A 57,671-nucleotide genomic window follows, 5' to 3' on the forward strand; every position below is an offset into this window, starting at 1 on the left:
GAGCAGGCTGCTGACAAAGGGCATGCGCTCGCGCCGCGCCTGTTGCACGTCGCGCTGTTTTACCGAGATACGCTGCTCGTGCCACCAGCACAGCATGCCGGCAGGCACCCCCAGGCTGGCCTGGATCGATTCGTGACGTTGTTCATGCACGACATTATCGATGAACGCCGGATTGGGCAGCCCGATGATCCGGCCTACCTCCAGCAAACCATCGAGCGCCGCATCCAGAGAGCGATGGTTCTGCACGTGACCGAACACCTCGATGACCCGTTTGATCATCGGTGCCTGGTTGCTTTGAACCGTGTCAATCGATGACATGAGTCGTACCTTGCCGTCTCCCGCTACCAGGGGCCTTTGCGGCAGGTGCGGCAAAGGCCATGTCGATCAGGCACAGCAGTTGCTCCTGGATCGCGCCAAGGGCGGCTTCGTCGGGTTTGAGCAAATGCTGCAACATGACGCCACGCATCACCCCCAGGATCAGTGCCGCAGCGGCCGGCGCAGTGATGTCCGAACGCATGTCCCCGCTGGCCATTCCTGTTTCGATGAGTCGGGTCAGATACTCGATATTGCCATGGGTGTGTTGGACCAGTATTTCCCGGCATTCGCCCTCTTGCGTCACGGCCTCGGACAACAGCGCGAGCAATGCGCGGTTATTGGTCCAGCTGTCGGCCGACCCGGAAAAATATGCCTGGATAATGCCCTTCAGCGTGACCTCGCCTTCTCGTCGCCGCGACATCGCCTTCAGATCAGCAGCGAAACAGGTATTGACGTAAGCCGCCAAGGCGCGCAACAAACCGGCCTTGTTGCCAAAGTGATGCGCCGCCAGCCCCCGGCTGTAACCCGCCGCTTCGCCGACTTCGGCCAGTGTCATGCCCGTCCAGCCCTTTTCGGCGACGATGGCCCGGGCCGCGTGCAGCAAACGTGATTCGGCATCGGCACGGCGTTCCAGCTGGGTACGGCGTGTATGGGTTTGGGCTTTACCTTCTTGCATCTGATGTGCCTTCACTGATTGCATCGTCCATGGACATGTCGCGAATGCCTGAAGCGTCATCGCGGCGCAGCACTGTGCTTGATTGAGTGGGTACTGGATGCTAGGTTATTTACTTGCTGACCGACAAGCAAGTTTGATTAGCCTTGAACCGTCACTTTCAGCCCCCTAATTCCGCTCGTACTGGATGTCACATGAACCGCGATCGCGGGCACCACCCTTCAGGTGCCGACGCCACAATCAGGATTCTCAGGACAAAACTGCAACCGCCCGTCGCCAGTGCCAATCATCTTCAGCGCACGGACTTGCTGGACACCATCGACCATGCCGATGCGCCGCGCCTGGTGCTGATCCGGGCTCCGGGCGGTTTTGGCAAGACGACCTTGATGCAGCAGTACCGCACCCTGTGCACGTCCCGGCAACGCCGAGTGATCTGGCTCAGTCTGGATGTGACCGACAACGATCTGGAACGCTTCGTCGGTCATCTCTGGGCCGGTTTCGGTGGCGAGGAAGCCGCCGTCGATGGCCTCGCCCGCAACAGTACCGAGCGGGCCCTGAACCTGCTGGATTTTGTGGCCGATCTGGATCGGCCTTTCTCGATCCTGCTGGATGAGTTCGAGGCCATTCACAGCCCGCCGGTGCTCGACTTTGTCCAGCAACTGCTCGATGCCCTGCCGGCGCAGGGTTTGCTGATGATGGCGTCGCGGACCACGCCGGATATCGGTCTGGGGCGCATCAGGGCGCGTGGACAATTGCTGGAAATCAAACCCGGCTCCCTGCGGTTTTCCCTTGAAGAAGCCACCGCCTTCATCCGCGACAAGCACCAGCTGCCCCTTCGCGACAACGAAATCGCGACCCTGTACCGCTGCACCGAGGGTTGGGCTGCCGCGATCTTCCTGGCCACCCTGTCGTTACACAGCCGAACCGATCATGCGTCGTTCGTTGCCACGTTTTCAGGCTCCAACCTGGAACTGGCCGAATACCTGACCGAAGACATCCTCGTTCACCAGAGTGAGTCTTGCCGGCAGTTCCTGCTGCAAACCAGCGTATTGCCACAGCTTTCGGCCCCCCTGTGCGATGCCGTCACCGGTCGCCAGGACAGCCAGCAGATGATCGATTTCCTGGAAAAAGCCAACCTTTTCCTCTTTCCCCTCGATGGCGAACGTCACTGGTATCGCTATCACAGCCTGTTTGCCAGTTTTCTGCGCGATGCCCTGGAGCGGCAGCAACCGGGACAGGCCCGGGTGCTGCAACGCAAGGCTGCCGACTGGTACCTGACGCAAGGTCGGCCGGTTCCAGCCATTGAACTGTTACTCGGCGCCGGTGCCGAGCCCGAGGCCGTTGCCCACATTGCCGCCAACGCCAACGATCTGATGGAAGCGGGCCGCGCCCGTCTGATGTTGCGCTGGCTGGAATGCATCTCTCCCAAGGCCCTCGATGACCATCCACACCTGACCTTGACCTATGCCTGGGCCCTGGCGCTGTGCCGGCGCTTCAACGAAGCCATCGACGTCATCGACCTGTTCCTTGGGAGCGAGTCCAGGGACAATCAGCAGCAACAATGCGCCCTGGAGGCGGAAACCATTCGCTGCATGCTGCTGGCGATGACCGGTCGGGTCGAAGAGTGTTGCAGTGCCGGCCTGGTCCAGATCGATCGGTTATCGGCCGAGCAATCGTTCCAGTACGGCGTCATTACCAACTCGCTGGCTTACAGTCTGATTTGCACCGACCGCTACGACGAGGCCAGGCGTATTCTGTCCCGGGCGATTCGGCTGACGTCCAGCGAGCCGTCGAATTTCATGCGCTGCATTGCCGACTGCATCGAAAGCATCATCGATCTGGTACAGGGCCGTCTGGGCAATGCACTGGCCCGGCTGCAGGATTCCCGTGAACGGCATTGGGATGGTTCCACAGGCGAAATCGTGGCCGGCAAGCCTTCGATCAACAGCACCCTGGCCCAGGCCCTGTATGAGATCGATGCGACGGATGAGGCTGAACGTACCCTGCTCGAGGCGTTGCCCTACAGTCGCAACAATGGCGCACCCGATGCCCTGATCGCCAACCACGTACTGATTTCGCGCCTGGCCTATGAACATGGCGACAAGGAAGGGTGGCAACGCTATCTGGCGGAACTGGAGCACAGCGGGCGGCAAATCGCTGCATCCCGGGCCATTTGCTGCGCCTGGCTGGAGCGTGCCCGTGTCGCGACCCTGGAAGGTCGCCTGGAGAACGCCGAGCAGGACCTGCGAAACGCCGAGCTGCAGGGTGACTGGGAGCGTCCGGGCATTTCCATGCACACCACCGACGTCGACACACCCTCCATAGCTCGCCTGCGCTTGCAGATTGCCCAAGGCAACCACGCTGATGCCGCCCCGGCGTTGGCGCAGGCCATCGACACGGCCCAGGCGCAACAGCGCTATCGACGGGTGCTCAAGCTCAGGTTATTGCATGCCATGGCGTTGGACGGCCAGGGCGAGGAAAAAGCCGCGTTCGAGGAACTGACCCAAGCATTGCGCTTCGCCAGTCACGAGGGCTTCCTGCGCACCTTCATCGATGAAGGCCCCAGACTTGCCGATCTGCTGCATCGCTGGCATGCCGCGCTGCACAACCGCGTGGCTGCGAACGGCATAAACATGGGCTTTCTGACCACGTTGCTCGAACGATGTAAGCGACCGCAGGTTGAACACCCGTTGGCGCATGCTGCGGGCAATGACATCGAGATTCTCACGAGCCGTGAGATCCAGGTGCTCCAGTTGCTGGCCGCCGGGCTTCGTAATCGCGTGATCGCCGAAAGAATGTTCCTGTCCGAATTCACGATCAAATCGCACTTGCGCAACATCAACGCCAAGCTGGGCGCCCAGGGACGTACCGAGGCGGTGGCGATTGCGCGGCAAAAGGGATTGCTCGATTAGAACCTACGGCGCCCGGACGAACTGGCGCCGCCAAACAGCCGTCCCGGTCGACGGCTGTTTGATCGTGCAAGTCAGGCGATGGCGCCACTGGCCTTCAGCTGGGCAATCTCCCCCTCCCCCAAACCAAGATCGCGCAACACACTGAGCGTATGTTCACCGGGTTGGGGAACGGCACCGGCACGGGCCGGCGTTCGGCTGAAGCGTGGCGCGGGCGCCGGGCATGGCGCGCCGTTGACGTCAATGAAGTTCTTGCGTGCCACATGATGCGGGTGACGGACCACTTCGTCGAAGTCCAGAACCGGTGCGACACAGGCATCCGTACCTTCGAGCAACGCTGCCCATTCATCACGGGTGCGTGTGAGAAACAGCGCCTCCAGCTGACTGCGCATGACTGGCCACGCCTCCCTGTTCCATTGCTCGGAAAATTCCGCGACGGGGAGCTCGCACAATTCCAGCAACAGTTTGTAGAACTGGGGCTCCATGGGACCTACAGAGAGGTATTTGCCATCGGCGCAGGTGTAGCAGCCATAGAAATGGGCACCACCGTCAAGCATGTTGGCCTGGCGTTCGTGTCGCCATTTTCCGCTGGCGAGCAAGGAATGGTACAGGGTGGTGAGCAACGACGTTCCGTCACAGATGGCCGCGTCGATGACCTGCCCCTTGCCTGACTGGCGGGTTTCATGCAAAGCACTGACGATGCCGAGTGCCAGCATCATCGCCCCGCCCCCCATGTCGCCCGCCAGATGTAACGGTGGTGTCGGTGCCCGGTCGGCATGCCCCATCGAATGCAGGGCGCCGGTCAGGGCGATGTAGTTGATGTCGTGGCCCGCCGCCAGCGCCAAGGGTCCATCCTGGCCCCACCCGGTCATGCGGCCATAAATCAGTCGCGGATTGGTCCTCAGACAAACATCAGGACCCAGCCCGAGACGTTCCATGACCCCTGGACGAAAGCCCTCGATCAGAACATCCACCTGTTCGACCAGCTTGAGCAGCACTTCATTGGCGCCTGTTCGCTTGGGATCGAGGGCAATGCTCTTGCGCCCCCGGTCGACCATCGACCCACCGCCGCCCATTGCACCCGGCACCAGTCGATCAACCCGAATCACCTCGGCGCCCATATCGGCCAACAGCATGGCGCAAAAAGGTGCCGGGCCGATGCCGGCCATTTCCAGTACTTTGAGTCCTTGTAACGGTCCTGCCATTTTGTTGTTTCCCATGTTGTTCAAGGGTTATTGATGGCTGTCCAGCAACCGGCGAGCACGGCTCAGCACCGGCGCATCGACCATTTGCCCATCGACCTGAAAGGCCGCCAACCCCGAGCCTGCGGCAGCCAGAACCTTGCGCGCCCACTCGAGTTCGGCATCGCTGGGCGCCAATGCCCCATGGATGACGGCGACCTGTTTCGGGTGGATGCACAGGGCACCGCCAAAGCCCATGTCGCGTGCCCGATTCATGGCCAGGCGCAGCCCCTCGATGTCCTCAAAAGCAGGAAAAACGCTGTCCAGCGGTGCGACCAGATGATTGGCCCGCGAGTGCAGCAAAACCGCGATCCGTGCCTGATCAAGCACGGTTTCGGCTGCCTGGCTGCCGCTGTTCAGGCCCAGGTCGAGCCCCAGATCCAGAGCGCCGAACGTCAGGCGCTCGACGCCGGGCGAGGCGGCAATTTCAGCCAGGGCGAGCAAGCCCCGGGCACTTTCAATGATCGGCCAGACCAATTTGCCGGTGGCAGCGGACCGGGCCAGTTGTGCGGCGCTTTCGGCCTTGGGCAACAGGATGCCGGCGACTGCCGGTTGATCCCGGCAGAAGTCCAGGTCGGCGGCGTGTTCGGCATGATCGGCGGCATTGATGCGCACCAGGACCTGTACGTCGTGCTCGGCCAGGAACTGACCAAGTAACTGTCGTGCGTGCCGTTTGAGAGACGCTTCGACGGCATCCTCGAAATCGACGATGACCACATCGGCGCCACTGGCCAAGGCCTTGGAAAAACGTTCGGGGCGACTTCCGGGTACGAACAGCGCCGAACGGGCGTTTGCAAAAGCCATGCTGGCTCCTCGATGGAAAAGTTTAAACGGCACCGACTTCGTGCAGGCGCTTGATATCGCTCACGGCATAGCCCAGTTCGGTCAGGAGCGCCGTGGTGTGTTGCCCCAGCGCGGGGACGCCATCCATGCGTGGCTCGAAGGCGTTGTTGCGTCCCGGAGGCAGCAGGGCCGGCAACTTGCCCACCGGGCTGTCGATCTCACGCCAACGGTCGCGGGCCCTGAGCTGGGGATGGGCCCAGACACCCGCCATGTCGTTGACCTGGGCGTTGGCGATGTGTGCCGCATCCAGACGGGCGATCACTTGCCCGGCCTCGAGGTCCGCAAAGGCTTCGATGATGGTTGCGCGCAATGCATCCCGATGGCTGACACGCTGGCTGGTACTGCCGAAACGTGCATCGTCCAGCAGTTCGGGGCGTTGCAGCACCTGCTTGCAGAACAGCGTCCATTCACGGTCGTTCTGCACCCCGAGCATTACCGTGCCGCCATCCCCGGTGGGAAACGGGCCGTAGGGGTAAATGGTCGCGTGAGAGGCTCCGGCGCGCGCCGGTGGCGTGGCCCCGTCAAAGGCGTAGTACATCGGGAAGTTCATCCACTCGACCATGCTTTCGAGCATCGAAACGTCGATACGACTGCCCTGCCCGGTCTTGTTGCGCAACAGCAGGCCCGAAAGGATGCCGGTGTAGGCATACATCCCCGCCGAGATGTCGGCGATGGAACAACCGGCCTTGGCCATCTGGTCCTCACCGGCTCCACCGGTCACCGACAGAAAGCCGCTTTCACTCTGGATCAGCAGGTCGTAGGCCTTCTTGTCCTGGTAGGGTCCGCCTTCGCCGTAGCCGGAAATATCACAGACGATCAAACGCGGAAAACGCTCGTGCAATGCATCGAACCCCAACCCCATGCGTGCGGCGGCGCCCGGCGCGAGGTTTTGCACCAGCACGTCGGCCTGGCCGAGCAATTGTTCGAGCACTGCCCGTGCCTCGTTCTGCTTGAGGTCCAGCGTCAGGCTTTCCTTGGAGCGGTTGGTCCAGACGAAGTGTGAGGCCAGGCCACGGGTGCGTTCATCGTAGCCGCGCGCGAAATCCCCCGAGCCCGGGCGTTCGACCTTGATCACCCGGGCCCCCATGTCCGCCAATTGACGGGTACAGAATGGTGCGGCAATCGCATGCTCCAGGCTGATCACGGTAATGCCGTCCAGCGGCCGTGGTGTATGAGCCATGTCATTCATGGGCTTACTCCGTCAAACCACTGAGGTCGGCCGTACCGCGCAATTTCCACACCCGATCGATCAACAGGCTGGCACGGCGGGTGTCGCTATCGCCGGCAAATGCCAGCAAACGCTGAAACTTGTCCTCCAGCTCCGCACGGGACAAGGTATTGCCCGGATCGCCCTTGGGTTCGTCGATGGCCGCGCTCAGCCCCCGGCCATCGGTGGTCTGTACATCGACCCGGCCCAGCCAGCGCCGGGGATAGGCATCGTCGACTTCGCCATCGAGTTGCATGCGGGTCTTTTCACGCACCGCGGCGACATCGGCGTCGGTCAAGGCCAGTTCATGAAACTCGGGCAACCCGGCCTTGCCGTGCACGGCGATCAGGCCCAGCACGGCGCCCATGGAGAACTTGGCCTGATGCACGGTTTGCGGCACATCGACCCGGCCAAGTACATCGATGGCGGCCTGATGCACGCGGGTGGTGATCGCGCTGATCTGTTGATGCTCAAGCCCCTCGCGTTGCATCAACGCCAACAACGCGTCGGCGGCCGGGTGGGTATGCCGGCACGAAGCGTGGAACTTGAACGAGGTCTCAAGCAATGCCCAACGACTGCCCAGACGATCGGACAGGCAGGCCGGCCGGGCATCGCTGGACATGCCGGCGGCCATGCCCTGCTCACCTTCGAGGATGTTGCGCGCCCCGGTCAGGCCGTCGGCAGTCAAATAGGCCGCCAGCAAGCCATCGGCGGCAGCCTTGGCCGTATGCAATTGCTTGGAATCCGCGGCATCGCGCAAAAACTCCCACAGGCCGGAGGCCTGGGTGCCGGCACTGCCGAGCAGGTTGATGAACTGTTCCTGGTCGAAATCCATCAGTTTGCCGACCGCGACGGCTGCCGCCAGGGTGCCGACGGTGGCCGTGGTATGGAAAATGCGGTAGTGCGACCGGCCCAGGAACTCACCGATACGAATGCCTGCCTCGTAGCCGGCCACCGAGGCCAGCAACAGCTGTTGACCGCTCTTGCCAAGGTCCTGTGCGGCGGCCAGCACCGCCGGGAACACCACCGTGGCAGGATGCAGCACGGAGCTGTTGTGCAAGTCGTCCTGCTCCACCAGGTGCGAGGCCGCGGCGTTGACCAATGCGGCGAAATACGCCGACGTCCGCCGGCCACTCAGCACAATGCTGGCACGACCCTCCTGCGGCCCCATTAACTGGGCGTAACGTTCGAACAACGGAATCGGATGGGCGCCACGGCTGGCCAGGGCCGAGCCCAGCCAGTCCAGGAACAGGTCCTCAGTGCGCGCCAACACTGCTTCAGGCAGGTCGTCGTAGCGCAATTGCGCCAGGAATGTCGCCAATGCATGGGTATGGTTCATTCGGGCGTCCTCAGAAGCTGCGCGGCAATTCGAGCAGGTGCTCGGCCACGTAGGAAAGAATCAGGTTGGTGGAGATCGGCGCCACCTGGTACAGGCGGGTCTCGCGGAACTTGCGCTCCACGTCGTATTCGCAGGCAAAACCAAAGCCGCCATGGGTTTGCAGGCACGCGTTGGCCGCTTCCCAGGACGCCTTGGCCGCCAGGTACTTGGCCATGTTGGCGCTCGCACCGGCATTGCGGCCGGTGTCGTACTCCTCGCAGGCGCGCCAGCGCATCAGGTCCGCCGCCTCGATCTCGATATGGCCTTCGGCTATCGGGAACTGCACGCCTTGGTTCTGCCCGATCGGTCGACCGAACACCACGCGGTCACGGGCATAGGCAGCGGCCTTCTCAATAAACCAGCGACCGTCACCGATGCACTCGGCTGCGATCAGGGTGCGTTCGGCATTCAGGCCATCGAGGATGTACCGGAAGCCTTTGCCCTCCTCGCCAATCAGGCTCGACGCGGGAATCTGCAGGTTGTCGAAGAACAGTTCGTTGGTCTCGTGGTTGACCATGTTGGCGATCGGCTGCACGGTCAGGCCGTTGCCGATGGCCTCGCGCAAATCCACCAGAAAGATCGACATGCCCTCGGTCTTTTTCTTCACCTCGGCAAGGGGAGTCGTGCGGGCCAACAGAATCATCAGGTCCGAATGCTGGATGCGCGAAATCCAGACTTTTTGCCCGTTGATGACGTACTTGTCGCCCACGCGCACCGCCGTGGTCTTGATCTTCGTGGTGTCGGTTCCCGTGCTCGGCTCGGTCACGCCCATCGATTGCAGGCGCAGTTCACCGCTGGCCAGCCTCGGCAGGTAAAGGCGCTTCTGTTCTTCGCTGCCATGACGCAGCAGCGTGAACATGTTGTACATCTGCCCGTGCACGGTGCCGGAGTTGCCGCCGCAGCGGTTCACTTCCTCGAGGATCACCGAGGCTTCGGTCAGCCCCAGGCCCGAGCCTCCGTATTCGAGCGGAATCATTGCCGACAGCCATCCGGCCTGGGTCATCGCCTCGACGAACGCCTCGGGAAAGCCCTTCTCTTCGTCGATTTTGCGCCAGTAGGCGGCGTCGAAGTTGGCGCACAGGGCGCGAACGCCCTCGCGGATGGCCATGATTTCTTGTTCTTGTGCAGAAGACAGCATGTTTACAACTCCCAACGGCGGCCCATTGGCCGGGTGTGTTCGAAAACTCAGTCGAAATGGATTTCACTGCTTTGCGCCAGACCGCTCTCGTCGCCGGCCCAGGTTTGCGCGACACCGGGTTCGCTGATGCGACCACCGACCTCAAAGCAATGGGGCGCAATCAGCGGACGCATGCCGCGAAAGGCGAAATGGCGAAGATGTGCCGTGGGGTTGGCACGGCAAAAGGCACCCACGGTCAGGGTCGCAATCAACGGCCCCTGCACGACCAATCCCGGATAGCCCTCCACTTGCGTGGCATAAGGCAGGTCGTAGTGGATGCGATGTGCGTTGCAGGTCACCGCCGAGTAGCGGAACAGCAACACCGCCGTAGGCTCGACCGCCGCGCGCCAGTGGCCGCTGGTCAAAGGCTGCGCACTGGTCAACTTCGCTGGCGAGGGTTCACGGTAGACAATGTCCTGCTCTTCCCGGATCGCCACGCGCCCTTGCTGGCGGTACTCGTGCCGGACGGTCACGAACAGCAATGAGCCAGATGTTCCGGTCTTTTCTTCGACCTTGAGGACGCTCGAAGCACGAGTGGCTTCGATGCCAATGCGCAACGGTTCGAGGAAGGTCACCCGGCCGCCCGCCCACATACGGCTGCGGCCGGCCGGAGGCGCAAGGAATGCACCGACCACCGGATGTCCGTCCGGTCCCAGGCACCACTCCTCAGTCGCGCTCTGGAAAAACGCCCAATGCCAGAGTGCCGGCAAGGCTGCGCCCTGTTCGGGTGCCGGTGTGCCCAGGGTCGCAGCCACCCGTGACACATGGCTCTGGTCCAGCAGGTCGTAGACCTCTTCGGTTCGCCCTAACCAGGCAGCACGGGTGAAGTCATCCATAAAACGGCTCTCTTGTTGTGGGGTTCGTAAGGGCAAGCCACTCATTGCAACAGCCCCATGGATTGGGCGCGCATCACCGCGCGGGTGCGCCCGCTGACGCCCAACTTGTCGTTGATGGCTCGGGCGTGGCTCTTGACGGTGTTGAGGGAAATGAACAGCCGGCTGGCAATCTCTTTGTTGGACAGGCCTTCAGCCAGTAACGCGAGCACGGCCCTTTCCCGCAGCGTCAGTTCGTACTCCAGACTTTCGAGCACCGGCGCTCGAGGCTTGATACAACCGGCCTGTCGTTGCGCAGTGTCCGAATGCACGCCAACGGACACGCCCTGTTCGACAGCGTGCATCTCCCCGGCAAACAGCTCTCGCCGCTGTGCCTGGGCGTGATCCGTGCCACGCCTCCAGGCCAGCAACGCGGTCAGGTTGCGTACATCGATCAGCGCTTGCAGACCGAGCTCTTCCAGGTAAGTAGCCGCGATATCAGGTCGGTCCGCCGCCATTGCCAGTTCGATTGCCGCACTGGTCTGTCCCAGGTCACGGTAGAGGCGACAGGCACGAAGCCGCAGCAGCTTCAAGGCGCTGCTGCCGAGCTTGTCCGACAAGGCCCGTGCTACGGCAGGCAGCAGCGTGAACCATCCCGGCTCGCCGTCGATTTCGAGGAAAAAGGAATGGTTTGCCTGCAAACGCTTGAACAAGCGACCGCCCTGCTGCCCCTCCCACAGCTGTTCGCAGAACTGCATCGAGCATTTGGGCAGTTGGGCCAGCTCGACAAGCGTCATGCGCTCATGCAAGTCCAACCGGCACAGCCACTCCCGAGTCAGATAATCACTGATCCAGAAATCCGCGCAGTCCGGGTCATCCGGGGTTTGGCCGGCAGCCTCAAGCATCAGCCGCGCACCCGCACACCAGCCGCGGGTGTGTTGCCAGAATGTCTGCATAGGCGTCGTCGATGCCTGAGGCTGCAGGCGCGATTGCAGTACGCCCTGCTCCTGTTCGGAAAACGCCAGGCAAGTGGCGTCCATCTCAAGCAAATCGTCGCTGAGCAGCAGACGCGGCAGATTCCAGTCGGGCCGTTGCCTGCAGGTGACATAGAGCTGCAACTGCCCTCGCGGGTGATCCAGTAAACGGTCGATCAGCCCGTCCAATTCACTGCAGTGTCCCGGCGCGAAATCGTCCAGCACCAGATGCAGTGTTGTGCTGCGCTGACACAACAGTCGCCGCAACGACTCCTCGCTTTGCAGCGCATTCGGCGCCAGATCCATGGCCGATGCGAGCCGGGCCAGAAACTGATGGACTGTCAACGGCAGGCCCTCCAGCTCCAGCCAGACCATTTGAAGGTCCGACGAGTGGGCGAAGTACTCCGCCAGCAATGCGCTCTTGCCATACCCCGCCGGCGCCCGAAGCAGGACGAGGCGTTTGGCCTGGGCGCCGAGGCGCTCGATCAGCCGTGGGCGTGGTACATGCACACCGGTCAATTCGGGTGGGGTGAAAGGTGCTTCCAGGGTGAAGGCCCTGTCGACATGGATCGATAACATGGCGCAGATCTCTGACGGTTGCTCGACGGCATTGGCTGCACGTGTGCGAGTCGGTAGTAGAGATATACGCAAGGGGAAATCGCTTCGTAGAGCCTGATCGGACACTTACTGATCATCCCCGGCGACAGGGGCCGGGGATGATCGGCAAGACTCAGCGTACGCCCGCGTTGCGCAGGGCCGCCGGGGTGAAGTCGGACATTTTCGGGGTGGTGTTATAGGCCACCGCATTCTTCGATTCGTTGCTCAGGCCCTGGACGATGTAGCGCCCGGCAATCAGGTCGTACAGGGAGAAACCGGCGTAGTTGGCGATGCCTTCCTTGTAGTCGTTGATGGCGAAACCTTCACCGACACGCCACAGTTGCCCGCGCCCGTCATAGTGATCGATCTCCACGGCAGTCCAGGTGTCTTCATCGAAGTACATCGTGCGCTTGGCGTAGACATGCCGCTCGCCCGGCTTGAGCGTCGCCTCGACCACCCACACACGGTGCAGTTCATAGCGCACCAGATCCTGATTGATGTGCCCCGGTTTGATGATGTCGGCGTACTTGAGCGACGGCGAGTACAGCTTGTAGTTGTTGTACGGGATGTAGACTTCCTTCTTGCCGACCAATTTCCACTGGTAGCGGTCCGGAGAGCCGTTGTACATGTCGGCATTGTCGGAGGTGCGCATGCCGTCGGCGGCGGTACCCGGCCCGTCATACGCCACCTGCGGGGCACGCCGCACGCGGCGCTGCCCTGCGTTGTACTGCCAGGCCATGCGCGGTTCCTTGACCTGGTCGATGGTTTCATGAACCAGCAGAACGTTGCCGGCCAGGCGCGACGGTGCCGTCACTTCCTGCTTGTAGTAAAAGAGCACGTTGGAGGTTTTATCCGCCTCTGCGTCCTTCATGTACTGGGGGAACGCCACGTCGTCCACGACTTCGACGATGTTGTAGTCGCCATTGGTCTGGGGCACGGCCTGCGCCAGGTCACGGTGCAGGTTCTTGCCGCGGTAGCGCGTCATGTGGTTCCACACCACTTCCACGCCCGACTTGGGAATCGGGAAGGCATAGAAGCGCGACTCGAAATTGCTCAGGTCGTTACCGTCGTTTTCAGGCTTGGTATTGAGTGCACTCTTTTTCGCCAGGTCGTAGATTTCCTGGGGGCTGGAGGCGGTGCGGTGGGTCTGATACACCGGGATCCTGTAGCTGTCGGGATAACGCTTGAACATTGCCAACTGACCTTCGGTCAGCTTGTCCTTGTACTGCCCGGCAGTCGCGGCAGTGATGGTGAACAGGGGCTTTTCGGCGGCAAACGGGTTGCCCAGGAAACCGGCACTGTCGATCGGTGCGGCATTGGCCTTCAACCCGCCGGTCCAGGCCGGTATGGAGCCATCGGCATTACCGGCCTTTTCCCCGCCCAACGGGGTCAGGGTGTTGCCCAGTTTGTCCGCTTCCTGGGGGGATACGGCGGCCATGACACCGGTGGCCAGCAGTGAAAGTGCTAATGCACCGGTACGCATCATTGTTGTTATTTTCATGTTGTTGTCCTCTTCAAAATCAGAAGTTCACGCCGAAACTCAACGCGACATAGTCACGGTCAACGTTGGTGTTGAAATCGCCACCGAAGAAGTCCGTGTAACTGAGGCTCGCGGTGTAGGTGTTCTGATAATCGGCGTCGACACCGACGCTGACAGCCTTGGTGCCTTCCTCGAAGTTCGGGCCAAAACCTTGCACGTCGTGGGACCAGGCCAGGTTCGGCGACAGGTTGATGCCGGCGAAGACGTTCGGATAGTCGAGCTTGGCGCGGGCACGGTAGCCCCAGCTATTGCTGGTGTAGAAGCCATCGTCGTTGCATTCCTGGGCCGGGTTGCTGGCCGCCGCCGTACCCACGCCAGTGCCTCGACAAGCGGCCGCGCCGGCGGCGCCCGGCAACTCGCCGGAGCCGTAGACAGGGCTGCGTCCAAACCGCAAGTCGGTGCCATCGGCCTTGCCCAGACCATTGATGTGGTTGTAGCCGACCTCACCCACCAGGGTCAGGCGGCTGGCGCCCCAGACCTGGTCGAAAAACCGCGTAGCGGTGACTTGAGCCTGGGTCACCGGCATACGTTTGTAGCCATTGACCACGGCACCCAGGTTGCGCCCGGCAAAACCGGTGGTCATCAAGGGCGACGTGGCGGTGAAGGTCGCCGCCGACAGCAGATCCGTGCTGTTGATCTGCAGCGGCATGTTGGGCCGGTAGCTGACTTCACCGCCCAACGAAGTACTTCCCGCGGTGGTCTGGAAACTCAGGCCGTAAAGACGAATGTCCTCGGGGTAGTCGATGAAGTAATTCGAGCTGCGCAGCCCGGCGAAGGGATTGGCGGCCGTGGCCGGGGTCGTGTTCTGCGTCAGACTCAGGAACGGTGCACGACTGTGGTAGTTCATGGCATACGCACCGAACTCGGTGTCGTTGAGCTCGGGCACGAACCAACGCAGCGCCAGCCCGTACTGACCGCCGTCACGGGCGTCGTTATCCTTGGCCCGGGGGAAATACCCGTCATCGAGTCCGGCGGCAACGGCAGCCGCGCCACCGGTATTTTTCGCCACCCCCGGGGCAAGGTCCCGGCCCGCCGCCACCAGGCGGTCATTACAGCCTTGGGCAACCACATCATTGCCGAAGAATGTGCCGCAGTTATCGACGACCGATTTTTCCCACTCAAGCTGATAGAAACCTTCGACGGTGACGTTTTCGCTCAACCCCTGGGACAGGTAGAACATGTTGACCGGGATCAGCCCCTCCTTCACTTCGGCGCCGGGGCGACGCAAGGCCGCGACGTCGATGGGGTTGATGGAGTTGATCGAGTTGCCGATGAAGGTGCTTTCGCCCCAGCTCACCACCTGCTTGCCCAGACGCACATTGCCCGGACGCTCGCCGAGGTTGTAGTTGTGGTAGACGAACGAGTCGAGAAACATCGCGCCCTTGGAGCGAGCGGCCTCGTCGCGCCCCTTGTCGGAGATGTCATAGAAATGCTGATGGCCATCTTCCTGTTCAAAGTCGTACCAGTACTTGCCCCGCACAAAGGCGCCGCTGTCGCCGTACTTCAGCTCCAGGTCGTGGGTGCCCTTGAAGATGGTCGAGAAGTTCTCCCCGGCCTTGAAGTTCAGGCGGTTGTCATCGGCGGTGCGGGTGGAGGAACTCGCGCCCTGGACACCCTGGCTGTTGAAGTTGGAAATGAATTTCTTGTCCGGCCCGGTGGTCGACCAACTGCCCCCGATGGACAACGACGAGTCGAACTGCCCCTCCAGCTCCCCGATATTGAAACCCACGGCCTGAGCCTGGCCGACAATGCCCAATGCAATGCCAACGGCCAGGGCATGGGGCAGGAAAGGTCCGATTTTTGTTGTTGTTATTGGTGTCATGGAGCGCTCCAGCAAAACTGAACTTGAGTGGAGTCGCAATCCTATTGAGTGGCAGGAGGGTTCATAACTGCCCGAATGGGCGATTTTTCCTCACCCCTTTGGAGGGCATGAAGTAACGGGATGGGTTGGTCATCCGACGCCTCGTTCTGACAAACTCTCTCACCCGGATGGGCCAAGCCGATGGTGATCGCGCGCAATCGGAGCAGGATCTGTAAAAGCGGCAGTCACGCGGAATAATTGAACGAGCAGGACACACGAGAAAGACACACGATGAATTTGACCATTCGCAGCGAACGAGCCGAAGACACCCGCCGCATTGCCACGCTGACTGGCGCAGCATTCGAACAGGCAGAACACTCCAGCCATACCGAACACTTCATCGTCGATGCCCTTCGCCGCGCCGGGCAGTTAACTATCTCGCTGGTTGCCGTGGAGAATGACGAAATAGTCGGACACGTCGCGATCTCTCCCGTCACAGTGTCCTCAGGGGCAACGCGATGGTACGGACTCGGGCCGATATCCGTGTTGCCGGACCGGCAAGGCCAGGGAATTGGCTCAGCCTTGATGAAAGCCGCTCTGGCTGACTTGCAGGGCAAGGGGGCGGCGGGTTGCGTGGTGCTGGGCGATCCGGGCTATTACGGTCGCTTTGGCTTCAACAGCCAAGCCGGATTGGAGCTGCCCGGCGTTCCTGGGGAATACTTCCAGGCGCTGTCGTTCTGGGGTGATTTTCCGGTAGGCACAGTGCACTATCACGCGTCTTTCGATGCAGTGGAATAGGCCCGCTGGCACCTGATTCAGTCCGGCCACGCGCCGATATCAGCGCGCAGCCGGTACATTCGTCCGGGTCCTGGGACCGGCGCAATCAGGTGTCGAAAACGATCACCGAACGCGCCAGTTCGCCACGGCGAAGATCGTCAAAACCTTCGTTGATCCGCTCCAGGCTGATGCGTTGGGAAATCAGCTCGTCCAGCTTGAGTCGGTCCTGCAGGTAGAAGTCAACCAGGCGCGGAATGTCTACCGGGAAACGGTTGGAACCGAGCATCGAGCCCTGGATTTTCTTTTCGCCCAACAAGTCCAGGCCCGGCAATTCGAGTTTGACCCCGGGCTTGATCATGCCCAGCACCGTTGCCGTTCCGCCCCGGCGAAGCATGCCAAACGCCTGCTCGGCCGTTTGCTTCAGGCCAATGCATTCGAAACTGTGGTGCACACCGCCACGGGTCAGTTCCTGTACCTGTTGCACGACATCGCCGTTGTTGGCGTTGATCACGTCGGTCGCGCCGAATTTGCGCGCCAGTTGCAGCTTGCTGTCGAGCATGTCGATGGCGATGATGCGACCTGCCCCGGCCAGCGCCGCGCCGTTGATGGTCGACAGGCCGATGCCACCGCAGCCGATCACCGCAACGGTTTCGCCCGGACAGACGTTGGCGCTGTTGAACACGGCCCCGGTGCCGCTGATGACGGCGCAACCGAGCAACGCGGCGCGGTCCAGTGGCATATCGCGATTGATCGCCACCAGCGCATGTTCGTGCACCAGCATCTGCTCGGCGAAGGCGGACAGGTTGTAGAACTGCGGCAGCGGCTTCTTCACGTAGGTCAGGCGGGGTTCTTCCTCTGTACCGCGCTTGGTGTCCGGTGACTGGCACAGCGACAGATGGCCCGTGACGCAATGATCACAATGACCGCAATAGGCGGTCAGGCAAGTCACCACGTGGTCCCCGGGCTTGACCGTGCGAACGTCCGAACCCACCTGTTCGACGATGCCGGCAGCCTCGTGTCCGAGAACTACGGGGGCCGGAAACGGGTACATGCCTTCGATGAAGTGCAGGTCGGAGTGGCAAAGGCCGACGGCGACGGTTCGCACCAGTACTTCACGCGGGCCGGGTTTGCTGATGCCGACCTCTTCGATGGTCAGAGGGGCGCCTGGGGTATGGAAAACGGCAGCTTTCATGGTTCACCTTGGATATGAGTACGCAGCGGGCACGCCCGTCTTGCGGCGATGGACGGGATTAACGGGTGATCAGCGAGCCGATGAACTGGCGTACTTGTTCGCTGTAAGGCGGGCGAGTCGGGTCCAGGCCATCGACGGCCCGAAGTACCGCTTTGCCGTGGCTCAAGGTCTTGAAGCCATCACGACCACGGTAGGCGCCCATGCCGCTGTGGCCTACACCACCGAACGGCAGGTTCTCGACGCCGCCATGGCGCACCACGTCGTTGATGGTCACCCCGCCCGAGCAGGTGCGATCGAGCACAAAGGCTTCTTCGGCCGGATCGCTGCCGAACCAGTACAACCCCAGCGGCCGCGGGTGTGCATTGATGTAGGCAACCACCTCGGTGATGTCCTTGTAGGGTTTGATCGGCAGCAGCGGGCCGAAGATTTCGTCCTGCATCACCTTGAGCCCGTCATCGGGATTGTTCAGCAGGGTCGGCGCGATCTTGTGGTGCTGCTGATCGCTCAAGTCTTCGCCTGCCGGGTTCAACTCGATCACCTCGACACCCGCCTCGCGCGCTTCATCCAGATAACCCTGCAAGCGCTGAAAATGGCGGGCATTGATCACCGAGGTGTAGTCGGGGTTGTCGCGCAGCGTTGGCAACATGCCCGCCACCACCGTCCTGGCGAGGGCAATGAAGTCCTCGACCTGCTCCTCGGGGACAAACACGTAGTCCGGGGCCAGGCAGACTTGACCTGCGTTCATCAGCTTGCCGCCGATGACTTTGCTGACCGCCATGTGCAAATCAGCCGAGCGCGAAAGAATGGTCGGCGACTTGCCTCCCAGCTCCAGGGTAACGGGCACCAGGTTTTCCGCGGCTGCACGCATCACCTGCCTGCCGACGCTGCCGGCGCCGGTGAACATCAGATGATCGAACGGCTGGCTGCAGAAAATCCGCCCCACGTCGGCGTCGCCGGTCACCACGGCCACTTCATTTTCGGCGTACACGGAGCGGATCATCCGGGCCATCAGCTCAGACGTTTTCGGGGTGAATTCCGAGGGTTTGATCATCACCCGATTGCCCGCTGCCAGCGCGCCGGCAAGGCAGGCGAAGCCCACGGCAAAGGGGCCGTTCCAGGGAATGACGATGCCTACCACGCCCAGGGGCTGGTAATGCACCGAAGCCTCGCCGCGATCGGTTTGGCGAATTTCCGGCTGCATCCAGTCGGTGACTGCGGCCTTGGTCTGCTTGAGTGTCATCAGCGGTGACAACACATCGACGACCCGGGAGAAATCGGCACTGCGATGACCGAAGTCTGCCGACAGTGCTTCAATAATTTCCTTTTCATGGTCAACCAACAAACCGATGGCGCGATCCATCAATTCGATTCGCTGCTGCGCACTGGATGACCCGGACGCCAGAAAAGCCTGGCGTTGCCGGTCCAGGATCGCACGGATCCCGGCCTGGTTTTCATGCTCAAGGGTACTCATCACAACAGCTCCTCGTGTTGGCGGTGGGCGATGGGGCATCGAAACGTTCGCGCCTCCTCTGTCCTGCAATCGGGTGCAGGGGCGCCCTTCATGATTCAACCATCACGAATGCCTGGCTCCCCTCGCAGCAGGTGGTGGAGCGTTTTTCGAATGGTGCAATGAGCGTTAAAGGATGCCCACGGCCTTTGCAAAGAGGATGGCCTGGGTCCGCCTGCTGGTCCCGAGCTTGGTGTTGATGTTCTTGGCGTGGTACTTCACGGTGTTCACCGACATGAACAGCTTGTCGCTGACTTCCTGATTGGACAAACCCTTGGCCAGCAGCTCCAGTACCGCCACCTCGCGAGGGGTGAGTTCCTCCAGGTAGCATCCGGCCAGGGCGCTGCTCGAGTCTCCCAGGACTTCGGCCATTTTTGCGGGTTCAGCGCTACAGGCAACCGGGTTCGTCGACACTTCACGGTCCGATGACTCGCTGCTCAATTCGCCGAGTTTGGCCAGCGTCTGCCGGGCCTGGGCTTTCAACAGGTTGAATTGCCGCTGGGCGCATTCAGTGGCCAGGACACGCAAGCTCGAAACGGCCAACCCGCTATGACCCGCCATGACTTGGGCCTGAGCCACCAGTAATCGGGTTTCCTGCACCAGAGCAGGCTGTAGCAGTGGCGGCAGTGGCATCGCCGGTGCCTGCAAGCGCCCGAGCAGCGGCACCGATTGCGCCAGCAGGATGTCCCATTGCCCCTGATGCGCCAGTATGCGCAGCCTCTGCAAAGACACCCCATTCTGATACAGGTGACTGTCGACCCTGGCGCAATGCATGCGCCGCTCTGCCTCGAGGACATGCAGCTGCGACTGTTCGAAACTGCCGCGTCGTGCGGCGATTTCGGCCAGCAACAAGTAGCCCTGCAAGGTGAAGGGTGCCGAACAATCACGGGCATGGCGAAGACCGGCCAACAATGTCGCTTCGCCCTCCCCCCATTGACCACGCAGCACATGCAGCTCGCCTTGCAAAAGTAGTAGGCGCGCCCGCAGGGGATCGATCTGCATAGGCGCCGGCGCACGCAACTGCAAGCTTTCCTGCAGCAATGCATCGGCAAGATTGAGTTCACCTTGCAGCAGCATCAGCCGCACGCGGTCAGTGTTGACCAACACTTCGCTGTCCAGGCAGCCCTCTCGTCGTGCCAGTTCAAGGGCCTGGAGCAGAATCTCCTGTGCCCTGTTCAATTCGCCACTGGCCATGGCGACACGCGCCAACGTGCAGTAGCACAGCAGCTGCGACAGGCCATCGGCCCGGTCCAGGTACAACAGGGCTTCCCGGCAAGCCGGGCCGGCGCTTGTGCCATCGCCCTGGGCGGCACGCAAGGTGCCGTGCAGGGCTTGCCAGTTGGCCACGAGACGTTGCCCCTCCAGGGGATCGGGATGAGGTAAAAAACGATTCAACTGATTGAGACAGGTCTGCGATTCATTCAGGCGCCCGCTGAACAACAGTGCCAGCACGCTGAGGTAGATCAGCCGTGGCGTGCTGGCCAACAATGCCTCGGGCAGTTGCTGACGCCACTCCAGCAAACGGTGCAGGTTGCCGTCGGCCAGTTGCAGGTCGGGCTTCAACCGCTCCATATAGTTGGCTGCCACCTCCGGCTGTTGAGCATGCAGCGCCTGCTCGATCGCCTCGGTCAAATGACCGGCGATGCTCAGCAAGCGGCAAGAGTGCAGGCGCAGGCGCCCCAGCTCGGCGGTGCCCAGTCGCCCCTGCAGGGCCTGCCCGACTAACGGCAACAGGCTGTACCAGCCCTCCTCGCCTTTCGACGGGCCCTTGAGCGGGAAACAAAACGCGGCGCCACGCAGCAGGCGCTTGAACAGTCGGGCGCCATCCTGTTCCTCCCACAGTTGCGCGCAGAGTTCCGCGCAGAAGCGTGGCAGATAAGCCAGGCCAAACAGCATCTGGCGTTCCTCTTCGCCAATGCGTGTGAGTACTTCATGCTCCAGGTATTCCCGCAGCAACACCCGGCTGCCCTCCCCCGACGACAATGACAGGCGCACGCCAGCGCACCAGCCGCCGCTGCGTTGCCATAGCGATTCCCGATCATCGACGGACATCGACGCTGCATTGGCATCGACCAAGGCATTGAACTCCGGGCGGGAAAAGGCCAGTTGCCTGACATCCAGCTCCTGCAATTGGCCCGTCAGGGCAAGGCGCGGCAGGTTCCAGCCCGGTCGTTGCCGAGCGCTGACCAGTAGCTGGAAATGACTGGACGGCAGTGCCAACAACTGATCGAACCAGTCGTCAAGCTCGACGGACCTCTGCGCCGGCAGATCATCGAGGATCAACCGCAGCGGCTGTCGGTTATCAACAATATGGCGCAATAGCGCAGGCGCGGCGCCGCCATGCAGCGGCAAGCCCAGTTCAGTGGCGATGAGGCCGCTGAGCTGTTCCAGTGAAAGAGGCTTGCCTGCCAGGCTCACCCAGACAACCCGGCTACCTTCTTCCAGGCACTGCATGGCCTGGCGCAGGAGCACCGTTTTGCCGTAGCCGGCGGGTGCGCACAGCAGGCAGAGTCGGTGTTGCCCGAGCAAGGGCGTGATCAGTCGGTGCCGAAAATCCGGTGCGTCCGCCTGGCCCGCCGAAACCACGGCGCGACCGGATTGCACGGAAAGATTGGCATGATGAGCTTGCATGACAGACCTCGACCACGATGAATACGAAGCGATCTCTTCGGCGGCGGACGGCACAGGTTCGGGCCTGTAGCGGTGCTCTCGCCGAGGTTGTCTTGATGATGCGGGGACATGCCGTGCAAGGCTCCCCTCTCACAGGGTGGCGGCCGACGGCGAGGCAGGAATCGAATGTGGGAGGCGCCCCGACAGGAGCGCCTGAATGCTGATGCCGGATGCAACGCTCGCCTGGCGGTCGTTGCACCGGTGGGGTTCAGCGAATGCCTGCGTTGCGCAGGGCCGCCGGGGTGAAGTCGCTCATGTTCTGATTGGCGCTGTAGTCCACGCCCTGCCGGGATTCGTTCAGCAGCCCGGTGACCAGGTAACGACCGGCGATCAGGTCATACAGGCCGATGGCCGCCGAGGACGCGAGCCCTTCCTTGTAGTCGTTGAGCGCGAAGTTCTCGGCAACCCGCCACAGCTGGCCGCGCCCGTCGTAGTGATCGGCCTCCGCCGCCTGCCAGGTGTCCTCGTCGAAATACATGTCGCGCTTGGCATAGATGTGGCGCTGGTTGGGCTTGAGCGTACCGACCACGTGCCAGACACGATGCAGTTCGTAGCGAGTCAGGTCCTGGTTGATATGCCCGGGCTTGATGATGTCGCTGTACTTCACCGTCGGTGACTGCAGGCGGTAGTTGTTGTACGGAATGTACATCTCCTGCTTGCCGACCAGCTTCCAGTCATACCGGTCCGGCGCGCCATTGAACATGTCGGCGTTATCGGTGGTACGCAGGCCGTCGGCAGCGGTGCCCGGACCATCATAGGAGACCTGGGGAGCACGGCGCACGCGGCGCTGGCCGGCATTGTAGACCCAGGCCATGCGTGGTTCGTTGACCTGATCGAGGGTTTCGTGGAGCAAGGTCACGTTGCCGGCCAGGCGTGCAGGCGCCACCACACTCTGTTTGTAATAGAACAGCACGTTCGTGGTGTTGGACTTGTCGCCCTTGATGTACCGCGGGAAGGTGCCCTCGTCCTCAAAGGTGATCATGGTGTAGTCGCCGTTGACCTGCGGTGCAGCTTGCGCCGACTCACGCTTGTAACCCTGGCCGCGATAACGGGTCAGGTGGTTCCACACCACTTCTACCCCGCTCTTGGGGATCGGAAACGGGTAGTAGTGAGCATCGGAGAAGGCGTTCAAGCCGTTGCCTTCGTTGATCAGCTCGGCTTTTGTCGCGGTCTGCCTCACTTCGTCATAGATCGCCTGGGGCAGCGCTGCGGTGCGCTGAGTCTTGTACACCGGCATCCTGTAGGTGTCGGGGTAGCGCTTGAACATGGCGAGCTGGCCGGGGGTCAGTTTGTCCTTGTACTGATCGACATTGGCCGCGGTGATCACAAACAGTGGTTTGTCACCTTCGAAGGGGTTACCCAGAAACAGGTTCTGCACGGGCGCTGCGTTAGGCTTCAGGCCGCCGGTCCAGGCCGGGATGCTGCCGTCCGCAGTACCGGCTTTTTGCGCGCCCAGCGGGGTGAGCGTGGAACCGAGCTGCTGCGCTTCCTGCTCGGTAATCGCCGCCATGACGTGAGTGGCCAGCAGGGACAGTGCCAGGGCACCGGTTTTAAGCAAAGTCGTGGTCTTCATGTACGGGTTCTCCGTCGATCGTTGATCAAAAATTCACGCCGAAGCTGAGCGCGACATAGTCACGGTCGACGTTGGTATTGAAGTCGCCACCGAAAAAGTCCGTGTAACTGAGGCTGGCGGTGTAGGTGTTCTGGTAATCGGCATCCAGGCCCACGCTGACGGCCTTGCTGCCCTCCTCGAAGTTCGGGCCGAATCCATGGACGTCGTGGGACCAGGCCAGGTTCGGCGACAGGTTGATGCCGGCGAACACGTTCGGGTAATCCAGCTTGGCGCGGGCGCGGTAGCCCCAACTGTTACTGGTGTAGAACCCATCGTCGTTGCACTCCTGCGCCGGGTTGCTGGCAGTCGCGGTGCCAGGGGCAGTACCCCGGCAGGCAGCCGCCCCCGCCACGCCAGGCAGTTCACCCGAGCCGAATGCCGGGCTGCGACCGAAGCGCAGGTCGGTGCCGTCGGCCTTGCCGAGCCCACCGATGTGGTTGTAACCCACCTCACCGATCAGGGTCAGGCGGCTGGCCCCCATGACCTGATCGAAGAACTGGGTGGCGGTCACCTGGGCCTGGGTGACGGGCATGCGTTTGTAGCCGCTGACCTCTGCACCCAGGTTGCGACCGGCGTAACCGCTGGTCATCAGTGGCGATGTCGGGGTGAAGATCGCGGCGCCCAACAGGTCGGCGGTGTTGATTTGCAGTGGCATGTTCGGCCGGTAGCTGACTTCACCACCCAGCGAGGTGCCGTCCAAGTTTGTCTGGAAGCTCAGACCGTAGAGGCGGATGTCTTCAGGGTAATCAATGAAGTATTGCGCGCTGCGAATACCGCCAAAGGGATTGGCAGCCGTTGCGGTCGCGGTGTTCTGGTTGATACTCAGGAACGGCGAGCGGCTGTGGTAGTTCATCGCATAGGCGCCGAACTCGGTGTCATTGAATTCCGGCACGAACCAGCGCAATGCCACACCGTATTGCCCGCCGTCACGGGCGTCATGGTCATTGCCGCGTGGAATGAACGCGTCATCCCTGCCGGCAGCCACGGCTGCTGCGTTACCGGTGTTGCGCGCCACGCCCGGCGCCAGGTCCAGGCCGGCCGCGACCAGGCGGTCGTTACAGCCCTGGGCAACGCCGTCGCTACCAAAGAAAGTACCGCAGTTGTCCACCACCGACTTGTCCCACTCCAGTTGGTAGAAACCTTCGGCGGTGATGTTCTCGGTCAGGCCCTGGGACATATAGAACATGTTGACCGGTATCAGGCCTTCCTTCACTTCCGCACCTGGACGACGCAAGGCCGCCACGTCGATCGGGTTGATGGAGTTGATCGAGTTACCGATGAAGGTACTTTCACCCCAGCTCACCACCTGTTTGCCCAGGCGCACGTTGCCGGGCCGTTCGCCCAGGTTGTAGTTGTGGTAGACAAACGAGTCGAGAAACATCGCGCCCTTGGAGCGGGCGGCCTCGTCGCGCCCCTTGTCGGAGATGTCATAGAAGTGCTGGTGACCATCCTCCTGTTCGAAGTCGTACCAATACTTGCCGCGCACGAACGCGCCGCTGTCGCCGTACTTCAACTCCAGGTCATGTACGCCTTTGAAGATGGTCGAGAAATTTTCGCCGGCCTTGAAGTTCAGGCGGTTGTCATCGACCGTACGCGACGAAGCACCGCCGCCCTGTACGCCCTGGCTGTTGAAGTTCGAAATGAAATGCTTGTCGGGCCCGGTGGTCGACCAACTGCCACCCAGGGACAACGACGAATCGAATTGCCCTTTGATTTCCCCGATATTGAAAGCACCGGCATGAGCAGGTGTGCTCATTGCCAATGCGACAGCGGTAACCAGAAGATGTGGACGAAATGTTCCGCGCTCTGTTGTTGTTATCATGCGGCGCTCCAGTGGCAGGTGAATGGAGTCGCCATGCTAGACAGACACAGGAGCGGCAGTACCACCCGATCGGGTAAATCGCGTTGCGCTTTTTCAGTGCAATCAGGTGTCTTGGGTTACCCGTCCGGCAAGTGTGTTACGGCAGGTGACACCTTGCGTCAAACGGCCCTCCACCACCCCTCGGGCAAATGCAAACGTGCCCGCGAATCACCCTTCGACAGGGTGCCTCGCGGGCACGTTTTGTTGTCGCAGCTTTAGTGAATTCAGAGGGAACGTTTGCGGATCTGCTGCTCCTGCAATTCGCGCCAGGCGATCTTTCCGGTGGCCCCTTTGGGAAGGCTCTCGACCAACTCCAGCAAGCGTGGTGACTTGTACGCCGCCATGTGTTCACGGCACCAGGCCAACAGGGTTTCGACCGTTTCGTTCGTGCCTTTTTTCAATGCCAGGATGGCCATGACCGTTTCGCCGCGCTGGCTGTCCGGCACGCCGATCACGCAGGCTTCAAGCACTGCCGGATGGCTGTTGAGTGTCGCCTCTACTTCCGCCGGCCAGACCTTGTAACCCGAAGCGTTGATCATGCGTTTGAGGCGATCGCGCATGAACAGGTAGCCCTCTTCATCGACGCTGGCCAGGTCTCCTGTACGCAAGAAACGCTTGCCGTCGATGACGATGAAACTCTCGGCATTGGCCTGGGGATTGTTCCAGTAGCCGAGCATCACCTGGGCACCGTGCACGACGATTTCGCCGACTTCACCCTGAGCCACCGGTTGCAGCGTTTGCGGGTCGACGACCCGCGCATCGACACCGAATGTCGGGATGCCCAGGCAAGTACGCTTTGGCTTGTGCGGCGGGTTGCTGCACAGAAAACAGGCCGTCTCGGTCAGGCCATAGCCTTCCAGATAATCCAGCCCGTAGCGCTCCTTGAGTATCTGGTTGATGTGCGCGGGTGTCGCTGCGCCACCGCCGCCGACTGTGCGCAGGCTGCTGAAATCTCGCGCCTCGATACCGGGCTGGGCGAAAAAATCCACCAGCATCGCCGGCAATGCCGCCCAGAACGTCACACGATGACGCTCGATCATCACCGCCGCGACCTCGCGATCCCAGCGCGGCATCACCACCACGGTGCCGCCGGCAAATACGGGCGCGTTGACGTTGGTCTGCAAGCCCAGCAGGTGGAACAACGGCGCCACGGACAGACAGGTACTTTGCGCATTCAGGTTGCGCCAGAACGACGAGCCCACGGCGGCAGTCATGATGGTTCGATGGGTATGCACACAGGCCTTCGGCTTGCCGGTGGTGCCCGAGGTATACGGCAACATGCACAGATCATCCGGGCCGCTCTGGTGCGCATCGGCGCGATGCCCCGCAGCCAACGCCGCATCCCAGCGCTGCGCGCCGTTGCTCAACGGAGTGTCCGCCAGTGGTGTGCGTACCCAGTCAGGAATGTTCAGATCCTGGTCGTCTCCCCCCAGAGCATCGCCATAGGCATGGACGATCAGGTGCTTCAGGGAGGTTGTGCCAGCCAGTGGCGCAATTTGCTCGACCAGCTCCCGGGCAACGAATGCGGCCACCGCACCGCTATCGGCAACGATGTGCTCCAGTTCGTCCTGCAACAGCATGGCGTTGACCGGCACGAACACGGCATCGGCCCGCAGGATGGCGAAGTAAGCCACGATGAACTGCGGGCAGTTCTGGCTCAACACCATCACGCGGTCGCCGCGCTTGACGCCGCATTGGCGTTGCAGGTAGCCCGCCAGAAGCTCTACCTGTTCCAGCAACTGCGCGTAGGTCGTGGCCGCGCCGTAGAACTGGATGGCGGTTTTGCCGGGATAGCGCTGGGCCGAAATTTCCAGGTTTCTGAACACACTGGTCTCGGGAATATAGACTTCCCGAGCCAGGCCACCCTGTGCGTGTGCCGGGTTCAGTCGCAAGGCACCGGCCGGCCGCTCGACCACCGTGTCACTGGCGGGATGGGGATGCATGAAAGTCATGGCTCGTTCTCCTCAAAACAGGGTATCGCCGTCGAGTAAACGACGGGCAATGGTGCGTCGCTGGATCTCGGAAGTGCCGTCCGGAATACGCAGGGTACGCGCATAGCGGAAGCCCGCTTCAAGGCGCAATTCATTGGTCAGGCCCATGCCGCCATGCACCTGTACACAACGGTCCATGACCCGGCAGAGCATCTCGGTGGCCGAGGCCTTGATGATAGAGACTTCCTTGGTGGCCGGCATGCCCTGGTCGATCATCCAGGCGCAATGCGCAATCATGGTCTTGGAGGCATAGATGTCCATGGCGCATTCAGCCAGCATGTTCTGCACCGACTGGTGTTCGGCGATCGGCTTGCCGAAGGTCTTGCGCACCTTGGCGTACTCGATGGCCTGGTCCAGCGCCCAACGCGCCAGGCCCACACAGGAGGCCGCCATGCTGACCCGGCCAGCGTTGACGCCATCGAGCGCCACCGACAGACCCCGGTCGACCGGCCCCAGGCGATGGCTGTCCGGCACGCGCACGTTGTCCAGGGTGATGATGCCGATCTCGGCGCCCAGGTGCCCCATGGTCGGGATTACACTCGGCACCGCGAAGCCCGGGGTATCGGTGGGCAGGAAGAAACCGGTGATGCCGCCGCGGCCGGCGCGGGCCTTTTCTTCGTCGGTGACGGCAAAGATCATCGCGTAATCGGCATACGGCGCATTGGTGATCCACTGCTTTGTACCCGTGATCAGCCAGTCATTACCGTCGCGCACCGCGCGGGTACGCATGGCGAACACGTCGGAACCGGCATCCGGTTCACTGAGGCCGAAACACATTGTTTTCTCGCCGCTGGCGATGTCTTCGCGGTACAGGTCGAGCACGGCCGGGTCCATGTGCTTGAACACCGGCGTCAGGCCATTGGTGAACGGCGACGGCAGGATCACGGTGTGGATCAGGTGACGCGACGGCCCGACATAGGCGTTCAGGCGCTCCTGAATATAAACCGCTGCCTGGGCGCCAAGGCCGCCGCCGCCCAGCGACTCGTCGCCCAGGGCCGTGTAAAAGCCGGCCTCGGCCGAGAGCTTGCGCACGCGCTTGCGTAACTCGCTGATGACGGGGACGTAGCAGCCATCTTCGGTGTAGAGGTGCCGTTCATTGTGCAACAACGCGGCGTGCTCTTTTTCCAGAGGCTCGACCTCGCGCTCGATGAAACGGATAAGGGCGTCACCAAAGGCAACCCATTCGTCGGGCGATGTGAAATCCATGATCAACCCCTCAGACCGGATCCCAGCCGAACACGTCGGCTGAAACTTCAAGTGGCAGGAAGGACGGTTTGAACGCCGGCAGCATATGCGAAGCGAGTGTCTGCGCCGTCCAGCCTTCGGCACGGTGCAGCGAGCGCACGGGCCGCGGCTGGCTCATCAGGAACACTTCGTTGCGGCGCATGGTGAAAATCTGCCCGCTGACACTGGCCGCGGCATCGCTGGCAAGAAACACCGCCAGCGCGGCGATGGTATCGGGCGTCATGCTTTTCACCCGAGCCAGGCGCTCGGCCTGGGAAGGGTCGTCCGAAGGGATCGAGCCGACCATGCGGGTCCAGGCGAACGGCGAGATGCAGTTGGAGCGGATGCCGTAGCGGGCCATGTCCAGGGCGATGGATTTGGACAGGCCGGCGATACCCAGCTTGGCCGCCGAGTAGTTGGCCTGGCCGACGTTGCCAATCAGGCCCGACGTCGAGGTCATGTGCACGAACGAACCGCTCTGCTGCGCACGGAAATGACTCGCGGCGGCGCGGCTGACGTTGAAACTGCCGAACAGGTGCACGCGGATCACCGCTTCGAATTCTTCAGGGGTCATCTGATGGAAAATGCGATCACGCAGGATCCCGGCATTGTTGACCACGCTGTCGATACGGCCAAAGGTGTCGATGGCCGCCTCGACGATGCGGTTGGCGCTGGCCCACTCCGACACGCTGTCGCGGTTGACGATGGCTTCGCCGCCTTGTTCACGGATCAGGTCGACCACCTCTTGCGCCGGGTCCTCACCCTCTGCCCCGCCGTTGACCGACACACCGACATCATTGACCACCACGCGGGCGCCATGACGGGCCATCTGCAACGCCATCTCCCGGCCGATGCCACGGCCGGAGCCGGTGACGATGACAACCTTGCCTTCCATCATTGGGTCACTCATTGGGTATTCCTGTTTTTGTTATTCGGTTTTTTGATTTTTGTTGTTGAGCCAAGCGTGTCGCTACTCAACGAAAGGCACTGATACCGGTCAGTTCACGGCCCTGGATCAGGGCCAGGATGCCGTTCATGCCATCGGGGACCTGGAACATGCGCGCATCGCGCCACAGGCGCTCGATGCCCAGTTCTTCGGTGATGCCCATGGCGCCATGCACCTGCATGGCCAGGTGAATCGCGCGCTCGCAGGCCTGGGTCGCATAACGCTTGGCCATGGCCGAGCTGCCGTTGGCGCGCAACCCACGGTCCATGGCATCGAGGGCCTGGTAGCACAGCAGGCGAGCGGTCACGATCATCGTTTCGATGTCGCTGAGGTCCTGCTGGACCAGTTGCTGGGCCGCCAACGGCTTGCCGAACTGCTCGCGGACTTTGGCGTACTCCAGCGCCATCTCGAAGGCCTTTTGCGCCAGATGAACACACATCAGGCCGATCAGCGGGCGGTTGCCATTCCAGCCCACGGTCAGGGTCTTGGCCGCATCGCCGGCTTCGCCGATCAGATGAGTGGCCGGAATGCGCGTCTGCTCGAACACCACTTCGCTCAAGTGGCCCTGTTGCAGGCCGGTCACACCGATCTCGCGGATGTCGACCCGGGACTGGCTCAGGTCCACCAGCGCACGCTGGGCAATCGGGCGACCGCGCTCGTCGACACCCAGGGTGCAGGACACGTTGAGCACGTCGCACACCGAAGCGTTGGTGATCCACATCTTGCGACCGGTGATCCAGGCGCTGTCACCTTCCACGTGAATGCGGGTCTTGACCGCATTGGAATCGGAGCCGGCATTGGCTTCCGAGTTGGCGGTGCAGGCGATCTTGCGCCCGGCGATCAGGTCCGGCAGGTAGCGCTGACTGATTTCCGGTGGGCAGCCGCTGTAGATACGCGCCACGGTGCCTTCGTGGGAGGTCAGGGACAGCGAGACAATGGCCGGCAACTGCTCAAGGATCAGCCCGTAGTCGAGCATGGCCAGGCCGCCACCGCCGACTTCCACCGGCAAGCGCGGGGCGGTGATCCCCAGGTCAGCCAGCGCTGCGTAGATCTCCAGCATCGCAGCCTTGGGCAACGGCTTGTCCAGCGGATGGCGTGCCAGCACCGGGTCGATGCGGTCGCGCACCATGCGTTTGGCCGCATCGACCATCATTTCCTGGGATTCAGTCAGGGCAAAGTTCATGAAGGTTTTCTCCTGGACAAGGGCAATCAGGCGCCGCTGTATTGCGGGGTGCGTTTCTCGGCAAAGGCCTTGCGTCCCTCAATGCGGTCCTTGCTGTCGCGCAACAGTCCCCAGTGCAGGTTGGCCTGGGCAACGAAGTCACGAGGGGCCAGGTGCAGGGTCTGTACCGCCAGTTTCTTGATGGTTTGCACGGCCAGCGGACCATTGGCGGCGATGCGCTCGGCCAGCTCCAGGGCCAGCGGGAGCAATTGCTCGCGGGCCACCAGGTCGCTGATCAGGCCGATGCTCAAGGCTTTCTCCGCGTCGATGCGCTCGCCGGTCAGGGCCATCTTCATCGCATGAGCCGCCGGGATCGCGCGCAACAGGTACTGCGCGCCGCCTACGGCCGGAATGCTCGCTACCCTGGCTTCGGGCAGAGCAAAGGACGCCCCGCTGCAGGCGATGCGCAGATCGCACTGCATCGCCAACTCCAGGCCGCCGCCCAGGCAGTAGCCATTGATGGCCGCGATCATGGGTTTCCAGATTTCCAGGTCGCCCAGGTCCACCAGACGGGTATAACCGCCCTCCTCGGCCTCAGCCGCGAGCCCCTTGAGCGCACCGGCGATGAAGCCGTTGGCCGGTGGCAGGGTGGCCTTGAGGTTGGCGCCGGAGCAGAAGGCTTTTTCCCCGGCACCGGTCAGGACGATGACACGAATCTGCTCGTCGTCCTGGCAGGTGCGCAGCACGTTGCGCAACTGCATCAGGTCGCCAATGGTCAGGGCGTTGTGCGACTCGGGGGCATCCAGGGTAATGAGCGCCACGTAGCCGTTGATCTGAAATTGAATTGCCATTTGGAGATTCCTTGGCGTCAGACGCTGGGGCTGGACAGCGAACGGCCGCCACAGACGTAGAGGGTTTGGCCGGTGATGTACGAAGCTTTCCGGTTGGCAAACATCAGCACGGCCTGGGCGATGTCGTCAGGCTGGCCGATGCGCCCGACCGGCACGCTGGCCTTGAGGCGATCACGCTGTTCGTCGGTGTAGCTGGCCATCAACGGCGTCTCGACAATGCCCGGCGCAACGGCGTTGACGGTGATGCCCTGTTTGGCCAACTCGATCGCCAGGGAGCGGGTGAAACTGACCACCCCGCCCTTGGCTGCCGAATAGTTGGCCTGGCCGAAGCCACCGAGCCAGGCACGCGAAGAAATGTTGACGATGCGCCCGTAGCCCTGCTCGACCATCCCGGGAACGACTTCCTTGGTGCAGAGAAATTGCGACTTCAGGTTCACCGCGACGACAAAGTCCCAGTCTTCCTCAGTCATCTTGACGATGCGCTTGTCACGGGTGACGCCCGCATTGTTGACCAGCAGGTCCGGCGTCTTCCAACGCGCGGTGACAGCGGCCACCGCCGCCTTGACCTGGGTACTGGAGGTCACATCGACGGCCACGCCCATCAGGTCTTCGTGCTCTGCGACCAGCGCGTCGATGGCCGCCTGGTTGAGGTCAAAAATGGCCACGGCATAACCTTCGCGCAACAACGCTTGAGTCAGCCCCAGGCCTATGCCCTGGGCCCCACCGGTGACGATTGCGACTTGCTTGTTCATGCTGTTGTTCCTTACACGCCCAGGATGTGTACGGCGGATGCCGCGTGATCGACGCCGGCAATGCCGCCGCCAGTGCATTGAGTGAGCGCCAGTTGCGCGCCGTGGACCTGACGATCGCCGGCCCGGCCTTCGAGCTGCCAAACGGCCTCGACCATTTGCGCAACACCGGTTGCGCCCAGCGGGTGCCCCTTGGCAAGCAACCCGCCACTGGGATTGACGACCACCCGACCACCGAATGTGGTCGCACCGTTCTTGAGCAGTTCATGGGCTTCACCCCGCTTGCACAGGCCCAGCGCGTCGTAATAAATCAGCTCGGCGATGCTGAAGGCGTCGTGAAGCTCCACCACATTCAGGTCTTCTGGCGTGACGCCAGCCTGCCGGTAAGCCAGGTTCGCTGCGCGGCTGGTGATTTCCGCCGCGAGGATGTCGTCGTCCGCCGTTTCGCTGCGCCCTGACTGCACTACCGAAGCCAGTACCCGAACCGGCTTGGCCCGTCGCTCCGGCGCCTTGGTGGTCAGCACCAGCGCCGCGGCGCCGTCGACCGCCGACGGGCAGCACTGCATCAGGGTCAGCGGATCGAAGACCATGCGCGAATTCATCACCTGGTCGATGTCGACCACCGTGCGGCTCTGTGCATAGGGGTTTAGCGCACCGTGGCCACGGTTCTTCACCGCCACCGCGCCCAGCGTCCCGGCATCCACGCCGAACTCGTGCAGATAGCGCGTGGCACGCATGGCGTACACCGCCGGCAACGCCATGCCGGCGCGCACGTACAACCGAGTCATGTAGTCATTGAGCTGCAATGGCAGGGTCCCGCCGCCCATGGCCGTGAGTTTTTCCACCCCTAGCACCACGACTGTGTCGTAAATGCCCGCCTGCAGGGCATGGCATGCCAGGTGCACACCGGTGGCACCACTGGCGCAGGCGTTTTGCACGTTGTAGATCGGCAGGCCCGACAGCCCCAGGTCGCGCAGCAACACCTGGCCCAGGACCATGCCGCCGAACACGTTGGCAGAGTAAAAGGCCTGCACCGAACCGAGCTCGACGCCGGCATCGGCAACCGCACCAAGGACGGCGCTCTGGGTCAGGTCCTGCATGGAAGCGGCGTGACGGCCGAACGGGGTCATGTCGACACCCGAGATGTAGATAGGCTTGTTCATGCCCTTACTCCAGATTAAGCGGTTGAAAGGCGTAGATCGGGCCGGTTTCGGACTGGACGATGCACAGCTCAAGCGGCTCGCCCATCCGGGGGCGCCGATCCAGCGGGTAGTCCAGACGCGCGAACACGCGCAGGCCTTCCGGGAAATCCGCCAGGCCGAGCGGTTGTGGCGCCTTGTCGAGCTTCGGGCTGGAGTGGACGATGGTGTAGCTGTACAGCACCGGTGTACTGCGGATCTCGACCTCGACGCAGTCCTTGAACAGCGGCGATGTCGCTGGCAACGGCGGAAAGTGCAAGCCTTCGTGGCCGCTGCGACGGCAGGCCAGCAAAACCACCTTGCCATCATCTTCACGCCAGGGTTGCTCGGTCGCCGATGGCGTCGTTTCGTTGAATGCGGTGTTCATGAAGGTTTCCTTTGAATGCAGTTCAGGTCAGATGCGTTCGAACACCGCAGCCAGGCCCTGGCCACCGCCGATGCACATGGTTTCCAGGCCGTAGCGAACCCCGCGACGTTCCATTTCGTGCAGCATCGAGGTGAGGATGCGCACGCCGGTTGCGCCAATCGGGTGCCCAAGGGACACCCCCGAGCCGTTGACGTTGATGCGCGAATCTTCTTCCAGCCCCCACTGGCGCAAGACGCACAGCACCTGGCCGGCGAACGCTTCGTTGACCTCGATCAGGTCCATGTCGGCCAGCGACAGGCCAAGGCGGGGCAGCAATTTGGCAACGGCGTCCACCGGGCTGGTGCCGAACTGCAATGGATGACATCCGGCCGAAGCCCAGCCGGCCAGGCGAGCCATGGGTTGCAGGCGGTGTTGTGTCAGGAAGCGCTCCGACACCACCAGGCAACCGGCGGCCGCGTCGCTCTGCTGGCTGGCGTTGCCGGCGGTCACGGTGCCCTCGGGCAACAGTGGCGACAGTCGGGCCATGGCCTGGAGATCGGCGTCTTCGCGAATACCCTCGTCCCGGCTGACCAGCCGTGGCTCGCCCTTGCGCTGCGGCACCTGGATCGGCAGCACTTCCCTGTCGAAGTAGCCTTCGCGCCAGGCCGCAGCGGCCAGTTGATGACTGCGCACGGCCCAACGGTCCGACGCTTGGCGGGTAATGCCGTATTGGCGCACGATGTTTTCCGTCGACTCGGCGGCACCGGAGCTTTCGCCATAGCGGCTGACCGGTTGCGAGTTGGCGCGGCCACGGTCCAGGCGGTCATGCAGGGACACATCGCCCAGGCGCGACCCCCAGCGCATCGTCGTGCTGTAGTACTCGATATTGCTCATGCTCTCGACGCCGGCCACCAGAATGGCGTCCGCCACGCCGGTCTGGATCTGCATCGAAGCGTCGATCACTGCCTGCAAGCCGGAGCCGCAGCGGCGGTCAACGGTATAGCCCGCCACCTGGTCCGGCAGGCCGGCCAATGAAGCGGCATAGCGACCGATGCAGGGGGCTTCGCTGGACTGATACGACTGCGCGACGATCACCTCGTCGATCAGGCGATCTTCCACTTGCGAGCGCGCAAGCACCGCACGCATGACCTGGGCGGCGAGATCGGCGGCGGACAGCGACGACAGTGCACCGCCAAATTTGCCGATGGGCGTACGCAGGGGAGAAACAATATAGGCGTGGGACATGATTGCCTCGAAGGTTCGGGTGACTCGGTTAACGGGCAGGTGAGCATCAGGCTTCAGGCATGAAGCCCAGACCCTGCGCTTGCAAACGTTGGATAGCCGTCGAATCGAAGCCCCAATCACGCAGTGCCGCGGCGCCGTGCTCACCGCGCCGGGGAGCCGGGCGCGGCTGAGTCGAAGGCGTACCGAGAAAGCGCGGTGCGGGCCCGGGTTGAACCACACCACCGACCTCGATGAAGCTGCCGCGGGCCCGGTGATGGGCGTGGGCAGGCGCTTCCGAAAAGCCCAGAACCGGCGCGACACAGGCGTCGCTGCCGTCAAACACGGCACACCATTGTTCCCGCGTGCGGCTCAGAAACGCCTGGATGAAAGCTTCGCGCAGGCGTGGCCAGCCCTTGCGATCGTGCTGGCCCGGCAGGTCGGCGTCGGCCAGCCCCAACTTTTCCAGCAACTGTGCGTAGAAGCGCGACTCTACGGGACCGATTGCCATGTACTGGCCGTCGAGGGTTCGATAGGTGTCGTACCAGGGCGCACCGCCGTCGAGCAGATTGCTGCCGCGTTGCTCCTTCCAGTTGCCGTTGGCCAGCAGGCCCCAGAACACCGCACCCAGTTGCGCCGCCCCTTCGGTCATGGCCGCATCGACCACCTGCCCTGCTCCACCGCGCTGAACGTTCAACAAGGCGGCCAGCACACCCATGGCCAACAGCATGCCGCCACCGCCGTAGTCACCCACCAGATTCAGCGGTGCCAACGGACGGCCGCCTTCAGGCCCGATGGCTGACAGCACACCGGACAATGCGATGTAGTTCAGGTCATGACCGGCGGCCTGTGCCAGGGGACCGGTCTGCCCCCAACCGGTCATGCGGGCATACACCAGCTTCGGGTTGCGCGCCAGGGCGACGTCGGGACCAAGGCCCAGGCGTTCCATGACACCGGGGCGAAAACCTTCGATCACGATATCGCTGCGTTCGATCAGTTCCAGGGCTGCCGCCACGCCTTCGGGCCGCTTGAGGTCCAGAGTCAGCGAACGTCGATTGCGCCCGGTGATATCGACACGCTCGCCTTCAAGGCGGGGGCCCAGGTCGGCCTCGGCGACCGGTCGATCGATGCGCACGACATCGGCCCCCATGTCAGCCAGCAGCATGGCGCCGAATGGAGCCGGTCCGATGGACTCGATCTCCAGTACGCGAATTCCACTCAATACGCCCATCTCTTACGCCTCCCTACAGGGCAGCTATCAACTACCCTTGAGCATTGAATTCATCCGCGACGGCACGGTCCGGCCCGGCGGATGCCCAGTGGCGCCAGTAGAGCAATTTGGCGGTGACGCACCTCCCCTCTCAGCGGGTGGCGGCTTCTGTCCTGGCGGGGCGGGCGCAGGCCTTCGGCAAATTCGCGCTGGTCGCGACAACGGCAATTGCTGCATGCTGATTGGTAACTCGTCCTTGCGACCGGAACGACTTCCATGGAAAAACGCAGCACAACAACTACAAAAACAACGCCGCCGGCTCCCCAGGAGCGACCGGACGCGCTGCAAACGCTGGGCAGCCCCGACCCCACCCGGCTCTCGCCGCCGCGCAGCAGTGGCAAGATCCTGGCCCGCGAGCGGCTGCAGTCGCAGTTGATAGACGCCCGCCGTCGCCGCTGCATCGTGCTCAAGGGTCCGGCCGGTTGTGGCAAGACCACCGTCGTCAATGCCTGGCGCCAGGCATTGCTGCCGCTGGGCTTCGAGATTGCCTGGTTGAGCCTGATCAGCGAAGACAACCGCTTGCCGCGTTTTCTCGATTACCTGCTGGCAAGCCTTGGGCAAGTGGATCCGGCGCTCGTGAGCAGTGCCCTGCAATTGCATGTCGATAGCGGCGACAACGAGGCGGCCGAACGCATCCTCATCGCGCTGGTGCGCGATATCGCCCAATACCCTCACCAACTGGTGTTGGTGCTCGACGATCTGCATGCCCTGTCTGACGCGAGCATCCACCAGTCACTGCAATGGTTGCTCGACCATGCTCCGGCCAACCTGCATCTGGTGCTGGTGACCCGTAGCGGCGTGCCCTTGTCGCTTGCGCGGCTGCGCAGCCAGCAACTGACCCTGGAACTGGAATGGAGCGATTTGCGCTTCACGCAAGACGAAGCCTCGCGGTTTCTGGAGGGCCAACTGGGTGAAATCAGCCTGGCGGATGCCCAGTTGATTCACGACATGACCGATGGCTGGATTACCGGTCTGCAGCTGGTTGCGGTCACCCGCAGGAAAGGTCGCCAACGGCAGGCCGAACAAGAGCCGGTATCGCTCGCGTCAATGGCCAAGGCCAGGCTGCGTGACAATCAGGCCTTCACGCGCTTTTTCGAGGCCGAGGTGCTGGCACTGCTGCCACCGCAAGACCTCGAGTTGCTCCAGCATCTGTCCGTCTGCAACCGATTCTGTGCATCGCTCTGTGCAGCGCTGCTGGGCCGGCCCGATGCAGCCGTCCAGGCCACCGCGCTGTTCAGGCATCTGGAAGACGAAAACCTGTTCCTGGTCGCCGTCGAGGGCGGCGAAGGCGAAGCCTGGTTCCGCTTCCACCCGCTGCTGCGCGAAACGCTGCTCAGGTTGTTCGCCACGCGCAGCATCGATGAGCAACGTGCGGTTCATGAACGGGCGTGGCACTGGTACCGCGACCGAGGACAGCTTGGCGAGGCGGTACGCCACGCGATTCAGGCCGACCAGGCCGTCGCGGCCGCCACCCTGGTGGAGCAAAGCATCGAGGTGCTGTATGCCCACGGCAACTTGCGCCAGCTGATTGAACTGATTCAACTGCTGCCTCTGGAGCAACTGCGAAGCAGTATCGCGTTGCGTCAGCAATTGGTGCGGATGCAGCTCAGCACCGGTGACCTTGCCGCCTGCGAGCAGAACCTTGAGCAACTTGAACGCGATGTCCCCCCGGACGATGAAGAGTCGCGTTTTCGCCTGAGCCTGTTGCGCGTCGTCCTGGCGGTCCAGCGTGACGACATCGAAAGCGCCATGGCGTTGTTGCCACAACTGCTGACCCTGCCCGGCAATGCCGATGCGGTGATGACGGGGGCGCGCGCCAACCTGCTTTCCTGGCTCTACATGCACCGTGGCGAATACGAGTTGGCCAGACGCATCCAGCTCGACCGTCCGACCATTCTGCTGGCCAACGGCACGCCCCTGCTCGGCACTACGGCGGGCATCCTCCAGGGCCGTTGCCTGATCGGCTTAAGCCTGGCGATGGAAGGTCAGATGAACCAGGCAGAGCGGATCTATCGCGAAGTGCTTTATGAAGCACAGCAAGTGGGCAGGAGCTGTTCCGAAGCCCGCTACCTGGCCACCGCCCTGCTGGGCGAGGTGCTCTACCAGACCAACGAAGTGGAGGCGGCCTTCGAACTGCTGAAGGACAAAGTCGAGCTGTTCGAGCGTTCGTCGATTCCCGATTCGGTCATGCGCGCGTTAGTGGTGCTGGGTAAATGCCAATGGCGCATGGGCAACCATCGCGAGGCCTTCGCGTATCTGGAGTGGCTTGACGGCTACGCGAAGAAATACGCTCTGGATCGCGTGCACGCCTGTAGCCTGGGCTGGCAGGTGCACTGGCACTTGCACATGGGCGAGCTGGTGGCGGCCGAAGCCAATCTGGCCCAAGTGGAAGCCATCGCCGCCCGCCTGGAGCATTCCGGTCGCAGCGGCCAAGGGGAAATTCAGATTTTCAGCCAGGGCGCTCGTGTCCGTTGGCTGGTGAACCAGGGTGACCGGCAACTCGCATCGCAGCAGTTGGATAAGGTCATCGCCTTGTGCGAGACCCACAACCGGCAATTGGGCGTGGTCTATCTGACAATGCTCAGTGCCGTACTGGACGAGCAGCGCAACTTGACCGAATCCGCTCAGGAAAAAGTGATTTTTGCGTTGCGCAGCGGCCATCGTTTTGGCTTGGTGCGCAGCTTGCTGGATGCCCATGTCGAGGCACTGGATCTGATTACGCGCGTCGCTCAACGCGGCGTTCTCGACCCGGTGCTGGCGTTCTATGTGGAACGCTTGCAGGCGGCTGGTCGAGTAACATGGGTCACTGAGCCGCAAAGCACCAAGGCCGACGAAAGTGGCTGGCAGTTGGCGCCTGGCATGCAACCCTTGAACGAGCGCGAACTGGAGATTCTCAAACTGCTCGCGCAAGCCCTGACCAACAAGAAAATCGGCCGCGCCCTCGGCCTGTCCCACGAAACCGTCAAGTGGTACCTGCGCCACATCTACAGCAAGCTTGGCGTGGGCAGTCGCGACGAAGCGGTGGCACGACTTCTGGATTTCGAAGCGGGCAAAAAATAGCGTTGCGCAAACCGGCTTGTTCTCCACCCGCTGAGAGGGGTGGCCGGGTCGGGTGAAAGTCCGAGCATGGCGTCATTGCATTCACCCTGTTCCTGGTGGGCGATGCAGCTTCCCATGACTTGAGGGCTTTCCATGACGACGCAGCTTTTCCAGTTTCGCGAGTCGAAGCTTTGCATCAACGACGGTATCGCAGAGTTCTCCCATCAGGTACCGGCCTCGCGTAATGCCCTTTCGCTGGACCTGCGCCAGGAATACGTGCAGATGCTCGATCGGGTGCAGGCTGATCGCAGCATCCGCGTATTGATCATTACCGGTTCCGGCGGCAGCTTCTGCGCCGGGGGCGATCTGAAATCCATGAACCAACGCCGCCACAGCCCGGACCCTCAGGTCCGCTCTTGCGATGCTGTGCGCCGACGCCTGCAAGCCGTGCACGTGTGGATGGAGCGCCTGCGCAACCTGGAGATCCCGGTGATCGCAGCGGTCGACGGACCGGCTTATGGCGCAGGGTTTGCCATCGCCCTGGCAGCCGACTTCGTGTTGGCTTCGACCCGCGCCACGTTCTGCATGTCCTTCGCCAAGGTCGGCCTGATCCCCGACGCCGGCTCGCTGTACAGCCTGCCCCGGGCGGTAGGCCTGTCGATGGCCAAGGAACTGATGTACACCGCGCGCCGGGTTGGCGTCGAAGAAGCCCGCCGGCTGGGCATTGTCCACGCCGTTCACGCACCCGAGGAGCTGGCAAGCCAGGCCCATCGATTTGCCCGCCGTTTTCTGCAGGCTCCGCGAGAAGCCCTTGGCATGGCCAAGGGACTGCTCAACAAATCCTACGAGACACCTTACGCCACCCTCGCGGAGCTTGAGTGCTACGCCCAGGGCACCGCCACAACCCTGCCCTATCACGATGAGGCGGTCGACGCGTTTCTACGCGCCGAACCTTCCTTGTACGACTGGGATCGCCCGGCGAGCGCTTGAGCGCAGGCTTTCACTGTAACGCCCATCCAAACGCGCCCATCGCGCTCAACCACAAAACCCGGAGGCTGGCGGCTCACCGCCAGTGCTGCCCGGCACAGGAGTCTTGCGTGCATATCCAACGAACCGTGTTCCGTGAGGACCATGAAATATTTCGCGCCACCGCGCGCCGATTCTTCGAGCGTGAGTGCGTGCCGCACCAACTGGAGTGGGACAAGGCCGGCCAGGTCACCCGGGACATCTGGTTGAAGGCCGGCCAGGAAGGCTTGCTGGGTATCACCATTTCCGATGAATACGGTGGCGGTGGCGGCGACTTCGGCCACAGCACGGTGTTCACCGAAGAGTACGCCCGTGCCGGTATCGCCGGCCCCGCCTTCGGCATGCATTCGGACATCATTGCCCCGTACATCGCCCGCTGCGGCAACGAGGAACAAAAACGCAAATGGTTGCCAGGCGCCTGCTCCGGCGAACTCATTCTGGCCATTGCCATGACCGAGCCCAATACCGGCAGCGATCTCAAGGCCGTGCGCACCACTGCCGTTCGCGATGGCGACGAGTACGTGATCAACGGCAGCAAGACCTTCATCAGCAACGGCCTGCTGGCCGATCTGGTAATTGTGGTGTGCAAGACCGATCCGGCGGCCGGCGCCCGGGGCATCAGCCTGATTGCCGTCGAGGCCGACCGCGCGGGCTTCCAGCGTGGACGCAAACTGGACAAGGTCGGCCAGCATGCCCAGGACACCTCGGAGCTGTTCTTCGACAACGTCCGTGTCCCGGTCGGCAACCTTCTGGGTGAAGAAGGCAAAGGCTTTGCCTACCTGATGGCTGAGTTGCCTCAAGAGCGCTTCGCCATCGCCGTGACGGCTGCCGCGCGCCTGGAAACCGCCCTGGAACACACCCTGGCCTACGTCAAGGAACGCAAGGTTTTCGACCAGTCCGTGTGGGATTTCCAGAACACCAAATTCAAGCTGGCCGACATCAAGGCCCAGGCCATCGCCGTGCGCCTGATGGTCGATCACTACCTGGCCGAGCACATGCGCCGCCGCCTGACCCTGGAAGAGTCCGCCACGGCCAAGCTGTTTGCCACTGAAACCCTGGGCAAGGCGCTGGACGACATGGTCCAGCTGCATGGCGGTTACGGCTACATGCTCGAGTACCCCGTGGCCCGCGCCTTCGTCGATGCCCGGGTGACGCGCATCTACGGCGGCACCAGCGAAGTCATGCGTGAACTGATCGCGCGCAAGCTCTGAACCATTGGCTTTCCAACTCAAGGAGATCGTTTGATGAGTAACAAAGTATTCGTCGCCGGTGTCGGCATGATCCAGTTCGCCAAGCCCGGCGCCAGCGAAAGCTATGACCTGATGGGCGAAAAAGCGGTGCGTAATGCGCTGGCCGACGCGGGCCTGAGTTACAGCGATGTGCAACAGGCTTATGCAGGCTATGTGTTCGGTGACTCTACCTGTGGCCAGAAGGCGCTGTACCGGATCGGCATGAGCGGCATCCCGGTGATCAACGTCAACAACAACTGCGCCACTGGCTCCACCGCGCTGTACCTGGCACGCCAGGCGGTGGCCAGCGGTGCAGTGGACTGCGCCCTGGCGGTGGGCTTCGAGCAAATGAACCCCGGCGCGCTCTCGTCGGTGTGGACTGATCGCGCCAGCGCCCTGGAACACGCCAACAGCCTGGTGGCAGAGCTGGTGGGCAATGTCGATGTACCGAGCAATGCCATTCGCCAGTTCGCCGGGGCCGGCATGGCCCACATGAAAAAGTACGGCACCAAAATGGAGACCTTCGCCAGTATCCGCGCCAAGGCCAGCCGTCACGCCGCACGTAACCCTCTGGCGGTATTCCGCAACATCGTCACCACCGAAGAGGTCATCGCGGCCCCGGTCCTGTGGGAAGGCGTGCTCACCCGCCTGATGGCCTGCCCGCCCACCTGCGGCGCGGCTGCAACCCTGTTGGTATCCGAAGCCTTCGCAAAAAAACACGGCTTGCGCACCGACGTGCTGATCGCCGGGCAAGCCCTGACCACCGACACCCCCAGCAGTTTCGAAACCCGCGACATGATCCGTGTGGTCGGCTTCGATGTGACGCGCTCGGCCGCCCGCCTCGCCTACGAGCAGGCCGGCATCGGGCCGCAAGACATCGACGTGATCGAGCTGCACGACTGTTTCGCCCAGAACGAATTGCTGACCTACGAAGGCCTGGGCCTGTGCCCCGAAGGCGAAGCCGAACGCCTGGTCAACGATGGTGACAACACCTACGGCGGCAAGTGGGTGGTCAACCCGTCCGGTGGCCTGCTCTCCAAGGGACACCCGCTGGGCGCCACGGGCCTGGCCCAGTGCTATGAGCTGACTCATCAACTGCGCGGCAGCGCCGAGCAACGCCAGGTCGAAGGTGCGCGCATCGCCGTGCAGCACAACCTGGGCCTGGGTGGTGCGGGCGTGGTCACGGTCCTGCAAAAGAACTGAGAACGGAGCTGACATGATCGACAAACAATTCATCGGCAAGGAGCTGGCCTCCTTCTCCGTGACGGCAGAAGCCGGCCAACTGCGTTTCTTTGCCAAGGCCATCGGTGAAACCAACCCGATCTATTTCGACGTACAAGCGGCCCGGGATGCCGGACACCCTGCCCTGCCTCTGCCGCCTACCATGCTGTTCTCGCTGGAATTCAATATTCCTTCCAACCGCTGGCGCGAAGAAATGGGCATCGTGCCGTCGCGCATCCTGCACGGCGAGGAATCGTTCAAGTACCACCGCATGGCCTATGCCGGTGACACCCTGCACTTTTCCATGCGCATCAGCGACATCTACGAAAAGAAAGGCGGCGCTCTGGAATTCGTGGTGCGCGAAACGCGTGTGACCAACCAGCACGGCGACCACGTGGCGGATCTGCGCAGCGTACTCGTGCAACGCAACGGCTGACGGGAGACAACAGACATGAACCCATTGAGCGACTTGAGCTTCGACACCATCGAGCCTGGCGACCTGCTGCCGCCGTTGACGCTGGCGCCGATCAACCGCACGACGCTGGCCTTGTTCGCCGGCGCGTCGGGCGATCATAACCAGATCCATATCGACACCGATTACGCACGCAAGGCCGGCATGGCCGATGTGTTCGCCCACGGCATGTTGTCGATGGCCTACCTGGGCCGCCTGTTGACCCAGTGGGTCGACCAGCGCCAATTGCGCGACTTCGGTGTGCGCTTCCAGGGCATTACCCACCTTGGCCATCAGGTGATTTGCAACGGCAAGGTCGTTGAAAAATTCGAGGCCGACGGTGAACGCCGCATCAAGGTCGAAATCCGCACCGCGAACCAGTTCGGCGACGTGAAAATCGTCGGCGACGCTGTCATCGCACTCTGAACCCTACAGTCCAAAGGCAAAAAAACCATGAAAAAACTCGACGGCAAAGTAGCGCTGGTCACCGGTTCCGGCCGCGGGATCGGCCAGGCCATCGCGCTCAAACTGGCCAGCGAAGGTGCGCGCATCGTCATCAATGACCTGGATCTGGACCCGGCTCAGGAAACCGCCGAACTGATCCGCAACCTGGGCGGCGAAGCTGCGGTCTGCCACGGCAATGTCAGTGCCCCGGACTTCGCCGAGCGCTACATCAAGACCGCAGTGGACCATTTCAAGGGCATCGACATCATCGTCAACAACGCCGGCTACACCTGGGATGATGTCGTCCAGCGCATGACCGACGAGCAGTGGTACGCCATTCTCGACTGTCACATGACCGCGCCCTTCCGCATCCTGCGTGCCGCCTACCCGGTCATCAAGGCCCAGGCCCAGGCCGATGCGGCTGCCGAACGCGAGGTGTTTCGCAAGGTCGTCAACATTTCCTCGGTGTCGGCCCTCAACGGCAACGCCGGGCAGATGAACTACAGCGGTGCCAAGGCCGGTGTGATCGGCATGACCCGCGCCCTGGCGCGGGAATGGGGGCGCTTTAAGGTCAATGTCAATGCCGTCGCGTTCGGTTTCATCGAAACCCGCATGACCTCGGCCGATGCCAGCGCCGGTGCCACGGTCAGCATCGACGGTCGTGACATTCGTGTCGGTGTCAGCCCGGAAGCGGTCAAGACGTTCTCCCAGCGCAACCCTCTGGGCCGTCCCGGCACCACTCGGGAAGCGGCTGACGCGGTGTACCTGTTCTGCTCGCCCGAGTCGAACTACATCACCGCCCAGACCATCGCCGTGGCCGGTAACCTGCAGTAAATCCCTGTCGAGCGGGCCAGCAGTTCTGGCCCGCTTCACGCCGAATTCCCTTGATCACAATAACGTCCGGAGTGTGTATGAAAGCGATGTTCCTTGCGCGTTTTCGCCGGGGATTGATAGCTGGGGCCGTTGCCGCGAGCTTGTGTCACCCGGTCCTGGCCAATGTTGATTCCACCAGCCAGCCTGCCAGTACCGTCACCGCCCAGAAGAATGCCGAAGTCCTCAAGCACCTGCCCTTTTCCGATCGAACCGACTACGAGTCGGCCAGTCGCGGCCTGATCGCCCCGTTCAAGGGCCAGATCAGGAACGCCGAGGGCAAGGTCGTCTGGGACATCGACGCCTACAAGTTCCTCGATGCCAAACAGGCACCCGATACGATCAACCCCAGCCTGTGGCGTATTGCCCAACTGAACAAGTACGCCGGCCTGTTCGAGGTCGTCCCGCATATCTATCAATTGCGGGGCATGGACGCGGCCAACATGACCATTGTCGAGGGCGAAGATGGCCTGCTGATCATCGACCCGTTGACCTTCGAGGAAACCGCCAGGGCGGCCCTGGAACTCTACTATCAGAACCGGCCCAGAAAGCCGGTGGTCGCAGTCGCCTACAGCCATAGCCATGCCGATCATTTTGGCGGTGTGCGCGGGGTGGTGAACGAGGACGACGTCAAGGCGGGCAAAGTCAAGATCTACGCACCGTCAGGCTTCATGGAGCACGCCATCAGCGAGAACATTTTCGCCGGCAATGCCATGAGCCGCCGCGGTCAGTTCCAGTTCGGGACCTTCCTGCCCCGTGGCGAGCAGGGCCAGGTGGATTCCGGCATGGGCAAGTCAATCCCTGCCAACGGCACGCTTTCGCTGATCCCCCCCACGAACCTGATCAAGGACGAATACGAGACGCACACGATTGCCGGCATCGAGGTCGAGTTTCAACTCACCCCCGGCACCGAGGCGCCGTCGGAGATGAACTTCTTCTTCCCGCAATTGCGTGCCCTGTGCATGTCGGAGAACAGCACGCAGATGATGCACAACGTACTGACCCCGCGCGGCGCACTGGTGCGTGATGCCAAGGCGTGGGCCCAGTACATCGACATCAGCCTTGCGCGATATGGCGACAAGATCGATGTCATGTTCGTTTCGCACAACTGGCCGGTCTGGACGGGCGAGCGCATTCGCACCTTCCTTGCAGACCAGCGCGACATGTACGCGTTCCTCAATGATCGCGCACTGCACCTGATGAACCAGGGCCTGACGCCTGCGGAAATTGCCGAGAAAATGGACAAGCTGCCCGGCGAACTGGAGAACAAATGGTATACCCGCGGCTATTACGGCTCACTGAGCCATAACTCCCGGGCGGTCTACCAGCGGTACCTGGGTTATTACGATGGCAACCCGGCCAACCTCGATCCACTTCCGCCTGTAGAGGCCGGCAAGCATTACGTCGAGGCCCTCGGCGGCCAGGAGGCCGTCCTCAAGCTCCTGCAGGCAGCTGTCGACAAGGGCGAGTACCGCTGGGCTGTGCAACTGGGTAATCAGTTGATCTTCGCAGCACCGGACAACCAGGCCGCTCGTGAACTGCAAGCCCGCGCCCTGGAGCAGCTCGGTTATCAAAGCGAAAACACCCTTTGGCGCAACATCTACCTGACCGGAGCCATGGAGCTGCGCCAGGGAACGCCCAAATATGAAACCGGCGCCCCCAAGGCCGACCTGGCCAGGGCAATGACCCCCGACATGTTCTTTGACTACCTGGCCATTCGCCTGGACTCGGACCGAGCCCAGGGGCACGACATGAACCTGAACTGGGTGTTCGAAGACCTCGGGCAGTCGTTCAGCCTGACGCTGCGCAACGGCGTGTTGACCCATCGCATCGGCCAGCTTGCACCCCAGGCGGACCTCACCGTGAAGATGGACAAAGCCACGCTGGACAAGATCAGCCTGCGTCAGCTGGACTTTCCCAACGCCGCCAAACAGGGTTTGGTGAAACTGGACGGAAACGCGAAAAAACTGGGCGAATTGCTTGGCATGCTCGACAGTTTCGACTCGCAGTTCAACATAGTCACCCCCTGAGCCTGAAGCGGCGCGTGGCCAATGCAGCGTCCTGATTCAACGCCCATTCTGAATGAACGTACCGTAGGAGCCAGGCTTGCCGGCGAAAGCGCCCTTCAATACGCCTTCGCCGGCAAGTCGGATCGCCGCACCGCTGGCTCCTACAAAAAAACACCCGCGATCAGGCCTGAAACGGCGCGTGGCCAATGCCGCGTTCTGATTCAACGCCTGTTCTGAATGAACGTACCGTAGGAGCCAGGCTTGCCGGCGAATGCGCCATCAAATACGCACTCGCCGGCAAGTCGGATCGCCGCACCGCTGGCTCCTACGGATTGTTTGCGACAAGCTCAAGCATTGAGCCGGGGCTGCATCAACGTAGCTCAAAACTCCTGGCGGATGAGATCCGCGCAATGGTCATAAGCGACGTAACGCGAATGCCGGTCACGCTGCACCTTGACGGTTGCCTGCAACGGATCACGCGCCTGCCGTTGATATGAGTCTGGCAGGTTAAACAGCGTAGACCGCACCGTCCCCACTCTTGAGGGGTGGTTTGAGGTTCTGTACGAAAAGTGGCCGCACTCGATCATGCTGCGTTAAAAACAGGCGCGGAATGCTCATTGACAGCCAGTAAAATCGGACACGCCCCCGGCCGTTCCTCGCCTGTTTTTGCCTTGCCCGATGCCGATTAATAAAAAACCCCAGGGATCTTTCGATCACTGGGGTTTTTATCCTGAGGGAGCTGGCGAAGGGAGATCAGTTGCGCAGCGAAATTTGATCATTACAGACAATCAGCTTCAGGAATGGAGTACCTGGATGAGAAATGGCACTCGTTCTGAAACTCCTGTCCAGCCATGCATTCAACTCGAAAAGCCTCACCGGCGATGCACCGGGATATTTCCTGAGGGCCGCCATGATTTCAAATTCCGCGTCATTCGCATTAAAGCTTCGTCGATGGCGTCTGCTTTCAATGTACTGTTGGATGAACCAATTGATATCACACACTTCTCTTTCAGAAATGAATATCGTATTCAAGCAACTTGGATACTGTTTTTTGAATTCAGACGCCATTTTTGATTCCTGCCAATGCGAAGTAAACAACCAATCATTTAAATTTCAACGACACTAAACAGTGAATCGCGCTACCAACTTGTTCAAATCCGCCGCCAGAACCGACAGCTCGTTGCTGGCAACCAGTATCTGGTCCGCGGCGGCAGTGCTTCGCATCGATAGATCATTGATGCTGACCAGGTTCTCATCCACGGACTTGGCCACTTGCGCCTGTTCTTCGGAGGCGGTCGCGATCAAGCAATTGCGTTCATTGATATCGAAGACGGCCTTGGTAATTGCCGAGATGGCGGCGCCCGCCTCCTGAGCGATTCGCAACGTAGCCATGGCTTCCATATCGGTTTGCCTCATGGAGGTCACCGCCAGTTCGGAGCCCGTTTGTACGCCTTGGATCATCTGCTCGATTTCTTGCGTCGAGACCTGAGTACGATGTGCCAACGCACGCACCTCATCGGCGACGACCGCGAAACCGCGACCTTGTTCACCCGCCCGGGCGGCTTCGATGGCCGCGTTCAAGGCGAGCAGATTGGTCTGCTCTGCAATGGCGCGTATCACGTCGAGCACCTTGGCAATGTTCACGGTTTGCACCGCCAGCTGTTCGATTTCGGCGCTGGTGCCCTGAACGGCGACGCTCAGGTTTTCAATGGATGAAATGGTCTGCGTGACTCTGTCCATGCCGGTGCGAGCCGAGCTTTCCGACTGTTGGGTCGAGACAGATGCGGCTACGGCGTTACGTGCCACCTCTTCAACGGCAGCGGTCATTTCATTCACGGCGGTTGCGGCCAATTCGGTTTCCATACTTTGTTGCTGGATACCGGCATTGGACTCTTGCGCAATGGCGCTCATTTCCTCGGCCGACGCGGCCAACAAAGAAGACGAGTCGCAAATGTGATGGATCGTGCTCTTGAGATTGCACAGCATCTCTGCGGTAGAGACCTGCAACTCGGTAATTTCATCTTTACCCGAGATCACCACGGTACCGACAAGTTTCCCGGCTGCGATTTGCCTGGTCGACGCCAAAAGCTCCCGCAGCGGAACGATAATGCTTCTGGAGAAAACAATGCTCAGTACGACGGTAATAGCCAGGGCGAAAATGATTAAAAATACAGTGGCTGTCGCACTATCGTGCACTTCCTCCTGCGCCATCAGACTTGAGCTTTCCGCTCTTTTCACCATCAACTGCTGCAGATTCTCTGATGACTTCAACAGGGTTTCCGCCGCAGGCGCGGTATTGGACTTTATGAATTGAACCAATTCATCCGGCGACTGCTTTTTGCCCAGGATCAAGAGCTGATCTATTTGCCTTACATATGAATCAACATCGGCATTAACGACATCAAACAGGGCCTTTTCTTCAGCGCCGTTAATCAGGGGGATATAAGCTCGCGTATCTTCACGCAACCTATCCTTGTAGGTGGATACTTGTGTCGCACTGGCATTTCTTGTTTCTTCATCACTGATGGCAAAGAACAGGTTTGCAACACGCAACTGGTAGGTCGTAGCAGTAATGCGGGCTGCCTGCCGAACGGATGGCAAGCAATTGCCCTGCAAGTCGTTAACTGCCCACTGCACATTGTCCATACGCCACAGTGACTGCAGGCCCAACACCAGCAGCAACAAGCAGGTCACGCCAAAACTCAACAGTGTCCTGGGAACCAGCTTTATATTTCTGATAGACATTTACATCACCGCCGTAATCGAGAGTTACTCATGCGCAATAACATGGGGCGCAACCCATATTGCACAGAGTGCTTAAAACACCACAAAACCTGATGCATTATTCTTTTTTAGATCCGCATCGCCGAACTTGAAGACCGCCGACTCCAACGGAATCTTGAACTGCATGCCGGGGTCAACGGACATGCCCTCAGACTCCATCGCTTTGAATTTTCCGAGATTGAGAGCAGCCTTATCCAACGTCATGAAATCATCGAAGCGCTCATCGGGTTGAACCGCACTCGCAGGATCACTTCCATTTTGATCCACTTCTTCGGAGCGAACGCGTGCAAAACTGGCCGGCTCCGGATAATCATCTGTATCTGCTCTTCCTGCAATTGAAGCCGACATCAGAACAACAATAGAAATAGCCCTTGCATAACTCATCGCCCTCTCCTTTTTTTGTTCGACTCAACACTCTGGCTATTGCATTCGCCAGGCATCGCGAATGCCCTGTCGACACGTAATTAATCGCACTTGTTCAATGAGTGAAAATATAAGAATTCAATACCGCGATAAAAAATCGAGCTGGCTACAAGCCCCGCTTACAGCGCAATGTAATGACCCGAAAATCAAAACAAAGGCTCACGCCCCCCCGGCTCGTAACGGCAACCAGGACACGACCGATTCGGCCGCCATGGGTTTGCCCAAATAATAGCCTTGGGCGAACTGGCAGCCGATTGAACGAAGCAGTGTCATATGTTCAGCCGACTCTACGCCTTCGACCACCAACGTCACGTTCATCGCCTTGGCCATGGACACACTGGCCCGTATCACTTCGAGGGATCTGGACTGTGAATCACCATCACGAAGAAAACGCGCATCGAGCTTGATTTCGGTAAAAGGCAGTTCACACAGTCGCCCCATCGAGGAGTAGCCTGAACCAAAGTCATCCATTGACAGACCGCACCCCATGAGACGCAGACGCAGAAGGGTCTCCAATGCCACCGAGTCATTGCCCAGAGCCCCGGTCTCGGTCAATTCGAAAGTCACGCCAGAGGCGGGCAATTCGTAGAACGCGAGCAAACCGGCAATATCATTGATCAGGTTTCGACGACTCAACTGCGAAGCGTGGAGATTGAATGCCAGCGGCAATGCAATTGCGCCCTGTTGCCGCATCTTCTTTTGCAACAACAACCCTTGCGAGAAAATTGCCCGGAACAGTTCATCGATCAGCCCGCAAGACTCGATGACCGGAAGGAATGCCGCAGGGGCCATGACGCCTTGTCGAGGATTGATCCAGCGAGCCAGTGCCTCGGCCCCCACGACCCTGCCGGTCTGGATATCGAATTTAGGCTGAAAGTAAGGACTGAACTCGCAGTCCAGCAAGGCGCGCCGCACTTCGGTGATGCCGGGAAGCTCCGGCTTTACGCCAACGTTGAACAAAGACACCTCGCCAAAACCGATACCGGTTATCAGCGCCCTGATTTTTTCCGAAGAATAAGGCCGTCCCAGACCGCCCAGGCATTTCAATCCGAGTGTCTTCAACAGCGCTGACGCCGTCTGGCGCAATACGCTATCTGCGTCGCCACTGATCATTACCGACTTCAAGAACCCTTCCTTTGCGGCACAACCGAAGAACATCAGGCTATCGGTGCCCAGCAATTTCAGATCGCAGATCGCAAAATCAACTGCGCCCTTGCTCCGCAACAAGCTGAGGGCCTCACGCCCCATACTGGCCTCGATGACATCGACAATCCCCAAACTCGCAAGCGAAGTTTTAATCACGGAACACAGGAATGGATTGTCTTGGAGCAAAAGCACTTTCATTGATTTCATAAAGCCCTTCACGATCGGGTGTATGGGTTAAAGTTACACCGGACCGGCAAGCGCATTTCCTGATGATGCTGTAGGGATTTCCCTAAAATCCGCCGCCGGAGCACCCAGCCTGACCAACCGGATACTCCAGAGGCTGTGATTGAAATCGATTTACGAATAACGATTTCAAAAGCGCGTCTGAACAGTTACCACAGGTAATTCACTGTCACGTTCGCACCCCAAGGCTCATCATAATTATTACCTTCGGAGTGTTCGGCGCTTACCTGCACTTTCCAGGAATTGTTCAGTTTCGTGGAGACGCCAAATTCGACGGAATAACCTTCGCTGGACAAATCACTGTCGAATTTATTGTCATTGACCGACACTTCATTTTTATTCTTGTATTGGTTCTTTGTATAGGCGGCGGCAACGTATGGCTTGACCGCAACATTTCCAACCCTGATGTTGGTTCCGAACAGGGAACCGATTTTCCCTTCGGTCACTCTTTGCCCATCGGCCTTGGCTGTAAGACCGTTATCCATCTCGACACTATCGCCTTCGATCCAGGAAGTCGTGGCACGAACAAATGGCGAGACGAAGTAATCATCAGGCAAGGCAAACTCGCGCCCGGCTTCGACGGAGAGCGTTGCCGAGTTGTAGCTGGTTTTCCCCTTCGTGACAGTACCGTCAGACATGGTCACTTTTGGATTTCTGTCCGTCTTGTTGAATTTGACAATGGTATCAAGGTAATAACCGGTGTCAGACTTGACGGTGCTGTAAGCACCCAGGTAATAACTCTTGGCGTCATCATTGCCGGTATTCAGGCCAACATCACTTTTACTTTCACCCACGAACAGACCCAGGGTAACCGGATATTCATCCAGGGACATGTCTGCACCCAGCGTAGCGCCATGTTGTTGATACAGATTGCTCTGATTGAGAAAGGAATCTTCTTCAAACTCTTTCGTGTACCCCTGCAACCACAAGCCCTTTTTCTGAGTGTTGTCGCGGGTGCCTTGCAGCCGCTGGTGAATCGAGTCGCTTTCGGCAAGCAAGAGCCTGCCACTGGAACGGTAGATATCCAGCACCGCTGAGGCGACGGGCGTGACGACCGCGCCCCCGCCGGAATCCTTGACCTGGGTCAGATACCAGTCCTGACCATCCTGGGTGAGATCGTATTGATAGGTACCCACATCAACGGATTTACCGGATAACAGAGAATATGTGGCGTTCCCACTGGTACCATCGACAACCTGGTGGCGATAGTTCGAGTCCTGTGGCTCTAATCCGGTATTTTTAATGGCCAAGTGAAATGAACCAGTAGCATGGTTGGTAGTGAGCAGATCTCCTTTACCTGATCCAATGTCGGTGTTCATCACGAAAGTAGCATTGCCGCTGAGATCATCAATGTGGAGCGTTCTATAGTCATCAGCTCGAAGCAGATTGGGGGTGAAATTGATGACTGTATCATGTAGAGCGGCGTTCCCTACCTGGCTGCTATCCGATACGTTCCAGACGGATGAATTGATTTTCAGTCTGTCGATATCACTCAATTGCCCTGTGAGCACAGAATGATTCAATTCCAATTCACTTTCGTCATCCGGAGCAGCCGCAATATTACCTACCACCGTACTGTCATTGATGGTCACCTTGTCCACATTACTTATTTGGCCAAGAATATGCGCATGATTGCCGACAGTGAGCTCAGTATAAGCATTTTCAGCGGATACAATGTTTCCATTCAAGACGCTGTTATCAACTAAGAGATGTGTGGTGAATCCCTGCGAGATGTTGATCAGATTTCCGCTGTCGCTCCTGGTTTTCAAGACAGTGTTATCAAGAACTTCAATATTGACCTCTCCAGCTGCCCCGACCCCTTTCACATCGATAGCCGCTCCATCCATCCCGGTAACTAAAGAGTCACTGATCCTGAGCGAACTGACTTTACCTGCCGCCGCACTAATTTTTACGCCGCTCATCTGCCCAACTATGATGGAGTTATCTTCAATTCGTGCAACACTGTCCCGGACACCTACCCCTACCCCACTTTGAGCCGTAACTGAGCTGTCAACAAGCGTCAATGCCGAGTTTTGGCTGATATCGATACCATAGCCAGTGGAAAAGAACAGACTCTTATTAGCTACTGCTGTGGACTTGCTGAGTGTAAACGCTGTTGAAAAAGGTGCTGCCACTATCCGTACCACAGCGTTGTCAAAGTTGGCTGTGGAATTATCAGTCAAGCTGGCGCTTGCCAGGAGCCCACCATCCATGGTCAAGGTAGAATTATTACCGTTAACAACGAGCGCATGCCCATCATCGATGATATTCAGTTGCGCCTCATTCTTGAGCGTCCATTGCTCAACAGGGGCAGTACCATCAATCGTCAAGCTGGTATTATCCAGTGTGTGAGCTGCCAATGCCTTGCTCGCCATTGGAAGTGTTGCAAACAACATTGCACCCGCAATTACCTTTCGACGCGCGCACTTACTGCTCTTCATTTTTGCCTCTTAAATAGATAATAGGATGTTTTTTTTGCACGGGCCTGTTTTATAAAAATCCATTATTTATTCTGCTCGTGGCTGAGCACACAGAGACTCAAGTTCAGATACGGCACCATGAACCACCTGTAGCTGTGTTTTTTTCATTAGGGCGTTATCCCCCCCCTGAAAAACAATCAGCCAAATACAAGCGACGGAGCGCGGCCGCCAAGAGTCGTCAAGAACCAAAACCTGGGCTGTTTTCGTGAAACACCTCAAGAAGTTTCATACGAATACGATATAGAAGTATCCCTGCAGGCTATCCTGAAAATGGCGTAGGGTTTTCCCTATAAAAACAGGTTGCCTTTCATGGATAGAAAGAATCGAAGAGAATGCGCCGCCGTTTCACAGCAGGCGCGGTGCACCCGTAGTCAAATGAAGGCCTGATGCCTTCGAGGTAGCCATGAGCAAGATAATGATTGTCGACGATCACCCTACGGTTAGGCTCGCAGTCAGGATGACGCTGGAGCGTGATGGCCACCAGATCGTCGCGGAGACCGACAATGGCATCGATGCAATCAGATTGGCCAAGGAAACGCAGCCGGACATTGCCATCATCGATATTGGAATACCCATGCTCGATGGGCTTGATGTGATTGCCCGCATGCGCAACATCGGCCTTAGCACGCAAACATTGGTGTTGACCTCGCAATCCTCTTCGATTTTCGGCATTCGTTGCATCAATGCCGGCGCCTCCGGCTATTTGAACAAGACCGAGAACCTGGATGAACTGCTCAGCGCTGTCAGGGCAGTGAGTCTGGGCTATGAATACTTTCCCAAAGGTATCCACGCCGGTCGCACAGCGGAGAGTGGCCGGCCGGCATTCGACACATTGACCGACCGCGAACTGATGGTGCTTCAGTCCATCGTCAAGGGCGAACGGATCAAGGACATTGCCACCACCATGCTGCTCAGCGAAAAAACCGTGAGCACCTACAAAGCCCGGATCATGCAGAAACTGGGCGTGAGCAACAACGTGGAGCTGGTTGATTGCGCAAGGCGCAACGGTGTCGTCTGAACCTGTCTTGATCGTAATCGTTCAGTCATTTGCGGGCAGACAATGAAAAGATTCCCTTATGCACTTCTGTTCTGCATCGCCATCCTGGCCGCCATCGCCGTCAGGGCTGATGAAGTGCAATTGTTGTCCCGCACCCATTACGGTCTGCATCTCGATGACCCCGTCGCCTCACAGTTCGGGCGGACTCGTCCGCGGATCGTGGTCGGCATGATCGAGCCGGACTTTCGCCCCTTCGACATTACGGTTTCCAATGGGGCTTACGAAGGTATTTCCGCCGATTATCTCGGCCTCCTGAAAAACTCCCTGGACGTCGAAATCAGGGTTCGACGATTTGACAACCCGGCCTCTGCTCTCGATGCACTGGAGCAGCATGAGGTCGACCTGCTGAGTACCCTCACGGCCGATGAAATCGCCAGTCGACCTGTCCGGCTCAGCATCCCCTATGTGTCGGACAGCCCACAGCTGTTCAATCGAGCCAATGAACGGCGTCGGTTCGATCAGTTCGACAATCTGTCGCTGGCGATCAAGAGCGGTTATCTGTCTGCGGCGCAAGCGCAACGCGTATTTGCGGGGGCATCCCTTCATTTCTATCCCACTGACGAAGAGGCGATCGCTGCCGTCGCCTTCGGTAATCTGGATCTCTATGTGGGCAATGCGCTGAGCGCCGGCTACATCATCAACCGCAGCTACTACAACTATGTCCGCCCGCTGACCCGCAAGGTACCGCTTGTTCGCGGCATCGGCTTCGCGGTGCGTGATGACGATTCGCAGCTGCTGCAGGCGATCAACAGTGTGCTGGCCGGTCTGACGGACGACCGACGCGATGAAATCCGTCAGCGGTGGTCCGGTGGTGTCAGCTTCGGTTCAGACAACACGATCGATTTGACACCGTCTCAAGCCAACTGGCTGACCGCGCACCCATCACTCGTTTTCGGCGCGGTGGAGGATCTTGCGCCGCTCTCCTTTTATGACGAGTACGGGCGCTACAGTGGCCTGGTCGCAGACTTGCTCAACATCATCTCGTTACAGACCGGCCAGCGCTTCATCATCGACCGGCACGCGCAAGCCAAGGACGTGAGCGCGGACCTGATCTCGGGCAAGGCCGACCTGATCATCGCCTCCCCCACCGCACAAACGCCAAACCTTTACTACACGCGGCCGTTCGCGGTCGGCACCTACGTCTACATCAGCCGGTCCGATGCCACTGCCGGGAGCAGGAAGCGCCTGGCATTGGCCAGCGGCCATCCGCTCGAGACGTTCATCCGCACTCGCCATCCAGAGATGCAAATAATCGAGACCGAAAGCTTTCGCGATGCCCTGCTTGCCGTGGAATCGAACGATGCGGATCTTGCCGTCGCCGGTCTATCCACTGCCCAGTATCTGCTCAATGTGCTCGACAGACCGAACCTGAAGATCGAAGGATTGGCCGGCGCACCCGAGGCGCAGGTGTCCTTCGCCAGCCCCGATCAAACCCTGATAGAGGTGATGGACAAGGTCCTGCTGCTCATTCCTCCCAGCGAAATCAATACACTGGCGACCCGCTGGCGGACAAATGCCACACAAACGGAAACCACCTGGCAGCACTACAAGCAGGCCTTTATCCGGGTGCTCATCGCGGCGATTGCGTTTCTTGCACTGACCTTACTCTGGATACTGTACTTGCGTCGTCAGATCCGGCAGCGCGAACGGACCAAGGTCGCGCTTGCCGAACAACTGGCATTCAAGCAGGCGCTCATCAATGGAATTCCCCACCCGATTTATGTCCGCGACAAGGACGGCAGCCTGTTGAGCTGCAACGACAAGCTGCTGGAGTTCACCCAGACGCCCAGGGCAGAGTTGATCGGTCGACCAACTCGCGTGATTCGCACCATCCCTCCCCAGGAACGGCGGCAACTGGAACGCGACTACGAGCAGGTTGTCAGCAGCGGCCAAGCCCTGGAAAGCGACCGGCAGCTACACGTCAATGGGACTACCCGGCATGTGTTCCACTGGATTCATCCCTACCGAAACGCCGGGGGTGAAATTTGCGGGGTCATCGGCGGCCTGTTGGATATCGGCGAGCGCCTGCGCCTGATTGAAGCGCTCAGTGCCGCCAAGGAACAGGCCGACCAGGCCAGTCGCGTAAAAAGCACGTTCCTGGCCACGATGAGCCACGAAATCCGCACGCCGATGAATGCCGTCATCGGCATGCTCGAACTGGCGCTTCACCAGATCGATGCAGGCCAGACCAGTCGAGAAGCGACCGAAGTGGCCTATAACGCGTCCCTCGGCCTGCTGGAGTTGATCGGAGACATACTCGACATCTCCAAGATCGAAGCCGGCAACATGACCTTGACCACCGCAGCGCATAACCTCGGCGAGCTGGTCCTTTCGGTCGTCCGCGTTTTCGAGGGGCTCGGCAAGCAGAAAGCCTTGCAACTCGACCTGACGCTCGACAGCAGCATTCACACGCGTGTGCTGATCGATGCGCCGCGCTTCAAGCAGGTTTTTTCCAACCTTTTGGGCAATGCGATCAAATTCACCGACGAGGGCAGCGTCGCCATCAGTGCCGATACCCGCCCGGCTGAGGCAGGCACGATCATCTTTCATCTGATCGTGCGCGACAGCGGCATCGGCATCAGCCCCGCCGACCAGCGCCGCCTGTTCACGCCCTTCACCCAGGTGACCGGTCCCGATCATGCGGCGCGTGGCGGAACCGGGCTGGGGCTTTCCATCTGCAAGTCCATCTGCGAGCTGATGAATGGCCAGTTGTATCTGGAAAGTACTCCGGGTCACGGCACTACCGTTCACCTGGAGTTGCCGCTGACGCTGGCCGCCGAAATCGAAGCGCCCCCAGCCGCATCATGGACGACGGCCGGACAGCCCGACACCCCAAGGAAGCTGACGGTGCTGGTGGTCGATGATCACCCGACCAATCGTCTGTTGGTCACGCAACAGCTTCAGTATCTGGGCCATTCGACCCAGGAAGCCGAGGGCGGCCTGGCTGCGCTGGATATGCTGAGCCGCGCGGCTGTCGATCTGGTTTTCACCGACTGCAACATGCCAGGCATGAGTGGCTATGAACTGGCGCGCCAGATCCGGGCCCGAGAGGAGTCTGCCAGCCAGCCGCGCAAGCCCATCGTGGCCTACACGGCCAACGCGCAACATGAAGAAGTCGAAAAATGCCTGGCGGCGGGCATGGACGCCTGCCTGTTCAAGCCGCTGCTGCTTTGCGATCTCCAACAATGCCTGACCGGTCTTTTT

43 protein-coding genes and 1 pseudogene (1 of these 44 running past the window's edge) are annotated in these 57,671 nt (G+C 60.6%); 13 read left to right on the top strand and 31 right to left on the bottom strand.

The features are described from left to right. Positions 1 to 318 (bottom strand): hypothetical protein (locus ACQKP2_RS08700; protein WP_427575863.1); only part of this gene is annotated, 318 nt, incomplete at its 3' end. Then, the gene (locus tag ACQKP2_RS08705) at positions 305 to 991 is read right to left on the bottom strand and encodes a TetR/AcrR family transcriptional regulator (protein ID WP_427575864.1); all 687 of its coding nucleotides are present in this window, start codon (positions 989 to 991) and stop codon (positions 305 to 307) included. The genes ACQKP2_RS08705 and ACQKP2_RS08700, both read right to left, overlap by 14 nt. Positions 992 to 1,182: 191 nt before the next feature. Here ACQKP2_RS08705 and ACQKP2_RS08710 point away from each other — a divergent pair, with 191 nt between their 5' ends. Beyond that, the gene (locus ACQKP2_RS08710) at positions 1,183 to 3,900 is read left to right on the top strand and encodes a LuxR C-terminal-related transcriptional regulator (RefSeq protein ID WP_427575865.1); all 2,718 of its coding nucleotides are present in this window, start codon (positions 1,183 to 1,185) and stop codon (positions 3,898 to 3,900) included. A gap of 71 nt (positions 3,901 to 3,971) precedes the next feature. Here ACQKP2_RS08710 and ACQKP2_RS08715 read toward each other — a convergent pair whose 3' ends face one another. From ACQKP2_RS08715 to ACQKP2_RS08755, 9 genes and pseudogenes are all read right to left on the bottom strand, one after another. Next, on the bottom strand, positions 3,972 to 5,102 hold the full coding sequence (locus tag ACQKP2_RS08715) for a CaiB/BaiF CoA transferase family protein (protein WP_427575866.1): 1,131 nt from the start codon (positions 5,100 to 5,102) through the stop codon (positions 3,972 to 3,974). Positions 5,103 to 5,129: 27 nt separating this feature from the next. After that, a complete protein-coding gene (locus ACQKP2_RS08720) occupies positions 5,130 to 5,942 on the bottom strand; it encodes an HpcH/HpaI aldolase/citrate lyase family protein (RefSeq protein ID WP_427575867.1) in 813 nt (270 codons plus the stop codon). 22 nt (positions 5,943 to 5,964) lie between these two features. Next, positions 5,965 to 7,170, bottom strand: a complete 1,206-nt coding sequence (locus ACQKP2_RS08725) for a CaiB/BaiF CoA transferase family protein (RefSeq protein ID WP_427575868.1) — start codon at positions 7,168 to 7,170, stop codon at positions 5,965 to 5,967. A 4-nt stretch (positions 7,171 to 7,174) separates the two neighbouring features. Continuing rightward, positions 7,175 to 8,527 (bottom strand): MmgE/PrpD family protein, encoded by a 1,353-nt coding sequence (locus ACQKP2_RS08730; RefSeq protein ID WP_427575869.1) that lies wholly within the window; start codon positions 8,525 to 8,527, stop codon positions 7,175 to 7,177. A 10-nt stretch (positions 8,528 to 8,537) separates the two neighbouring features. Continuing rightward, positions 8,538 to 9,704: an acyl-CoA dehydrogenase family protein gene (locus ACQKP2_RS08735; RefSeq protein WP_427575870.1), complete on the bottom strand. Its 1,167-nt coding sequence runs from the start codon at positions 9,702 to 9,704 to the stop codon at positions 8,538 to 8,540. A 47-nt stretch (positions 9,705 to 9,751) separates the two neighbouring features. Further along, positions 9,752 to 10,579, bottom strand: coding sequence for an FAS1-like dehydratase domain-containing protein (locus tag ACQKP2_RS08740; RefSeq protein ID WP_427575871.1), 828 nt, complete (start codon positions 10,577 to 10,579; stop codon positions 9,752 to 9,754). A 41-nt stretch (positions 10,580 to 10,620) separates the two neighbouring features. After that, positions 10,621 to 10,809: pseudogene (locus tag ACQKP2_RS08745) on the bottom strand (response regulator transcription factor); the annotation flags it as partial. Between the two features lie 1,450 nt (positions 10,810 to 12,259). After that, positions 12,260 to 13,627 carry a DUF1329 domain-containing protein gene (locus ACQKP2_RS08750; protein WP_427575872.1) on the bottom strand — a complete coding sequence of 456 codons (1,368 nt, stop codon included), beginning with the start codon at positions 13,625 to 13,627 and terminating at the stop codon, positions 12,260 to 12,262. Positions 13,628 to 13,646: 19 nt separating this feature from the next. Continuing rightward, on the bottom strand, positions 13,647 to 15,488 hold the full coding sequence (locus ACQKP2_RS08755; protein WP_427575873.1) for a DUF1302 domain-containing protein: 1,842 nt from the start codon (positions 15,486 to 15,488) through the stop codon (positions 13,647 to 13,649). Positions 15,489 to 15,758: 270 nt separating this feature from the next. On the opposite strand from ACQKP2_RS08755, the gene ACQKP2_RS08760 reads away from it, so the two are divergent. Then, positions 15,759 to 16,265: a GNAT family N-acetyltransferase gene (locus ACQKP2_RS08760; protein WP_427575874.1), complete on the top strand. Its 507-nt coding sequence runs from the start codon at positions 15,759 to 15,761 to the stop codon at positions 16,263 to 16,265. Between the two features lie 85 nt (positions 16,266 to 16,350). On the opposite strand, the gene ACQKP2_RS08765 is transcribed toward ACQKP2_RS08760, so the two are convergent. The 15 genes from ACQKP2_RS08765 to ACQKP2_RS08835 all read right to left on the bottom strand — a co-directional run bounded on the left by ACQKP2_RS08765 (position 16,351) and on the right by ACQKP2_RS08835 (position 36,006). Further along, on the bottom strand, positions 16,351 to 17,436 hold the full coding sequence (locus tag ACQKP2_RS08765) for a Zn-dependent alcohol dehydrogenase (RefSeq protein WP_427575875.1): 1,086 nt from the start codon (positions 17,434 to 17,436) through the stop codon (positions 16,351 to 16,353). Between the two features lie 58 nt (positions 17,437 to 17,494). Beyond that, a complete protein-coding gene (locus ACQKP2_RS08770) occupies positions 17,495 to 18,907 on the bottom strand; it encodes a coniferyl aldehyde dehydrogenase (RefSeq protein WP_427575876.1) in 1,413 nt (470 codons plus the stop codon). Between the two features lie 165 nt (positions 18,908 to 19,072). After that, the gene (locus ACQKP2_RS08775) at positions 19,073 to 21,574 is read right to left on the bottom strand and encodes a LuxR C-terminal-related transcriptional regulator (RefSeq protein WP_427575877.1); all 2,502 of its coding nucleotides are present in this window, start codon (positions 21,572 to 21,574) and stop codon (positions 19,073 to 19,075) included. A gap of 247 nt (positions 21,575 to 21,821) precedes the next feature. Then, positions 21,822 to 23,186 carry a DUF1329 domain-containing protein gene (locus tag ACQKP2_RS08780; protein ID WP_427575878.1) on the bottom strand — a complete coding sequence of 455 codons (1,365 nt, stop codon included), beginning with the start codon at positions 23,184 to 23,186 and terminating at the stop codon, positions 21,822 to 21,824. Between the two features lie 25 nt (positions 23,187 to 23,211). Continuing rightward, a complete protein-coding gene (locus tag ACQKP2_RS08785; protein ID WP_427575879.1) occupies positions 23,212 to 25,047 on the bottom strand; it encodes a DUF1302 domain-containing protein in 1,836 nt (611 codons plus the stop codon). 263 nt (positions 25,048 to 25,310) lie between these two features. Further along, the gene (locus tag ACQKP2_RS08790) at positions 25,311 to 27,038 is read right to left on the bottom strand and encodes a long-chain fatty acid--CoA ligase (protein WP_427575880.1); all 1,728 of its coding nucleotides are present in this window, start codon (positions 27,036 to 27,038) and stop codon (positions 25,311 to 25,313) included. 12 nt (positions 27,039 to 27,050) lie between these two features. After that, positions 27,051 to 28,283, bottom strand: a complete 1,233-nt coding sequence (locus tag ACQKP2_RS08795) for an acyl-CoA dehydrogenase family protein (protein WP_427575881.1) — start codon at positions 28,281 to 28,283, stop codon at positions 27,051 to 27,053. Between the two features lie 10 nt (positions 28,284 to 28,293). Next, complete coding sequence (locus tag ACQKP2_RS08800) at positions 28,294 to 29,211, bottom strand: SDR family NAD(P)-dependent oxidoreductase (protein ID WP_427575882.1); 918 nt, start codon at positions 29,209 to 29,211, stop codon at positions 28,294 to 28,296. Positions 29,212 to 29,275: 64 nt separating this feature from the next. Then, positions 29,276 to 30,430, bottom strand: coding sequence for an acyl-CoA dehydrogenase family protein (locus ACQKP2_RS08805; protein WP_427575883.1), 1,155 nt, complete (start codon positions 30,428 to 30,430; stop codon positions 29,276 to 29,278). 26 nt (positions 30,431 to 30,456) lie between these two features. After that, positions 30,457 to 31,260 carry an enoyl-CoA hydratase/isomerase family protein gene (locus ACQKP2_RS08810; RefSeq protein WP_427575884.1) on the bottom strand — a complete coding sequence of 268 codons (804 nt, stop codon included), beginning with the start codon at positions 31,258 to 31,260 and terminating at the stop codon, positions 30,457 to 30,459. A gap of 17 nt (positions 31,261 to 31,277) precedes the next feature. After that, on the bottom strand, positions 31,278 to 32,012 hold the full coding sequence (locus tag ACQKP2_RS08815; RefSeq protein WP_427575885.1) for an SDR family oxidoreductase: 735 nt from the start codon (positions 32,010 to 32,012) through the stop codon (positions 31,278 to 31,280). Positions 32,013 to 32,023: 11 nt separating this feature from the next. After that, on the bottom strand, positions 32,024 to 33,172 hold the full coding sequence (locus ACQKP2_RS08820) for a thiolase family protein (protein WP_427575886.1): 1,149 nt from the start codon (positions 33,170 to 33,172) through the stop codon (positions 32,024 to 32,026). A 4-nt stretch (positions 33,173 to 33,176) separates the two neighbouring features. After that, positions 33,177 to 33,575 (bottom strand): Zn-ribbon domain-containing OB-fold protein, encoded by a 399-nt coding sequence (locus ACQKP2_RS08825; RefSeq protein ID WP_427575887.1) that lies wholly within the window; start codon positions 33,573 to 33,575, stop codon positions 33,177 to 33,179. 27 nt (positions 33,576 to 33,602) lie between these two features. Continuing rightward, the gene (locus tag ACQKP2_RS08830; RefSeq protein WP_427575888.1) at positions 33,603 to 34,799 is read right to left on the bottom strand and encodes an acetyl-CoA C-acetyltransferase; all 1,197 of its coding nucleotides are present in this window, start codon (positions 34,797 to 34,799) and stop codon (positions 33,603 to 33,605) included. A 46-nt stretch (positions 34,800 to 34,845) separates the two neighbouring features. Further along, complete coding sequence (locus ACQKP2_RS08835; protein ID WP_427575889.1) at positions 34,846 to 36,006, bottom strand: CaiB/BaiF CoA transferase family protein; 1,161 nt, start codon at positions 36,004 to 36,006, stop codon at positions 34,846 to 34,848. Positions 36,007 to 36,261: 255 nt separating this feature from the next. Between ACQKP2_RS08835 and ACQKP2_RS08840 the strand changes: the two genes are divergently transcribed. The 9 genes from ACQKP2_RS08840 (at position 36,262) to ACQKP2_RS08880 (ending at position 46,831) form a co-directional block, all read left to right on the top strand. Next, a complete protein-coding gene (locus ACQKP2_RS08840; protein WP_427575890.1) occupies positions 36,262 to 39,105 on the top strand; it encodes a LuxR C-terminal-related transcriptional regulator in 2,844 nt (947 codons plus the stop codon). Between the two features lie 132 nt (positions 39,106 to 39,237). Beyond that, positions 39,238 to 40,074: an enoyl-CoA hydratase/isomerase family protein gene (locus ACQKP2_RS08845; RefSeq protein ID WP_427575891.1), complete on the top strand. Its 837-nt coding sequence runs from the start codon at positions 39,238 to 39,240 to the stop codon at positions 40,072 to 40,074. Between the two features lie 107 nt (positions 40,075 to 40,181). Continuing rightward, positions 40,182 to 41,321 (top strand): acyl-CoA dehydrogenase family protein, encoded by a 1,140-nt coding sequence (locus ACQKP2_RS08850; RefSeq protein ID WP_427575892.1) that lies wholly within the window; start codon positions 40,182 to 40,184, stop codon positions 41,319 to 41,321. 33 nt (positions 41,322 to 41,354) lie between these two features. Next, a complete protein-coding gene (locus tag ACQKP2_RS08855) occupies positions 41,355 to 42,542 on the top strand; it encodes a lipid-transfer protein (RefSeq protein WP_427575893.1) in 1,188 nt (395 codons plus the stop codon). A 13-nt stretch (positions 42,543 to 42,555) separates the two neighbouring features. Beyond that, a complete protein-coding gene (locus ACQKP2_RS08860) occupies positions 42,556 to 42,996 on the top strand; it encodes a MaoC family dehydratase N-terminal domain-containing protein (protein WP_427575894.1) in 441 nt (146 codons plus the stop codon). A 15-nt stretch (positions 42,997 to 43,011) separates the two neighbouring features. Continuing rightward, the gene (locus tag ACQKP2_RS08865) at positions 43,012 to 43,437 is read left to right on the top strand and encodes a MaoC family dehydratase (RefSeq protein ID WP_427575895.1); all 426 of its coding nucleotides are present in this window, start codon (positions 43,012 to 43,014) and stop codon (positions 43,435 to 43,437) included. Between the two features lie 27 nt (positions 43,438 to 43,464). Then, entirely contained in the window at positions 43,465 to 44,289 is an 825-nt protein-coding gene (locus ACQKP2_RS08870; protein WP_427575896.1) for an SDR family NAD(P)-dependent oxidoreductase, read from the top strand. Between the two features lie 86 nt (positions 44,290 to 44,375). After that, entirely contained in the window at positions 44,376 to 46,355 is a 1,980-nt protein-coding gene (locus ACQKP2_RS08875; RefSeq protein WP_427575940.1) for an alkyl/aryl-sulfatase, read from the top strand. 185 nt (positions 46,356 to 46,540) lie between these two features. Further along, positions 46,541 to 46,831, top strand: coding sequence for a hypothetical protein (locus tag ACQKP2_RS08880; protein ID WP_427575897.1), 291 nt, complete (start codon positions 46,541 to 46,543; stop codon positions 46,829 to 46,831). Positions 46,832 to 47,087: 256 nt separating this feature from the next. Here the strand turns inward: ACQKP2_RS08880 and ACQKP2_RS08885 are convergent, their stop codons facing one another. From ACQKP2_RS08885 to ACQKP2_RS08905, 5 genes are all read right to left on the bottom strand, one after another. Next, a complete protein-coding gene (locus tag ACQKP2_RS08885; RefSeq protein WP_427575898.1) occupies positions 47,088 to 47,402 on the bottom strand; it encodes a hypothetical protein in 315 nt (104 codons plus the stop codon). Positions 47,403 to 47,456: 54 nt separating this feature from the next. After that, positions 47,457 to 49,079 (bottom strand): methyl-accepting chemotaxis protein, encoded by a 1,623-nt coding sequence (locus ACQKP2_RS08890; protein ID WP_427575899.1) that lies wholly within the window; start codon positions 49,077 to 49,079, stop codon positions 47,457 to 47,459. 72 nt (positions 49,080 to 49,151) lie between these two features. After that, positions 49,152 to 49,502 carry a hypothetical protein gene (locus tag ACQKP2_RS08895; protein ID WP_427575900.1) on the bottom strand — a complete coding sequence of 117 codons (351 nt, stop codon included), beginning with the start codon at positions 49,500 to 49,502 and terminating at the stop codon, positions 49,152 to 49,154. Positions 49,503 to 49,700: 198 nt separating this feature from the next. Beyond that, positions 49,701 to 50,894 (bottom strand): EAL domain-containing response regulator, encoded by a 1,194-nt coding sequence (locus tag ACQKP2_RS08900; RefSeq protein WP_427575901.1) that lies wholly within the window; start codon positions 50,892 to 50,894, stop codon positions 49,701 to 49,703. Between the two features lie 185 nt (positions 50,895 to 51,079). Further along, positions 51,080 to 53,371: an autotransporter outer membrane beta-barrel domain-containing protein gene (locus ACQKP2_RS08905; RefSeq protein ID WP_427575902.1), complete on the bottom strand. Its 2,292-nt coding sequence runs from the start codon at positions 53,369 to 53,371 to the stop codon at positions 51,080 to 51,082. 442 nt (positions 53,372 to 53,813) lie between these two features. On the opposite strand from ACQKP2_RS08905, the gene ACQKP2_RS08910 reads away from it, so the two are divergent. Then, positions 53,814 to 54,428 carry a response regulator gene (locus ACQKP2_RS08910; protein WP_427575903.1) on the top strand — a complete coding sequence of 205 codons (615 nt, stop codon included), beginning with the start codon at positions 53,814 to 53,816 and terminating at the stop codon, positions 54,426 to 54,428. Positions 54,429 to 54,470: 42 nt separating this feature from the next. Next, a protein-coding gene (locus ACQKP2_RS08915) for an ATP-binding protein (protein ID WP_427575904.1) crosses the window boundary here: on the top strand, positions 54,471 to 57,671 show its 5' portion. The gene runs 336 nt beyond the window's last position; the window shows 3,201 of its 3,537 coding nt (coding positions 1–3,201); it begins with the start codon at positions 54,471 to 54,473; its stop codon lies off the right edge, out of view.

This window comes from Pseudomonas sp. NPDC089569 (assembly GCF_050280625.1).
Classification (GTDB): Bacteria; Pseudomonadota; Gammaproteobacteria; order Pseudomonadales; family Pseudomonadaceae; genus Aquipseudomonas.

Coding starts and splice junctions, on each gene's coding strand:
- ACQKP2_RS08705 (WP_427575864.1), bottom strand. CDS start 991: ATGCAAGAAGGTAAAGCCCAAACCCATACACGCCGTACCCAGCTGGAA.
- ACQKP2_RS08710 (WP_427575865.1), top strand. CDS start 1,183: ATGAACCGCGATCGCGGGCACCACCCTTCAGGTGCCGACGCCACAATC.
- ACQKP2_RS08715 (WP_427575866.1), bottom strand. CDS start 5,102: ATGGCAGGACCGTTACAAGGACTCAAAGTACTGGAAATGGCCGGCATC.
- ACQKP2_RS08720 (WP_427575867.1), bottom strand. CDS start 5,942: ATGGCTTTTGCAAACGCCCGTTCGGCGCTGTTCGTACCCGGAAGTCGC.
- ACQKP2_RS08725 (WP_427575868.1), bottom strand. CDS start 7,170: ATGAATGACATGGCTCATACACCACGGCCGCTGGACGGCATTACCGTG.
- ACQKP2_RS08730 (WP_427575869.1), bottom strand. CDS start 8,527: ATGAACCATACCCATGCATTGGCGACATTCCTGGCGCAATTGCGCTAC.
- ACQKP2_RS08735 (WP_427575870.1), bottom strand. CDS start 9,704: ATGCTGTCTTCTGCACAAGAACAAGAAATCATGGCCATCCGCGAGGGC.
- ACQKP2_RS08740 (WP_427575871.1), bottom strand. CDS start 10,579: ATGGATGACTTCACCCGTGCTGCCTGGTTAGGGCGAACCGAAGAGGTC.
- ACQKP2_RS08750 (WP_427575872.1), bottom strand. CDS start 13,627: ATGAAAATAACAACAATGATGCGTACCGGTGCATTAGCACTTTCACTG.
- ACQKP2_RS08755 (WP_427575873.1), bottom strand. CDS start 15,488: ATGACACCAATAACAACAACAAAAATCGGACCTTTCCTGCCCCATGCC.
- ACQKP2_RS08760 (WP_427575874.1), top strand. CDS start 15,759: ATGAATTTGACCATTCGCAGCGAACGAGCCGAAGACACCCGCCGCATT.
- ACQKP2_RS08765 (WP_427575875.1), bottom strand. CDS start 17,436: ATGAAAGCTGCCGTTTTCCATACCCCAGGCGCCCCTCTGACCATCGAA.
- ACQKP2_RS08770 (WP_427575876.1), bottom strand. CDS start 18,907: ATGAGTACCCTTGAGCATGAAAACCAGGCCGGGATCCGTGCGATCCTG.
- ACQKP2_RS08775 (WP_427575877.1), bottom strand. CDS start 21,574: ATGCAAGCTCATCATGCCAATCTTTCCGTGCAATCCGGTCGCGCCGTG.
- ACQKP2_RS08780 (WP_427575878.1), bottom strand. CDS start 23,186: ATGAAGACCACGACTTTGCTTAAAACCGGTGCCCTGGCACTGTCCCTG.
- ACQKP2_RS08785 (WP_427575879.1), bottom strand. CDS start 25,047: ATGATAACAACAACAGAGCGCGGAACATTTCGTCCACATCTTCTGGTT.
- ACQKP2_RS08790 (WP_427575880.1), bottom strand. CDS start 27,038: ATGACTTTCATGCATCCCCATCCCGCCAGTGACACGGTGGTCGAGCGG.
- ACQKP2_RS08795 (WP_427575881.1), bottom strand. CDS start 28,283: ATGGATTTCACATCGCCCGACGAATGGGTTGCCTTTGGTGACGCCCTT.
- ACQKP2_RS08800 (WP_427575882.1), bottom strand. CDS start 29,211: ATGAGTGACCCAATGATGGAAGGCAAGGTTGTCATCGTCACCGGCTCC.
- ACQKP2_RS08805 (WP_427575883.1), bottom strand. CDS start 30,430: ATGAACTTTGCCCTGACTGAATCCCAGGAAATGATGGTCGATGCGGCC.
- ACQKP2_RS08810 (WP_427575884.1), bottom strand. CDS start 31,260: ATGGCAATTCAATTTCAGATCAACGGCTACGTGGCGCTCATTACCCTG.
- ACQKP2_RS08815 (WP_427575885.1), bottom strand. CDS start 32,012: ATGAACAAGCAAGTCGCAATCGTCACCGGTGGGGCCCAGGGCATAGGC.
- ACQKP2_RS08820 (WP_427575886.1), bottom strand. CDS start 33,172: ATGAACAAGCCTATCTACATCTCGGGTGTCGACATGACCCCGTTCGGC.
- ACQKP2_RS08825 (WP_427575887.1), bottom strand. CDS start 33,575: ATGAACACCGCATTCAACGAAACGACGCCATCGGCGACCGAGCAACCC.
- ACQKP2_RS08830 (WP_427575888.1), bottom strand. CDS start 34,799: ATGTCCCACGCCTATATTGTTTCTCCCCTGCGTACGCCCATCGGCAAA.
- ACQKP2_RS08835 (WP_427575889.1), bottom strand. CDS start 36,006: ATGGGCGTATTGAGTGGAATTCGCGTACTGGAGATCGAGTCCATCGGA.
- ACQKP2_RS08840 (WP_427575890.1), top strand. CDS start 36,262: ATGGAAAAACGCAGCACAACAACTACAAAAACAACGCCGCCGGCTCCC.
- ACQKP2_RS08845 (WP_427575891.1), top strand. CDS start 39,238: ATGACGACGCAGCTTTTCCAGTTTCGCGAGTCGAAGCTTTGCATCAAC.
- ACQKP2_RS08855 (WP_427575893.1), top strand. CDS start 41,355: ATGAGTAACAAAGTATTCGTCGCCGGTGTCGGCATGATCCAGTTCGCC.
- ACQKP2_RS08860 (WP_427575894.1), top strand. CDS start 42,556: ATGATCGACAAACAATTCATCGGCAAGGAGCTGGCCTCCTTCTCCGTG.
- ACQKP2_RS08865 (WP_427575895.1), top strand. CDS start 43,012: ATGAACCCATTGAGCGACTTGAGCTTCGACACCATCGAGCCTGGCGAC.
- ACQKP2_RS08870 (WP_427575896.1), top strand. CDS start 43,465: ATGAAAAAACTCGACGGCAAAGTAGCGCTGGTCACCGGTTCCGGCCGC.
- ACQKP2_RS08875 (WP_427575940.1), top strand. CDS start 44,376: ATGTTCCTTGCGCGTTTTCGCCGGGGATTGATAGCTGGGGCCGTTGCC.
- ACQKP2_RS08880 (WP_427575897.1), top strand. CDS start 46,541: ATGCCGCGTTCTGATTCAACGCCTGTTCTGAATGAACGTACCGTAGGA.
- ACQKP2_RS08885 (WP_427575898.1), bottom strand. CDS start 47,402: ATGGCGTCTGAATTCAAAAAACAGTATCCAAGTTGCTTGAATACGATA.
- ACQKP2_RS08890 (WP_427575899.1), bottom strand. CDS start 49,079: ATGTCTATCAGAAATATAAAGCTGGTTCCCAGGACACTGTTGAGTTTT.
- ACQKP2_RS08895 (WP_427575900.1), bottom strand. CDS start 49,502: ATGAGTTATGCAAGGGCTATTTCTATTGTTGTTCTGATGTCGGCTTCA.
- ACQKP2_RS08900 (WP_427575901.1), bottom strand. CDS start 50,894: ATGAAATCAATGAAAGTGCTTTTGCTCCAAGACAATCCATTCCTGTGT.
- ACQKP2_RS08905 (WP_427575902.1), bottom strand. CDS start 53,371: ATGAAGAGCAGTAAGTGCGCGCGTCGAAAGGTAATTGCGGGTGCAATG.
- ACQKP2_RS08910 (WP_427575903.1), top strand. CDS start 53,814: ATGAGCAAGATAATGATTGTCGACGATCACCCTACGGTTAGGCTCGCA.